The organism is Roseateles sp. (assembly GCF_049240545.1).
Classification (GTDB): Bacteria; Pseudomonadota; Gammaproteobacteria; order Burkholderiales; family Burkholderiaceae_C; genus Paucibacter_A.
This window is the reverse complement of record NZ_JBMLSK010000044.1, coordinates 1-55,103: the sequence shown is the minus strand read 5'-3', so window position 1 is coordinate 55,103 and position 55,103 is coordinate 1. Positions and strand designations below refer to the sequence as shown.

Annotated in this window: 56 protein-coding genes and 1 pseudogene (1 of these 57 running past the window's edge); 20 read left to right on the top strand and 37 right to left on the bottom strand. The window is 63.4% G+C overall.

The features are described 5' to 3' along the window. Both ACOVRJ_RS02700 and ACOVRJ_RS02695 read right to left on the bottom strand, forming a co-directional pair. Window positions 1-382 carry the 5' portion of a GntR family transcriptional regulator gene (locus ACOVRJ_RS02700; protein WP_422042365.1) on the bottom strand. The gene continues 359 nt to the left of window position 1, outside the view, so only the first 382 of its 741 coding nucleotides appear in the window; it begins with the start codon at window positions 380-382; its stop codon lies beyond the left edge, outside the window. Continuing rightward, entirely contained in the window at window positions 379-1,317 is a 939-nt protein-coding gene (locus ACOVRJ_RS02695; RefSeq protein WP_422042364.1) for a BadF/BadG/BcrA/BcrD ATPase family protein, read from the bottom strand. The genes ACOVRJ_RS02700 and ACOVRJ_RS02695 overlap by 4 nt, the downstream gene beginning before the upstream one ends. 229 nt (window positions 1,318-1,546) lie before the next feature. Between ACOVRJ_RS02695 and ACOVRJ_RS02690 the strand changes: the two genes are divergently transcribed. Further along, window positions 1,547-3,064: a tetratricopeptide repeat protein gene (locus tag ACOVRJ_RS02690; RefSeq protein ID WP_422042363.1), complete on the top strand. Its 1,518-nt coding sequence runs from the start codon at window positions 1,547-1,549 to the stop codon at window positions 3,062-3,064. 9 nt (window positions 3,065-3,073) lie between these two features. On the opposite strand, the gene ACOVRJ_RS02685 is transcribed toward ACOVRJ_RS02690, so the two are convergent. From ACOVRJ_RS02685 to trpE, 7 genes are read right to left on the bottom strand one after another with little or no spacing between them, the layout of a single operon-like run. Next, window positions 3,074-3,766, bottom strand: coding sequence for a uracil-DNA glycosylase (locus ACOVRJ_RS02685; RefSeq protein ID WP_422042362.1), 693 nt, complete (start codon window positions 3,764-3,766; stop codon window positions 3,074-3,076). Between the two features lies 1 nt (window position 3,767). Continuing rightward, the gene (trpC, locus tag ACOVRJ_RS02680) at window positions 3,768-4,556 is read right to left on the bottom strand and encodes an indole-3-glycerol phosphate synthase TrpC (RefSeq protein ID WP_422042361.1); all 789 of its coding nucleotides are present in this window, start codon (window positions 4,554-4,556) and stop codon (window positions 3,768-3,770) included. Between the two features lie 27 nt (window positions 4,557-4,583). Then, window positions 4,584-5,114, bottom strand: a complete 531-nt coding sequence (locus ACOVRJ_RS02675; protein ID WP_422042360.1) for a hypothetical protein — start codon at window positions 5,112-5,114, stop codon at window positions 4,584-4,586. Then, window positions 5,111-6,157: an anthranilate phosphoribosyltransferase gene (gene trpD / locus ACOVRJ_RS02670; RefSeq protein WP_422042359.1), complete on the bottom strand. Its 1,047-nt coding sequence runs from the start codon at window positions 6,155-6,157 to the stop codon at window positions 5,111-5,113. Before trpD ends, ACOVRJ_RS02675 begins: the two co-directional genes overlap by 4 nt. A gap of 13 nt (window positions 6,158-6,170) precedes the next feature. After that, the gene (gene ltaE / locus ACOVRJ_RS02665) at window positions 6,171-7,211 is read right to left on the bottom strand and encodes a low-specificity L-threonine aldolase (protein WP_422042358.1); all 1,041 of its coding nucleotides are present in this window, start codon (window positions 7,209-7,211) and stop codon (window positions 6,171-6,173) included. Between the two features lie 6 nt (window positions 7,212-7,217). Further along, window positions 7,218-7,802, bottom strand: a complete 585-nt coding sequence (locus ACOVRJ_RS02660; protein WP_263539039.1) for an anthranilate synthase component II — start codon at window positions 7,800-7,802, stop codon at window positions 7,218-7,220. 2 nt (window positions 7,803-7,804) lie between these two features. Next, window positions 7,805-9,304 carry an anthranilate synthase component I gene (gene trpE / locus ACOVRJ_RS02655; RefSeq protein WP_422042357.1) on the bottom strand — a complete coding sequence of 500 codons (1,500 nt, stop codon included), beginning with the start codon at window positions 9,302-9,304 and terminating at the stop codon, window positions 7,805-7,807. A gap of 430 nt (window positions 9,305-9,734) precedes the next feature. Here trpE and ACOVRJ_RS02650 point away from each other — a divergent pair, with 430 nt between their 5' ends. Beyond that, on the top strand, window positions 9,735-10,370 hold the full coding sequence (locus ACOVRJ_RS02650; RefSeq protein ID WP_422042356.1) for a chalcone isomerase family protein: 636 nt from the start codon (window positions 9,735-9,737) through the stop codon (window positions 10,368-10,370). Here the strand turns inward: ACOVRJ_RS02650 and gph are convergent. From gph to ACOVRJ_RS02635, 3 genes are all read right to left on the bottom strand, one after another. Continuing rightward, the gene (gene gph, locus ACOVRJ_RS02645) at window positions 10,367-11,044 is read right to left on the bottom strand and encodes a phosphoglycolate phosphatase (RefSeq protein WP_422042355.1); all 678 of its coding nucleotides are present in this window, start codon (window positions 11,042-11,044) and stop codon (window positions 10,367-10,369) included. The genes ACOVRJ_RS02650 and gph overlap by 4 nt on opposite strands. A gap of 104 nt (window positions 11,045-11,148) precedes the next feature. Beyond that, window positions 11,149-11,934: a substrate-binding periplasmic protein gene (locus ACOVRJ_RS02640; protein WP_422042354.1), complete on the bottom strand. Its 786-nt coding sequence runs from the start codon at window positions 11,932-11,934 to the stop codon at window positions 11,149-11,151. Window positions 11,935-12,643: 709 nt separating this feature from the next. Next, a complete protein-coding gene (locus ACOVRJ_RS02635; RefSeq protein WP_422042353.1) occupies window positions 12,644-13,579 on the bottom strand; it encodes an RHS repeat-associated core domain-containing protein in 936 nt (311 codons plus the stop codon). Window positions 13,580-13,758: 179 nt separating this feature from the next. On the opposite strand from ACOVRJ_RS02635, the gene ACOVRJ_RS02630 reads away from it, so the two are divergent. The 4 genes from ACOVRJ_RS02630 (at window position 13,759) to ACOVRJ_RS02615 (ending at window position 17,529) form a co-directional block, all read left to right on the top strand. After that, window positions 13,759-14,850 carry a carbohydrate kinase gene (locus tag ACOVRJ_RS02630; protein WP_422042352.1) on the top strand — a complete coding sequence of 364 codons (1,092 nt, stop codon included), beginning with the start codon at window positions 13,759-13,761 and terminating at the stop codon, window positions 14,848-14,850. A gap of 8 nt (window positions 14,851-14,858) precedes the next feature. Further along, window positions 14,859-15,782, top strand: a complete 924-nt coding sequence (locus ACOVRJ_RS02625; RefSeq protein ID WP_422042351.1) for a pseudouridine-5'-phosphate glycosidase — start codon at window positions 14,859-14,861, stop codon at window positions 15,780-15,782. Window positions 15,783-15,925: 143 nt separating this feature from the next. Further along, window positions 15,926-16,981, top strand: a complete 1,056-nt coding sequence (locus tag ACOVRJ_RS02620) for an alkene reductase (protein WP_422042350.1) — start codon at window positions 15,926-15,928, stop codon at window positions 16,979-16,981. 113 nt (window positions 16,982-17,094) lie between these two features. Then, a complete protein-coding gene (locus ACOVRJ_RS02615) occupies window positions 17,095-17,529 on the top strand; it encodes a response regulator (protein ID WP_422042349.1) in 435 nt (144 codons plus the stop codon). Window positions 17,530-17,550: 21 nt separating this feature from the next. Here the strand turns inward: ACOVRJ_RS02615 and ACOVRJ_RS02610 are convergent, their stop codons facing one another. The 3 genes from ACOVRJ_RS02610 to ACOVRJ_RS02600 form a co-directional block, all read right to left on the bottom strand. Beyond that, window positions 17,551-18,045 (bottom strand): low molecular weight protein-tyrosine-phosphatase, encoded by a 495-nt coding sequence (locus ACOVRJ_RS02610; RefSeq protein WP_422042348.1) that lies wholly within the window; start codon window positions 18,043-18,045, stop codon window positions 17,551-17,553. Window positions 18,046-18,051: 6 nt separating this feature from the next. Then, window positions 18,052-18,735, bottom strand: coding sequence for a ribulose-phosphate 3-epimerase (gene rpe, locus ACOVRJ_RS02605; protein ID WP_422042347.1), 684 nt, complete (start codon window positions 18,733-18,735; stop codon window positions 18,052-18,054). Window positions 18,736-18,859: 124 nt separating this feature from the next. Continuing rightward, window positions 18,860-19,519, bottom strand: a complete 660-nt coding sequence (locus ACOVRJ_RS02600) for a TetR/AcrR family transcriptional regulator (RefSeq protein WP_422042346.1) — start codon at window positions 19,517-19,519, stop codon at window positions 18,860-18,862. Window positions 19,520-19,691: 172 nt separating this feature from the next. Between ACOVRJ_RS02600 and ACOVRJ_RS02595 the strand changes: the two genes are divergently transcribed. The 3 genes from ACOVRJ_RS02595 (at window position 19,692) to ACOVRJ_RS02585 (ending at window position 22,130) form a co-directional block, all read left to right on the top strand. Further along, window positions 19,692-20,618: a fasciclin domain-containing protein gene (locus ACOVRJ_RS02595; RefSeq protein WP_422042345.1), complete on the top strand. Its 927-nt coding sequence runs from the start codon at window positions 19,692-19,694 to the stop codon at window positions 20,616-20,618. A gap of 64 nt (window positions 20,619-20,682) precedes the next feature. Then, window positions 20,683-21,606 carry a fasciclin domain-containing protein gene (locus ACOVRJ_RS02590; protein ID WP_422042344.1) on the top strand — a complete coding sequence of 308 codons (924 nt, stop codon included), beginning with the start codon at window positions 20,683-20,685 and terminating at the stop codon, window positions 21,604-21,606. A 71-nt stretch (window positions 21,607-21,677) separates the two neighbouring features. Next, entirely contained in the window at window positions 21,678-22,130 is a 453-nt protein-coding gene (locus tag ACOVRJ_RS02585; RefSeq protein ID WP_422042343.1) for a fasciclin domain-containing protein, read from the top strand. A 72-nt stretch (window positions 22,131-22,202) separates the two neighbouring features. Here the strand turns inward: ACOVRJ_RS02585 and ACOVRJ_RS02580 are convergent, their stop codons facing one another. Further along, window positions 22,203-22,826, bottom strand: a complete 624-nt coding sequence (locus ACOVRJ_RS02580; protein WP_422042342.1) for a DNA-3-methyladenine glycosylase I — start codon at window positions 22,824-22,826, stop codon at window positions 22,203-22,205. A gap of 118 nt (window positions 22,827-22,944) precedes the next feature. Here ACOVRJ_RS02580 and apaG point away from each other — a divergent pair, with 118 nt between their 5' ends. Beyond that, window positions 22,945-23,319 (top strand): Co2+/Mg2+ efflux protein ApaG, encoded by a 375-nt coding sequence (gene apaG / locus ACOVRJ_RS02575; RefSeq protein ID WP_422042341.1) that lies wholly within the window; start codon window positions 22,945-22,947, stop codon window positions 23,317-23,319. Next, window positions 23,319-25,358, top strand: coding sequence for a site-specific recombinase (locus ACOVRJ_RS02570; RefSeq protein ID WP_422042340.1), 2,040 nt, complete (start codon window positions 23,319-23,321; stop codon window positions 25,356-25,358). The genes apaG and ACOVRJ_RS02570 overlap by 1 nt, the downstream gene beginning before the upstream one ends. On the opposite strand, the gene ACOVRJ_RS02565 is transcribed toward ACOVRJ_RS02570, so the two are convergent. Continuing rightward, window positions 25,349-25,480 carry a hypothetical protein gene (locus ACOVRJ_RS02565; RefSeq protein WP_422042339.1) on the bottom strand — a complete coding sequence of 44 codons (132 nt, stop codon included), beginning with the start codon at window positions 25,478-25,480 and terminating at the stop codon, window positions 25,349-25,351. The two genes, ACOVRJ_RS02570 and ACOVRJ_RS02565, sit on opposite strands and share 10 nt — an antisense overlap. Window positions 25,481-25,676: 196 nt before the next feature. On the opposite strand from ACOVRJ_RS02565, the gene ACOVRJ_RS02560 reads away from it, so the two are divergent. Beyond that, window positions 25,677-26,687 (top strand): murein transglycosylase A, encoded by a 1,011-nt coding sequence (locus tag ACOVRJ_RS02560; protein WP_422042338.1) that lies wholly within the window; start codon window positions 25,677-25,679, stop codon window positions 26,685-26,687. 73 nt (window positions 26,688-26,760) lie between these two features. On the opposite strand, the gene ACOVRJ_RS02555 is transcribed toward ACOVRJ_RS02560, so the two are convergent. Then, window positions 26,761-27,045 carry a DUF427 domain-containing protein gene (locus ACOVRJ_RS02555; RefSeq protein WP_422042337.1) on the bottom strand — a complete coding sequence of 95 codons (285 nt, stop codon included), beginning with the start codon at window positions 27,043-27,045 and terminating at the stop codon, window positions 26,761-26,763. On the opposite strand from ACOVRJ_RS02555, the gene ACOVRJ_RS02550 reads away from it, so the two are divergent. From ACOVRJ_RS02550 to ACOVRJ_RS02540, 3 genes are all read left to right on the top strand, one after another. Continuing rightward, window positions 27,044-27,358, top strand: coding sequence for a hypothetical protein (locus ACOVRJ_RS02550; RefSeq protein ID WP_422042336.1), 315 nt, complete (start codon window positions 27,044-27,046; stop codon window positions 27,356-27,358). The genes ACOVRJ_RS02555 and ACOVRJ_RS02550 overlap by 2 nt on opposite strands. A gap of 93 nt (window positions 27,359-27,451) precedes the next feature. Continuing rightward, a complete protein-coding gene (locus tag ACOVRJ_RS02545) occupies window positions 27,452-28,369 on the top strand; it encodes a TIGR02285 family protein (protein WP_422042335.1) in 918 nt (305 codons plus the stop codon). Between the two features lie 98 nt (window positions 28,370-28,467). Further along, complete coding sequence (locus ACOVRJ_RS02540; RefSeq protein WP_422042334.1) at window positions 28,468-29,334, top strand: hypothetical protein; 867 nt, start codon at window positions 28,468-28,470, stop codon at window positions 29,332-29,334. 22 nt (window positions 29,335-29,356) lie between these two features. On the opposite strand, the gene ACOVRJ_RS02535 is transcribed toward ACOVRJ_RS02540, so the two are convergent. From ACOVRJ_RS02535 to ACOVRJ_RS02490, 10 genes are all read right to left on the bottom strand, one after another. Continuing rightward, window positions 29,357-31,027 (bottom strand): NAD(P)/FAD-dependent oxidoreductase, encoded by a 1,671-nt coding sequence (locus tag ACOVRJ_RS02535; RefSeq protein WP_422042333.1) that lies wholly within the window; start codon window positions 31,025-31,027, stop codon window positions 29,357-29,359. A 153-nt stretch (window positions 31,028-31,180) separates the two neighbouring features. Further along, on the bottom strand, window positions 31,181-31,348 hold the full coding sequence (locus ACOVRJ_RS02530; protein ID WP_422042332.1) for a hypothetical protein: 168 nt from the start codon (window positions 31,346-31,348) through the stop codon (window positions 31,181-31,183). 361 nt (window positions 31,349-31,709) lie between these two features. After that, complete coding sequence (locus ACOVRJ_RS02525; protein ID WP_422042331.1) at window positions 31,710-32,081, bottom strand: methylglyoxal synthase; 372 nt, start codon at window positions 32,079-32,081, stop codon at window positions 31,710-31,712. Between the two features lie 36 nt (window positions 32,082-32,117). Then, window positions 32,118-32,879, bottom strand: coding sequence for an ABC transporter ATP-binding protein (locus tag ACOVRJ_RS02520; RefSeq protein WP_422042330.1), 762 nt, complete (start codon window positions 32,877-32,879; stop codon window positions 32,118-32,120). Further along, a complete protein-coding gene (locus tag ACOVRJ_RS02515; RefSeq protein WP_422042329.1) occupies window positions 32,876-33,730 on the bottom strand; it encodes an ABC transporter ATP-binding protein in 855 nt (284 codons plus the stop codon). Before ACOVRJ_RS02515 ends, ACOVRJ_RS02520 begins: the two co-directional genes overlap by 4 nt. Next, entirely contained in the window at window positions 33,730-34,659 is a 930-nt protein-coding gene (nikC, locus tag ACOVRJ_RS02510; protein WP_422042328.1) for a nickel transporter permease, read from the bottom strand. The genes ACOVRJ_RS02515 and nikC overlap by 1 nt, the downstream gene beginning before the upstream one ends. Beyond that, a complete protein-coding gene (locus tag ACOVRJ_RS02505; protein ID WP_422042327.1) occupies window positions 34,656-35,696 on the bottom strand; it encodes an ABC transporter permease in 1,041 nt (346 codons plus the stop codon). Before ACOVRJ_RS02505 ends, nikC begins: the two co-directional genes overlap by 4 nt. After that, on the bottom strand, window positions 35,693-37,303 hold the full coding sequence (locus tag ACOVRJ_RS02500) for an ABC transporter substrate-binding protein (RefSeq protein WP_422042326.1): 1,611 nt from the start codon (window positions 37,301-37,303) through the stop codon (window positions 35,693-35,695). The genes ACOVRJ_RS02505 and ACOVRJ_RS02500 overlap by 4 nt, the downstream gene beginning before the upstream one ends. A gap of 169 nt (window positions 37,304-37,472) precedes the next feature. Next, window positions 37,473-40,511, bottom strand: coding sequence for an EAL domain-containing protein (locus ACOVRJ_RS02495; protein WP_422042325.1), 3,039 nt, complete (start codon window positions 40,509-40,511; stop codon window positions 37,473-37,475). A gap of 108 nt (window positions 40,512-40,619) precedes the next feature. Further along, entirely contained in the window at window positions 40,620-41,636 is a 1,017-nt protein-coding gene (locus ACOVRJ_RS02490) for an NAD(P)/FAD-dependent oxidoreductase (protein ID WP_422042324.1), read from the bottom strand. Window positions 41,637-41,830: 194 nt separating this feature from the next. Here ACOVRJ_RS02490 and ACOVRJ_RS02485 point away from each other — a divergent pair, with 194 nt between their 5' ends. Beyond that, on the top strand, window positions 41,831-42,073 hold the full coding sequence (locus tag ACOVRJ_RS02485; RefSeq protein WP_422042323.1) for a TIGR02450 family Trp-rich protein: 243 nt from the start codon (window positions 41,831-41,833) through the stop codon (window positions 42,071-42,073). Next, entirely contained in the window at window positions 42,070-42,780 is a 711-nt protein-coding gene (locus ACOVRJ_RS02480) for an SDR family NAD(P)-dependent oxidoreductase (RefSeq protein ID WP_422042322.1), read from the top strand. Before ACOVRJ_RS02485 ends, ACOVRJ_RS02480 begins: the two co-directional genes overlap by 4 nt. A 35-nt stretch (window positions 42,781-42,815) precedes the next feature. Here the strand turns inward: ACOVRJ_RS02480 and ACOVRJ_RS02475 are convergent, their stop codons facing one another. From ACOVRJ_RS02475 to ACOVRJ_RS02465, 3 genes are all read right to left on the bottom strand, one after another. Continuing rightward, entirely contained in the window at window positions 42,816-43,415 is a 600-nt protein-coding gene (locus ACOVRJ_RS02475) for an NAD(P)H-dependent oxidoreductase (RefSeq protein ID WP_422042321.1), read from the bottom strand. 153 nt (window positions 43,416-43,568) lie between these two features. Beyond that, complete coding sequence (locus tag ACOVRJ_RS02470) at window positions 43,569-44,825, bottom strand: glycoside hydrolase family 18 protein (RefSeq protein ID WP_422042320.1); 1,257 nt, start codon at window positions 44,823-44,825, stop codon at window positions 43,569-43,571. Between the two features lie 114 nt (window positions 44,826-44,939). Then, the gene (locus ACOVRJ_RS02465; RefSeq protein ID WP_422042319.1) at window positions 44,940-45,689 is read right to left on the bottom strand and encodes a hypothetical protein; all 750 of its coding nucleotides are present in this window, start codon (window positions 45,687-45,689) and stop codon (window positions 44,940-44,942) included. A gap of 343 nt (window positions 45,690-46,032) precedes the next feature. On the opposite strand from ACOVRJ_RS02465, the gene ACOVRJ_RS02460 reads away from it, so the two are divergent. Further along, entirely contained in the window at window positions 46,033-46,188 is a 156-nt protein-coding gene (locus ACOVRJ_RS02460; RefSeq protein ID WP_422042318.1) for a DUF3149 domain-containing protein, read from the top strand. 44 nt (window positions 46,189-46,232) lie between these two features. Here the strand turns inward: ACOVRJ_RS02460 and ACOVRJ_RS02455 are convergent, their stop codons facing one another. Continuing rightward, window positions 46,233-46,430 (bottom strand): BON domain-containing protein, encoded by a 198-nt coding sequence (locus ACOVRJ_RS02455; RefSeq protein ID WP_422042377.1) that lies wholly within the window; start codon window positions 46,428-46,430, stop codon window positions 46,233-46,235. A 295-nt stretch (window positions 46,431-46,725) separates the two neighbouring features. Between ACOVRJ_RS02455 and ACOVRJ_RS02450 the strand changes: the two genes are divergently transcribed. Next, window positions 46,726-48,039 (top strand): alpha/beta fold hydrolase, encoded by a 1,314-nt coding sequence (locus ACOVRJ_RS02450; protein ID WP_422042317.1) that lies wholly within the window; start codon window positions 46,726-46,728, stop codon window positions 48,037-48,039. Window positions 48,040-48,052: 13 nt separating this feature from the next. Here the strand turns inward: ACOVRJ_RS02450 and ACOVRJ_RS02445 are convergent, their stop codons facing one another. From ACOVRJ_RS02445 to ACOVRJ_RS02425, 5 genes and pseudogenes are all read right to left on the bottom strand, one after another. Continuing rightward, entirely contained in the window at window positions 48,053-49,105 is a 1,053-nt protein-coding gene (locus tag ACOVRJ_RS02445; protein WP_422042316.1) for a GNAT family N-acetyltransferase, read from the bottom strand. Window positions 49,106-49,496: 391 nt separating this feature from the next. Next, window positions 49,497-50,066, bottom strand: coding sequence for a DUF1566 domain-containing protein (locus tag ACOVRJ_RS02440; RefSeq protein ID WP_422042315.1), 570 nt, complete (start codon window positions 50,064-50,066; stop codon window positions 49,497-49,499). 30 nt (window positions 50,067-50,096) lie between these two features. Continuing rightward, entirely contained in the window at window positions 50,097-50,666 is a 570-nt protein-coding gene (locus ACOVRJ_RS02435; protein ID WP_422042314.1) for a Na/Pi symporter, read from the bottom strand. A gap of 22 nt (window positions 50,667-50,688) precedes the next feature. Beyond that, window positions 50,689-51,003 (bottom strand): annotated as a pseudogene (locus ACOVRJ_RS02430) (Na/Pi symporter); the annotation flags it as partial. Window positions 51,004-51,040: 37 nt separating this feature from the next. After that, window positions 51,041-51,553, bottom strand: a complete 513-nt coding sequence (locus ACOVRJ_RS02425; RefSeq protein ID WP_422042376.1) for an Lrp/AsnC family transcriptional regulator — start codon at window positions 51,551-51,553, stop codon at window positions 51,041-51,043. Between the two features lie 310 nt (window positions 51,554-51,863). Here ACOVRJ_RS02425 and ACOVRJ_RS02420 point away from each other — a divergent pair. Continuing rightward, the coding region (locus ACOVRJ_RS02420) for an indolepyruvate ferredoxin oxidoreductase family protein (protein WP_422042313.1) at window positions 51,864-55,103 on the top strand (3,240 nt) is incomplete at its 3' end.

Here is a 55,103-nt window from a genome sequence, read left to right as displayed (position 1 = left end):
GGCCCAAACTCAGTTGTTCATCGGGTGCCGCGGGCGTGAAGCCACGCGTCAGCCAGCGCGAGCTGGGCTTGAAGCCGCGCTGATGCAGTTCTTCAGAAAAGCTGGTCAGGCGCGACAGCGGCTGCTCCAGCTTGGGCGCGATGTAGTTGCCCGAACCGCGCTTGCGGATGATCAGACCCTGCTCGACCAGACGGTCGATCGCCTTGCGCGCGGTGACGCGAGACAGCTCCAGTGTTTCAGACAGGACGCGCTCGGACGGCAGCGCTTCGTCGGCGTGATATTCGCCCTGACGAATGGCTTGGGCCAATTTGTGCGCCAGCTGCATATACAGCGGCGAGGCAGCATCAGGATCGGCTTTGAATTGAAAGGCCATGGTGCTCATATTTCCCTACGTTGAAGTGCGATGCGGACGAGGTGCAAAGCACCCTCGGCAGAGTCACCCTGGGGCGACACGCAACGGGCACGAATAGTGCCTGAGAAATCAGCAGCCATTCGTTGGGCGATGCTGCCGCACAGCGCCAATGGCAATTCAGATGTGGGATCCAGCGCCAGCGCCAGGCTTTCCAGCTCGGCCACCGCCTCGGCGACAAAGCCAGCCGCCACCGGGTCGGTGGGTGCCGCATCAAAGACCAAGCGCGCCAAGCTGGCATAACCATGTTGGCCCGCGGAGGCGCACCAAGCGAGGATCTGGGTTCGGTCGCTGCCGGCCACGCCCCAAACGGCACGCGCCAGCGGACTTACTTCGGCGCGGCCGTCCAGCGCTTTTTGCGCATGCCGCATGGCCCGCAGACCCAACCAGGCACCGCTGCCTTCGTCGCCGCAGATCCAACCCCAGCCGCTGGAGTAGGCGCGCGAACCATCGCGCCGCAGGCCTTCGCCCACGGAGCCAGTGCCCGCCGCCACCACCAAACCCGGCTGGCCGCCATGAGCGCCCAGCAAGGTGGTGAAACCGTCGTTATCCAAGACCAGCAAGGCGTAACCGGGCTGCTGCGCCAAAAACGCTTCGACCTGCTCGACCACACCCGCACCCGACAAGCCCAAGCCGATCGCACACACGGCCGGATCCAAGGCGGGCAACCCTGCCTGCGCCGCAGCCGCTTGAGCCGCCTGTTGGATATGGCGCCAGGCTTGCTCCGGGCCTTGACCCAAGGCCGAAGGACCGGCTTCGCCCTGCCCCAGCAAATTCCCGCTCAAATCGGCCAAACGCACCCGCGTGCCCGTGCCGCCGCCATCCACGCCCAAGAGGTATTTCACAGCGCCCTGGGCTTGACCGAGGATGCGGGTAGAGGAGAAGTCGATTTGAGGCCACATATTCATACCAGTCTAATACCAAAGTTAAGGCCAGTCAACGCAACTGGCATTGGTGTTTACCTAGGGTTTTCATTTGTAGAGCAGGCATTTTTTACACGTGGACAGCGACTCAACCTAGGGTCTTACATACCAGTTCAGCACCAAGTTACAGCTATCCTTGCCGCCTGCCGTAAGGCGCTGCGCTCGCCTCGTCGGCGCTTGCAACCACCGTCCCTCTCGAACCCATGACCGCGCCGTGACTGAAGCCATTTTTTCTGCAGCCTCCGTGCCTCCCGACGTGCTGAGGCGACTGTCGGCCGTCGCCAAGCGCCACCCAGAGAGCGCTCTCCTGCGCTTGGCCGCCTTGGAGCGGCAAGCTCGCGCAGCCAACCAACTGGCGGCTGCGGCGGACGCACTTTATGCGCGCTTTTATTTGCTGGAACACCGAGGCCGCGCCCTGGAACTGCAGGCCGCGCTGACGCAAGCCGAAAGAGCGCTGACGCCCGATCAAGCGCCCTTGCAGGTCGCGCGCCTGTGCGAAGCCCTGGGGCGACTCGCCTATCAGCAAGGCGAGTACAACGAAGCGACCTCGCAGTGGCGGCGCGCAGCCCACTTGGCCGAACAGCAGGGCGAAGCCAAACTTGGCGCTGCAGCGCGCATCGGCCTGGGGCAGATTCACTATGCTTTTGGAGACTGGGAGCGCGGCCGAGAGATTCACGGTGAAGCCGCCTCTCTGCTGGGCACCGCCGATGACAGCTACTTGGCGGCCAAACTGGCCCTCAACATCGGCGTGGGCCACTTTGAAACCCATGAGCTGGATGACGCCGAGCGCCACTTCAGCCACGGCCTGGCTGCGGCTCGGCGCGGCCAGCATCGCGAGTACGAGGCCGAGGCCCATTGGCAACTGGCCCGTGCAGCCTTGGCGCGCGGTCGGCTCGACTGGGCCACCACCGACTGCCGCATGGCCCTGAGCATCGCCAGCAAGCTGGGCCACAGCTGGCTGGAGGCGGCCGCCAGCCGCAGCTGGACCGATATCGCACTGGCGCGCGGCGACCAGCTGGGCGCCATCCGCAGCACCGAGCACGCCCTGCTGCTGGCCGAGCGCATCCACTCGCGCCCGCAGCAAAGCCAGGCTCATCTGCAACTGGCCAAACTCAAAGAGGCGCGCGGGCAAAAAGAGGCCGCCCTACGCCACCTCTGGCAACACCAAGCCTTGCAAGCCGAGATCGAGCGACTCAGCGGCGCCGCCCACCTGCCGACCCAGTCAGCCACCCAAAAACGGGCCGATGAGATGCTGCTGGCCCTGTCCAACCAACGCTGGCACCTGCAGGAGCCGAGCGATCTGCTGCGCGCTTTGCAGCATCTCTGCGCCGCCAGCGCCCGCATCCTGCCGCTGTCGCAGCTGCTGTTTTGGTGGGCTGAAGCGCCAAGCGAGGCTGCCGCTGCAGCGACGCTTGCCGACGAAGCCCTCCCTCACCTTGACCCGGTAGCCCTGCAGCCCTATCTGGACTGGCTGGCCGGCCAGGCCTTGCCCCATGCACAGACCAGCCGCTCCACCGCCCATCCGCACGCGCTGCTGATCGACACGCCGGACCACCTGCCGGGCGCCCCCCAACACCCCGCGCGCTTGGAGTTGCCGCTGATGGTTGGCAGCCGGGTCGTGGCCTTGCTCTGGTTGCTGCCGAGCCAAGAAGGGCACGACTGGAGCAGCCGAGAACTGCTGCATGCCAGCCACTTGGCGCGGCTGTTTGAAGCGCTGCTGAGCCGACGCTGAACGCTGGCGCTACAAAGCCCAGCTGATCGCCCGCCCCTGCTGCCCCAACCAGTCCGCCGCCTGCGAGAAATGCCCGCAGCCGATGAAGGGCAGCGGCGGCCGCAGCGCCGACAGCGGCGAGGGATGGTTGGACTGCAAGATCAAGTGCTGCGGACCGGCGGCGGCGATCAAGCCGGCCTTGGCCTGCGCATAGGCGCCCCAGAGCATGAAGACCTTGGGCGCCGCGTCTTGTGCCGCCGCCTGCACCAAGGCATCGGTCAGCGCCTCCCAGCCGCGCTTGGCATGGCTGGCCGGCGCGCCGTCTTCCACCGTCAAACAACTATTGAGCAGCAAAACGCCACGCTCGGCCCAGGCGCTGAGGCTCGGCGACATCGGCGGCTGCTGGCCCAAATCGCGCTGCAACTCCTTGAAGATATTGCGCAAGCTGGGCGGCGGCGCCACGCCCTCCGGCACCGAGAAAGCCAGCCCCTCGGCCTGGCCCGCGCCGTGATAAGGATCTTGCCCCAAGATCACAACCCGGGTCTGGGCCAGCGGCGTGAGGCGCAGGGCGCGAAACGGGTCAGGCGGATAAATGGTGGCGCCGGCTGCAGCGCGCTCGGCCAGAAAGGCCTGCAGCTGCAGACCGGCCGGGCTGGCACGCCAAGCCTCGATGAGCGGCCGCCAGCCGCCATCGACCTGGGCCAAGCTCGCCGCCAGATTCATCTCAAGCGAACAAGGCCGCCAAGGCCACGCCCGGGTCGGGTGCGCGCATAAAGGCCTCGCCCACCAAGAAGGCGTTGACCTGAGCCGCGCGCATGGTCTGCACATCGGCCGCCGCCAAGATGCCCGACTCGGTCACCAGCAAGCGATCCGCCGGCACGTCTTTCAAGAGGCCCAGCGTGGTGTCCAAGGTGACCTCAAAGCTGCGCAGATTGCGGTTGTTGATGCCCACCAGCGGCGTTCTCAGGCGCAAGGCCCGCTGCAACTCGGCGCCATCGTGCACCTCGACCAAGACGTCCATCTTCAGGCTCAGCGCCACGGCCTCCAGATCAGCCATCTGGGCATCGTCCAAGCAAGCGGCGATCAGCAAGATGCAGTCGGCGCCCATGGCCCGCGCCTCATAGACCTGGTACTCATCGACCATGAAGTCCTTGCGCAGCACCGGCAGCTCACAAGCGGCGCGCGCCTGCTGCAGATAAGCCACCTGGCCCTGGAAGAACTGCTCATCGGTCAACACGCTCAAGCAAGCCGCGCCGTGTTTGGCATAGCTCTCGGCAATTGTGGCAGGCTGGAAGTTCTCGCGCAGCACGCCCTTGCTGGGCGAGGCCTTCTTGATCTCGGCAATCACGGCGCTCTGGCCCACGGCGATCTTGGCGCGCAGGGCAGCCTCAAAGCCGCGCAGGTCATGCCGAGCTTCCGCCTCCTCACGCACACTGGCCAGCGAACGATGCTGACGCGCCCGCGCCAGTTCCTCATGTTTGACCGCAACAATGCGGCGCAAGATGTCAGACATGACCCACTTCCTTTTTTCCGAACTTGCTCACAGGCTCAGCCCTGCCCGCTCCACACCCAGACGCCGCGCCAACACGTCGGCGAGTTGACTGGTCAGCTGATGCTCGCGGGGCCTGGCATTGCCACGGGTTTGAAAGACCCGCAGCGGCCGGCCACCGTCCTCGTGTCGGAACTCCAGCGCCAGCGAGCGGCGCTTGGTCCCGGGCACACACAGCAGCATCCAACCCGGCCCCTTCAAAACCGCCGGGCCGCCGGCCTGGCCAACAGGTTCAATTCGCGCATCCTTCAAATCAATGCGCCAAGCCACGCCCGAGCGTTGCAGCACGGCCACCAACAGCATCCCCGCCATGACCAAGGCCAGCGACAACCAGCCCAGCTCAGTCGCGAAAGGCAGCCCTTCCACCTGAACCGAGATCAAGCCCAAGGCGGTGCCAAGCAAGCCCAAGACCAAAGGCAGCGGATGCGGCTCTAGCAGGGGCAGAACCACGCAATCCAATTGCTCAGCCTCTTCATTCAAACGCCGCAGCAAACTCTTCTGTGAGCCAAAACCTAACCTCATACCGGAGCGGTCGCCAGGGTTTGGGTGGTGAACACAAACTGGTCCAGCTTGGCACGCGCCGCACCGCTGGCAATGGCCGCACGCGCCAGCGCAATGCCCTCAGCGATAGATCCGGCGCGATTGGCGGCGTAGAGCGTGGCGCCGGCGTTCAAGATGACGATGTCGCGCGCCGGCCCTTCTTCATTGGCCAGAGCGCCCAGCAGCATGACCCGTGACTCCTCCGGCCCGCTGACCCGCAAGCTGCGGTTCGACACCATGGCCAGACCAAAGTCTTCCGGGTGGATTTCGTACTCGCGCACCTCGCCGTTCTTCAACTCGCCCACCAGGGTGGCGGCGCCGAGCGAGATCTCGTCCATGCCGTCCTTGCCGTAGACCACCAGCGCATGTTCGGCGCCCAGGCGCTGCATCACCCGCACCTGAATGCCGACCAGATCGGGGTGGAACACGCCCATCAAGATATTCGGCGCACCGGCCGGATTGGTCAGCGGGCCCAGGATATTGAAGATGGTGCGCACACCCATCTCGCGGCGCACCGGGGCGATGTTCTTCATCGCCGGATGGTGATTCGGCGCGAACATAAAGCCAATGCCGGTCTGCGCAATCGACTCGGCCACCTGGCCCGGGGTCAGCATGATGTTGGCGCCCAGGGCTTCCAGCACATCGGCGCTGCCGGTCTTGCTGGAGACGCTGCGGTTGCCATGCTTGGCCACTTGCGCGCCGGCCGCGGCCGCCACGAACATCGAGCAGGTCGAGATATTGAAGGTGTGGGCGCCATCGCCGCCGGTGCCCACCACATCGACCAGATTGGGGTTGGCCGGCTGCGGCAGTGGCACCTTGTTGGAAAGCTCGCGCATCACCTGCGCGGCGGCAGTGATCTCACCAATGGTTTCCTTCTTGACGCGCAGGCCCGCCAGCAGAGCGGCCGCCATCACCGGCGACATCTCGCCGGCCATGATGCGGCGCATCAGCGTCAGCATCTCGTCGTGGAAGATCTCGCGGTGTTCGATGACGCGGGTCAGGGCTTCGGTATCGGTAATCGGCACGGTCAATTTCCTCTCAAGCGAAGTATTCGCGCACGGCGGCCACGGCGCGGTCAATGCCGGCCGCATCCACATCCAAATGGGTGACAAAACGCAGCTGATAAATGCCGGTGGCCAAGACGCCACGCGACTTCAGATGCGGCAGCAAGCCGGCGGCGCGCTCGGCCGCCTCGGGCTTGACGGCCACAAACACGATATTGCTCTGCGGCGCTTCCACGGCCAGCGCCTCAATGCCCTGCAGACCGGTGGCCAAGCGTTGGGCCAGGGCATGGTCCTCGGCCAAACGCGCCACTTGATGGTCCAGCGCATAGTGCGCCGCAGCCGCCAGAACGCCGGCCTGACGCATGCCGCCGCCGACCATCTTGCGCCAGCGCCGCGCTTGCTGGATCAGCGCCGCCGAGCCGCACAGGACCGAACCCACCGGCGCGCCCAGGCCCTTGGAGAAGCAGACCGAGACGCTGTCGAAATGCTGAGTGATGGCGCGCGCGGCGGCGTAGGGGTCACCCCCTTCGCCCGCGCCCACCACCGCCGCATTGAACAAACGCGCGCCGTCCAAATGCCGACTCAAGCCATGCTTGAGCGCCAAGGCCGAGGCCTGGGCCAGATAGTCCAAAGGCAAGACCTGACCCCGGATGGTGTTCTCCAGCGTCAGCAAGCGGGTGCGGGCGAAGTGGAAGTCATCGGGTTTGATATTGGCCGCGATATCGGCCAAGCTCAGCGAGCCATCCGGCTGATGGTTCAAGGGCTGGGGCTGGATGGAGCCCAGCACTGCAGCGCCCCCACCTTCCCAGCGGTAGGTGTGGGCGAACTGGCCGACGATGTACTCATCGCCGCGCTGGCAATGGCTCATCAAGGCGCACAGATTGCTCTGCGTGCCGCTGGCGAAAAACAGCGCCGCCTCAAAGCCAAGCCGCTCGGCCAGCGCCTCTTGCAAGGCATTGACGCTGGGGTCGTCGCCAAACACATCGTCGCCGAGCGGCGCGGCCGCCATCGCTTCCCGCATGCCCGCCGTCGGCTGGGTGACGGTGTCGCTGCGTAAATCAATCAAGGCTGCCATGGCGAATTACAAGGCCAGGGTCAGGAAGTTTTTCAGCATGGCGTGACCATGCTCGCTGAGGATGGACTCGGGGTGGAACTGCACCCCTTCCATTGGCGTGGCGCTGCCGGCCAAAGCACGGTGACGCACGCCCATGATCTCGCCGTCATCGCTGCGCGAAGTGATTTCAAACTCGGGCGACAGCGTCGCCTCGTCAATCACCAGCGAGTGATAGCGGATGACGCTGAACTCACGCGGTAGGCCTTTGTAAACGCCTTTTTGGTCGGTGCTGAGCACGCAGGCCTTGCCATGCATCTGATGCTTGGCCCGCACGATCTTGGCGCCGAAGGCGGCGCCCATGCTTTGATGGCCCAGGCAAACGCCGAGGATGGGCAGCTTGCCAGCAAAGTGCTGGATGGCCGGCACGCAAATGCCCGCCTCAGCCGGCGAGCAGGGGCCGGGCGAGAAGACCAGATGGTCGGGCTTGAGCGCGGCGATCTCTTCAATGGAGATCTCATCATTGCGCACGACCTTGACCTCGGCCCCGAGTTCGCCGAAGTACTGCACCAGATTGAAGGTGAAGCTGTCGTAGTTATCAATCATCAACAACATGATCAGAATCCTTCCTCAACCAATTCAGCCGCGCGAATCAACGCACGCGCCTTCGCCTCGGTTTCTTGCCATTCCAGCTCGGGCACCGAGTCGGCCACCACGCCGGCTGCGGCCTGCACATAGAGCGTCTCGTCCATGACGATGCCGGTGCGGATGGCGATGGCCAAGTCCATATCGCCGGCAAAGCTCAGGCAGCCCACCGCGCCGCCATAAATGCCACGCTTGACGGGCTCCAACTCGTCGATGATTTCCATGGCCCGCACCTTGGGCGCGCCGGTCAGCGTGCCGGCCGGGAAGGTGGCTTTGAGCACATCGAGATTGCTGCAGCCGTCCAGGAGCGTGCCCTCGACATTGCTGACGATGTGCATCACATGCGAATAGCGCTCCACCACAAAGGCGTCGGTCACCTTGACCGAGCCGATCTTGGCGATGCGGCCAATGTCATTGCGCGCCAGGTCAATCAGCATCAAGTGCTCGGCCAATTCCTTGGGGTCAGCCTTCAGTTCTTTTTCCAGCGCCAGGTCTTTCTCGACCGTGCCACCGCGAGGCCGGGTGCCGGCCAGCGGGCGGATGGTGACCTTCTCGCCGTCTGCCGTGGTTTCCTGCCGCACCAAAATTTCGGGCGAGGCGCCGACGATCTGGAACTCGCCCATATCGTAGAAATACATGTACGGGCTGGGGTTCAGTGAACGCAGCGCGCGGTACAGGCTCAGTGGCGACTCGGTGTAGCGCTTGCGCAGGCGTTGGCCCACTTGCACCTGCATCATGTCGCCGGCGGCGATGTAGTCCTTGGCTTTTTGCACCGCAGCCAAATAGTCGGCCTTGGCGAATTCGCGCTCCACCGGGTGGGCCAGACCGCGCTTCACCGTGGGCGCCGAGACGCTGTAGTTCAGCTTGTCCCGCAACTCGGTGAGGCGCTTCTTGGCCTTGTGAAAGGCCTCGGGCTGGCCGGGGTCGGCATAGACGATCAAATAGAGCCGACCCGACAGGTTGTCGATCACCGCCAGCTCTTCGCATTGCAAGAGCATCACATCGGGCGTGCCCACGCCGCCGGTTCTTTCGGTGTGCGCCAGCTTGGGCTCGATATAGCGCACCGCGTCATAGCCGAAGTAGCCGGCCAGGCCGCCGCAAAAGCGCGGCATGCCGGGGCGCAGCGCCACCTTGAAGCGTTGCTGGTACTGCTCGATGAAGTCCAGCGGATTGCCCTCATGGGTCTCAACCACCTGACCGTCGGTGATGATCTCGGTGCGTTGCCCACTGCTTTTCAGCACGGTGCGCGCCGGCAGGCCGATGTAGGAGTAGCGCCCAAAGCGCTCGCCGCCCACCACCGATTCCAGCAAAAAGCTATTGCGGCCCGATTTGCCGCCGTAGGCGCCGGCGCCAGCGCACAGCTTCAGATACAGAGAGAGCGGGGTTTCGAGGTCCGCAAAAGCCTCGCTGATCAGCGGGATGCGGTTATAGCCTGAAGCCGCCAGGCTCTTGAATTCAAGTTCGGTCATCATCAGTTCTTTCAAACCCTTGCACCTCGCCCAACACCCATTCAAGGGGCGGCGAGAGTCCGCAAAAACAAAGCATCAAGGCGCTTGGCTGACAAGCCTGATCTCTGGGCGGCCCTGGTCGGGCTCGGCGCAATATTGCGCAAGACACTGCGCCAGGTCAGGCGCAGGGTGAGATCAGTGGGATTTTCGCCGCACACGCAGGGTGCGGCCGGCAAGCAGCAAGCGTCTTCTTCAGACGAAGTCGGGCTGGCGACGCCAGGGCCAGGCTCCCCGGTCGTGAGACCCCTTGATGTGCTTGCGCGTGATGAACATGATGAAATCAGTGTATCAGCGTCGTGTGACATGCAGCGCAGACAGCCGTGCTCGCTTCAAGTGATACTCGGGCTACATCGGCTCCTCTCCAGGGCTGCAACACAACTGAAGGAAACCCAGCATGCGTGGATTGATCGCGGCCTTAGTGATGACGTTCGGCTTGTCGCAAGCGGCGCTGGCCCAATCACAGGCGCCTGTGACTGCGGCTGCGGCCTCCCCAGTTGTCGAGGTGGCGGGCGTCAAGTATGAAACCGGACTCAACCTCGGCGGCCAAACCCTGCAGCTCAACGGTGCCGGTATCCGCTACAAAGCCGTCTTCAAGGTCTACACCGCCGGCCTGTACCTCAGCACCAAGGCCAACAGCACCGAGGCCGCGCTGGCCGCGCCTGGCCCTAAGCGCCTGCACATCGTGATGCTGCGCGAGGTGGACGGCAATGAACTGGGCCGCCTCTTCACCAAGGGCATGGAGCAAAACGCCTCACGCGAGGAGTTTGGCAAAGCCATCAACGGCGTGCTGCGCGTGGCCGAAATTTTTGCCAGCCGCAAGAGCCTGACGACGGGCGAGCACTTCTCCATCGACTACATCCCCGGCACTGGCTCGGTCGTGCTCTTGAACGGCAAGCCCCAGGGCGCGCCGATCAAAGAGCCTGAGTTCTTCTCGGCCCTGCTGCGCATCTGGCTGGGCAAGTCGCCGGCCGATGATCAGCTCAAAGACGCCCTGCTGGGCAATGCCAAAGAACGATCCGGCCGCAGTTAACTGAGCCGCAGTTGATCCAGCCGATCCAGGTACTGCTGCGCCGGCACCGAGCGAATCGGCTCCCCATGGTTGTAGCCATAACTGACCAGCACCACGGGGCAGCCGGCGGCGTGTGCGGCTTGGGCATCGTTGCTGGAGTCACCAATCATCCAGGTCAGCGCCGGGCTTGAACCCAGCGCCTCGCAAGTCTTCAACAAAGGCAGTGGATCGGGTTTCTTGCGCGCAAAGTCATCGCCGCCAAACACGTGGTCGAAGTAAACATCCAGCCCTTTGACGCGCAGCAGATCCCGTGCAAAGGCCGCCGGCTTGTTGGTCAGGCAAGCCATCGGCAAGCCCAAGGCGCGCAAACGCTGCAACCCCTCTCGCACACCCGGGTAGACCTCGGAATACTGGCCATTCAAGGCCCGGTACTTTTCTTGGTAGAGCGACCAGGCGCGCTCATACAAATCCTCCGCCCCCCCCACCGCCGCCAGGCAGCTGCGAATCAAGTGCTCGCTGCCGCGCCCCACCGTCTTCTCGACAAAGGCCCGGTCCACCAGCGGCAAGCCCAGCTCAGCCAGGACCCGCTCCAAAACCGCCACAAAGTCCCCCAAGGTATCCACCAGGGTGCCGTCCAGATCCAGGATAAAGGCTTGCGCGGCGGGTTGGTTTTCAGCGGTTGGGTGGAATGACATAGACAGGCCGAGATTGAAGTCGAACGACCATTTTCTCCGACACTCGAAACAAGATGCCCTCTGGCATGCTTGCCCGCTGATCCCGCGCGGGGTTCATCCCGGCCTTAAGGCTCGCTGCGCGTCAAGTGGTAGCGCTTTTGGAGCTTCGCGTACGCCGGGCTTTGTTTGAAGCGACTCAGGGCCTCGGCGAAACGCTGCGCCAACTCGGTGTGGCCGCGCACGCTTGAGAACGCAATGTAGTTGCGGGTGCTGGCGATGGCGGGCTGCAAAGCCACAAAACTTGCGAACTCGGCCCGGTCCTCATAGGCGGCGCTGAAGTCACTCCAGTTCACCACCGCCACCGCCGCATGCCCGGCCGATAAACGGCGGACCAAATCATCCATGGAACTCGCCTCGATGCGCTTGGCCTTGTCAATCTCGGCTTTGCCGAACTGGAAGCCCCGTATCGCCAGCAAGCTGTTCTTCTCAAGAAAACCGGGCAACTCGCCAGTGAACGCCAGGCGCGCGGCATCCTCTTTGCGGGCGATGAAGCGGATCTCGGCCGTGGACAGCTTGTTGCCTTCGAAAAAGACCGCCCAGGCCTCTCGCTCCGGCGTGCGGGAGATATAAGTGACAGCATCCGCCTGCCCCGCCTCCACCATCATCAAGGCGCGCTTCCAAGGCAGGCTTGTCCACCTCACGCCCATCCCCAGGCTCTTGGCTGCGGCTTCAACCATGTCCACGTGCATGCCGGTCGGCTTGCCTCCAACCATCATTTCGAAGGGCGGATAGTCATCGTCACCGCGCACCACGTCCAGCACCATTGGCGGCTTGGCCTGCACCCCGGTCGCCCAAAGGCTCAGCAGCGCCCACACGAGGCAAGGCAGCAGTACGCGCGGCAAGAAGTTCATGCAGTTCCCACTTGAGCCAGCAGATTCGCCATCAGGCTCATGTTTAGCGTAGCCGTAGCGTATCAGGGTCAGGCCTCGAGAGTAGTGCCACCTGCGAGTCGCTTTCCGCGCCCAGCAGTTTGGCTCTGAAACTCACTGAAAGAGGTGCCCCCTTTACCCGGCCGGCGACTGAAGGCCTGCATCAAAGCGCGCCAAGCCCTGCGCAAGCACAGCAAGCCAGCGAGCGAGCCCTCTATGTCATCAAAAAAAGCTCTCGTCGCGAAGTGGCGAGATGCATTGGCCGGGGGAACTCGACTCGAAAGGAGCGAGACACTGCCGCAAACCAGCGGAAGGGCGGCACAGGGACCATTAGATTTTCGACCTGACCCCGAGTTCTGACCGTACTCACGGCTCGCCAGGCTTCATGGCTCTGCAAGATCGATCGGATGAGTCAACTGCAACCACACAAGGACAAACAGCAGCAGAGCGGAGATGGCTCCTACAAAAAATCTCATGACGAAAGCGAGTGCACTGTCCAAGACAGCCGAGACAGACAGAACGAACGCAATCAGCACCAAGGCCTCTATGACCGTCAGCCGCCGTCTTCTGACCAGTGTTCGCTTGCATTCAGGACAAGGGAAGCCATGACTCCCCACCGACAGGGTCAAGCGTACAAGTACGGAAAGCTTGCCCCCGCACGCAGGGCAGTTGGGAAGGCGATGTTTGGGCGTCATTTGCCCCACCCACAATTGTTGCCCGCGGCGATAGCAATGGCTGCACCGGCACCCACACCCCCTCCAGTCGCCGCGACAAACGGGTTCTTTCCTGCGGCAATTGCGCCCACGGCCGCCCCTTGCGCTGCATGTCGTGCATCTGACCCTAAGAAGGTTGTTATGGCCCCATCGGAAAGTGCACCGAGCGCAGCCAATCCGCGTCCTGCAAACGTACTGTTCTCTGCCAGTCCAGCGACAAGGGCCTGACCTACAGGGCCAACTTTGGTCCCTGCTACCCCCGCAGCAATGCCTGTGCCAAATCCGCGCATGCCTTCCGAAACACACAGCACGACAGCGCCAACGCCACCGGCTAACGCGGCGCCCTTCAGCGCACCATCAATGCCCGACGCAGTAGCTGAACCAATGCCTGAAGCGAGAAGGGATATCTGATCCTTGGACAGGCAGTACAGCCCATAGGGATCGACAAAGCTAACCGGATTCCCACCCACATACGCATAGGTATTGACCCCGCCCGCCAACCCAATCGGGTCAGATTGCAAATACCTTCCCAACTGCGCGTCATAGTAGCGATGCCAGTTGTTCCACAGCCCTGTTTCGTTGTCGAAGTACTGGCCCGGGTAGCCTATGTTCATGCCGCCCATCGAATCGTGCACCACCTGCCGACCAAAGGCGGTGTTCACCGCACGCCACGCGACTTGGGCGGCGGGATTGGTGATCACTTCAGGCCGACCGAGATGGTCGTTATGGCTTGCGTAGAACTGGCCGCCTCTGACCAAACCCATCAGTTCACCGCTCAGCCAGACATAGCTTGTCGTGTTGGGGCCAAGTTCCGCCAAGAGCTCACCACTGGGGCCATAGACATAGCGACTCGTGCCCGAAGCGCTGGACTTGAGTACCCGCTGCTTAAAAAAGTTATTGGGGTTGCCGATCACGGAGTGGTGCACGATTTTGACGCGATTGGAGGCATGGTAGCCCGCGCAGGGTCAGTTTTCCCATGAGCGTTCTCCCTGAGCGAAGAGCCTTCTCGCCACCTGCCAGATGAACGAACAACACGGTCGGCATCAAGCAAACAAGTGTCCCCACATAAAAACAAGTGTTTTAAGATGTCGGCATGGACTCCAAGAAAGATCAGCTCCTCGCCCTGATCGCCCACAACCCCTTCATCAGCCAGCAAGACTTGGCCGAGCGGCTGGGCTTGTCGCGCTCGGCGGTGGCGGGCTATGTGGCGGCGCTCACCAAGGAGCGACGCATCCTCGGGCGGGCCTATGTGCTGCCGGGCGCGCGCAAGCTGGTGTGCATTGGCGGCAGCAATGTGGACCGCAAGCTGCGCGGGCTTGAAGCCTTGCAGATGGGCAACTCCAACCCGGCGCGCTTGAGCGAAAGCCCCGGCGGCGTGGCGCGCAATGTGGCCGAGAACCTGGCCCGGCTGGGCTTGCAGGTGCAGCTCTTGACGGCGCTGGGCGATGACGCGGCTGGGCGCTATTTGCTGGGTCATGCGGCCAGCGTCGGGGTGGACAGCAGCGCCAGCCTGATCGCCGCCGACGCCCCCACCGGCAGCTACACCGCAGTGCTGAGCCCCGAGGGGGAGTTGGTGCTGGGCCTGGCGCAGATGGATTTGTGCGAGCGACTCACACCCGACTATTTGCGCCAATGCGCGGCGCAAAGAGCGCAGGCCGGGCTGACCTTGGTGGACCTGAATCTGCCGGCCGAGAGCCTGGCCTTTTTGCTGGCCGAGGCCGCCGAGGAAAAGGCCGCGCCACTGGTGGCGATAGCGGTGTCGGCGCCCAAGATGGCGCGGCTGCCGAAGTCGCTGGAAGGCTTGAGCCTTTTGATTCTGAACCGCGATGAACTGGCCGCCGCGACCGGGCTGGTGCTCGCCGAAGATGAGCCCGCCACGCTGCAAGAGGCCCATGAAGCCTTGGCTGCGCGCGGCCTGCAACGCTTGATCGTGACCCAGGGCGCGGGGCGTGTGTTCTTTGGTGTGGCCGGCCAGGCGCTGAAGTCCTTGAAGCCGCCGGCCACGCCGGTGGTGGAGGTCAGCGGCGCGGGCGATGCCTTTGCCGCCGGCGTCTGCGCGGCGCTGCTGCAAGAGCCCGAGGATCTGGCCGCCGCCTGCAAGCTGGGCCTGCGCCTGGCCCGACTCACGCTGCGAAGCGAACACAGCGTTTCGCCCGAACTCAGCCCTGAATTGCTATTGCCATGAACACACCCATGACTGACGCCCAAAAGTTTCTCGCCTTTTCACCCGAAGTGGCCGCCGCCCGCGCCGCCGGCCGGCCCATCGTGGCGCTGGAAAGCACCATCATTTCGCACGGCATGCCTTACCCACAGAATGTGCAAACCGCTCGCGAGGTGGAGGCGCTGATCCGCGCCCAGGGTGCCGTGCCAGCCACGATTGCGGTGCTGGGCGGCAAGATCCGAATCGGTTTGTCTGACGAAGAGTTGGAGCTGCTGGGCCAATCGCCCGAGGCGATGAAGGTCAGCCGCCGCGACCTGCCCTATGTGCTGGCCAGCGGCAAGATCGGCGCCACCACGGTGGCGGCCACCATGATCTGCGCGGAGTTGGCCGGCATCGCGGTTTTTGTGACCGGCGGCATCGGCGGGGTGCACCGGGGCGCCGAGACCTCGTTTGACATCTCGGCCGATCTGCAAGAGCTGGCCCAGACCTCGGTGGCGGTGGTCTGCGCAGGCGCCAAGTCCATCCTAGACATTGGCCTGACGCTGGAATACTTGGAGACCTATGGCGTGCCGGTGCTCAGCATCGGCCAAGACAATTTCGCCGCCTTCTACACGCCCGACAGTGGCTTCAAGGCCGACTTCCGCTTGGACACGCCCACCGAGCAGGCCGACTTCTTGCGCTGCAAATGGGCGCTGGGCTTGGCCGGCGGTGTGGTCATCAGCAACCCGGTGCCGACCGATCAAGCCATGCCGCGCGAAGAAATTGATGCCATCACCGCCCAGGCGCTGGGTGAGGCAGAGGCACAAGGCATCCAGGGCAAGGCCGTGACGCCCTTTTTGCTGGCCCGCATCAAGGCCCTGACCGAGGGCCGCAGCCTGGCCACCAATATCGCCTTGGTGAAACACAATGCCTTGGTGGGTGCGCGGCTGGCGGTGGCCCTGCAAGCGGGTTCTTGAGCACATCAGAGGTCGAGGCACAGGAAAGTTCTGCGGCTCTGATGAAACGCAAGGGCTAGCATTTTTCTCCTCAGCTCGCAGCACCCGGGACTTTGTCTGAACTGATACCGTCTCGGCTTATCTAGCCCATCAAGGTCTCACTCATGCTGTTCTCCCCACTCCAAGTCGGCGCCCTCTCCCTTCCCAATCGCGTGCTGCTGGCGCCGCTGACGCGCACCCGCGCCGATGCTGGCCATATGCCCAATGCCTTGATGGCCGAGTACTACGCGCAGCGCGCCAGTGGCGGCCTCTTGATCACCGAGTGCACCATGGTGGCGCCCGGCACTTCAGCCTTCGTGAACGAACCCGGCATTTACTCGGCCGAGCAGGTGCAAGCTTGGAAGCAAGTCACCGAGGCGGTGCATGCCAAGGGCGGCCGCATCTTCATGCAGATCTGGCACTCCGGCCGCGCCGCCCATCCGGCGGCCAATGACGGAGTGGAGAACGTCTCCTCTTGCAATGTCGCCATCGAGGGCGAGGTGCACACGCCGCAAGGCAAGTTGCCAAATGCACAGCCGCGCGAGCTGCGCGCCGATGAGTTGCCCGCCATCGTCGAGGCCTACGCGCAAGCGGCGCGCAACGCGATTGCCGCCGGCTTTGACGGCGTCGAGGTGCACGGCGCCAATGGCTATTTGATCGACCAGTTCCTGCGCGACGGGGTCAACAAGCGCAGCGATGCTTACGGTGGCTCTTTGGAAAACCGTGCGCGCTTCCTGTTTGAGGTGCTCACCGCCGTCACTGCGGCCATCGGCGCGGAGCGCGTGGGCCTGCGCTTGTCGCCACTGAACAGCTACAACAGCATGGTGGACAGCGACCCGATCGGCCTGATCGGCTTCTTGGCCGAGCGCCTGAACGATTTCAAGCTGGCCTATCTGCATGTGATGCGCGCCGACTTCTTCCAGGTTCAAAAGGCCGATGTGATGCCGGTCGCGCGCGCCAAGTACAAGGGCGTGCTGATTGGCAATATGGGCTACAGCGGCGAAGAGGCCGAACAGGCCATTGAGGCTGGCCTGCTCGACGCGGTGGCTTTCGGCACCAGCTTCCTCGCCAACCCGGACCTGCCCGCGCGCCTCAAAGCCGGCGCTGCGCTTAATGCAGTGGACGCCAGCACCTTTTACACGCCGGGGCCCAAGGGATACACCGACTACCCCACGCTCTGAGCTGAGTAAAGATTCACAGATTTGCGGGCAGCCTCAGGGCTGCCCTCTTTGTTTGAGGGCGAGCAGCCGCCGGGCTGGGTAGGATAGTGACACTCGACGGAGGAAGGCTCGGCATGGTCACGACGATCAAACGCGAAGATTTCTGTTTCCTGGTGGTGGACGATTTTTCGACCATGCGCCGCATCATCTCGGGCCTGCTGCGCGAGCTGGGCTTTCGCAAGATCTTGGAGGCCGAGGACGGCCATGTGGCGCTGCGCACCCTGGAGGTGGCGGCTGAGTCTGGCGAGCCAGTGCACTTTGTGCTCAGCGACATCAATATGCCGGTGATGAACGGCTTTCAGCTGTTGGAAGCGCTGCGCCAAAAGCCCGAGGGCAGCGTGCTGCGCCAGGTGCCGGTGCTGCTGGTCACGGCCGAGGGCCGCAAGGAAGACATCGTGCGCGCCGCCCAGCTCGGCGCCAGCGGCTATGTGGTCAAGCCTTTCAACAAGGACACCATTGGCGACAAGATCCACCTGGTGCTGAAAAACCGCCACGTGATGGTGGCCTGAGGCCCGCGACAGTTAGTCGGTTCAGGCCTTGGGCAAGGTGCCCTTGCGCCAGGCCTCGCCCAAACCGGCCACGCCGCGCTCAATCAAGGCCAGCACATGGTCAAAGCCGGCTGCCGGGCCAAAGTAAGGGTCGGGCACGTCTTGCCCTTCCAAGCCAGGCACAAAGTCCAAGAGCAAATGCAGCTTGTGCTGCAACTCCGGCGGGCAGAGCTTCAGCAGCACATCCCGGTTGTCCGACTCCATCGCCAAGATCAAGTCATAACGCTCGAAATCTTCGGGCTGCACCCGCTTCGAGCGCCACTTCTTTTCGACCGAGAGCTGCCCCCGCTGCAGCGCGGCCAGCGCGCGCGCATCGATGGGCTCGCCGCGTGGGCCGGCTCGTGCACCGGCCGACTGCACCAGTTCAAACGCCGCGGCGGCGCCCAGCCCCAGTGATTCGCGGCGCGCTTTCAGCACCGCCTCGGCCATGGGTGAGCGGCAGATATTCGCGGTGCAGACGAAGAGGACTGAAGGCACGGCCGATCAGCGCGCCAGCTCGGCGCGCATCGCGTCGATGACGGCCTTGTAGTCGGGCTTGCCGAAGATGGCCGAGCCGGCCACAAAGGTGTCGGCGCCAGCGTCAGCGATCTGGCGGATGTTGTCCACCTTCACGCCGCCGTCGATCTCAAGGCGAATCTGACGGCCGCTCTTTTCGATGATTTTGCGAGCGGCTTCTAGCTTCTTCAGCGCGCTGGGCAAAAAGCTCTGGCCGCCGAAGCCGGGGTTGACGCTCATGATCAGAATCATGTCGACCTTGTCGATCACCCACTCCAACACATCCAGCGGCTCGGCCGGGTTGAAAACCAAACCGGCTTGCTTGCCCTCGGCCTTGATCAGCTGCAGGGTGCGGTCCACATGCTTGGAGGCATCGGGGTGGAAGGTCACCATGTCGGCGCCGGCCTTGGCAAAGGCGACGGCCAGGGCGTCCACCGGCTCCACCATCAAATGCACATCGATGGGGCAAGGCGTGCCATCCGGCTTGACCGAGTGCTTGCGCAGCGCTTCGCAGACCATGGGCCCGAAAGTCAGATTGGGCACGTAATGGTTGTCCATCACGTCGAAGTGAATCCAGTCGGCACCAGCCGCCAGAACGTTGCGGACCTCCTCGCCCAAGCGGGCAAAGTCGGCCGAGAGGATGCTGGGGGCGATGCAGAAGTTGGAGCTCATGGCTTGATGGCAGGCCTCAAGTGCCCGCCCAGAAATGTGGGGCAGGCCGCGATTTTAAGGACAAGGGGCGCTGGACCGGAAAACCGCTTGGACAGCCGCCGAGGCAGCGCCAGGGTTCGCGCGTTCAGGCGGCCTTCTTGCGCAGCTTGGGTACAGCCGCGACCGCGACTTGGCTGGGCGAGGCCGCAAGGCCGCCAAAGCAACTCAGCAACAACATGTCAATGATCTGCTCATGGCTGTACTGCCCCGCCGCCTTCAGCAGACCCAAGACCGGATCGCAGGCGCGCGCAAACAAGGTGTAGAGCACGACCTCGGGCGCCAGTTCGGCTCTCAGGCTGCCGTCCTTTTGCGCCGCCTCGATCCACTCGCCCAACTCATCCGAGAGGCGCAGCAAGCAGTCCATATAGACCTTGTGCGCGACCAGTGCCGCGCGCAGGCTGGAGTTCTGCGCCGGCAGTGAGGGCATCTCCCCCGCCAACTGCACCTGCATGGTCCAACGGGCCACGCCCTTGAGCTTGTCCAGCGGCGTGCCGCCCTCTTCTTCGCGCAACCTGGCCACCTCGGCCAACGCGCGCTCCAACACCTTCACCATGGCCGCTGCGGCCAAATCCTCTTTGGATGGGAAGTGCTTGTAAAGGCTGGCCTTCGCGATGCCGACATCGGCCACCACCTCATCCACCGTCATCAGGTCGAAGCCCTTCTCTGAAAGCAGGCGGTTGACCGAAGCCACGATGGCGTCTTCACGCAATTGAAGCTGTTGTTCACGAAAAGAAAGTTTGGCCATGCGCCGATTCTACGGTGCCGCAGGCATTTCGCATACTGCACCGTCCATTTGAGACTGATCAAATTATTTTGCGACTCATCTGTTGACTTTGTGAACTGCTTAGTTCACATTTGCACCACTCGATACAAAACAGCACGCCGCCCCATCCGTCGGAGCTTTCGAAATGATGACGATGAACGCCTTATCCACCCCAAGCCTGGCCACGCCCATCGGCTTGCGGCTCCAGAAAGCAAGCCAGGCCGGGCTCTGCCCCTCGACCCTGAGCCCGGCTCAGCCAGTCCAAGAAGACTTCAGCCTGAACCGTTGGCTTGAAGCGATGCGCTTGAGTGGTCTGGCCAGCCTGATGACTCGGTCAAGCTCCGTCCACCTGTTGATTCCCAGCGACGCGGCCTTTGATGCGCTCTTGCTCGACATGAAGCTCGGCTGGGCCGACTTGTGCAGCGATCTGCCGCGGCTGCGCGCGCTGATGTTGGGCCATGTCTTGATGGAGGGTCAGAATCCCGCCTGGGCCAGCCCGGGCAGCTTGATTCGCTGCGCCAACGGGCAAGCACTGAAGCTCGAGGCACGCGGCGTTTTGCGCGATGCGCAGGGCGCCAGCGCTCGCCTGCTGAGGGCGATGCCGACGAACGCGGGCCCCAAGGCCCACCTGATTGACCGAGTGCTGCGCCCGGCCGAGCAGAACCTCTTGGATTTGCTGGCTCAGGCCCCCGAGTTCAGCCTGTTCAACGCGGCACTTCACACCAGCGGGCTTCAGCACTGGCTGGCCGGCAGCGGCCCCTTCACCTTGCTGGCGCCTTGCAACGCCGGCTGGTCCTTGATCGAGCAACAACTGGGGCTGAGCGCCGAGGCGCTGCTGAGCGGCCCTTCAGAACTGCTGCGGCATCTGGTCGGCCGGCACCTCTTCGTGGGCAAGTGGCTGAGTGACGAACTGCCTTGGGGTGGCCGCTTGGTCGCCTGCAACGGCGACTCGGTCAACCTGTCTGCCCTGGGGCTGATTGGCGAGGGCTCTTGGGCTCAGGCCTTGAGCCAGGACTGCAACCAACAGACCCGTGATGGTGTCTTGCATCGCCTCCAGCACCCTTTGCTCAGCTACCACTGAGCGTCCTAACTCGTTTGTTCCGCAGGTTCGCCAGCCGAGCCCCATCAACCCTAGGAGTGTTCCCATGTTCAAGTGGTTCAAATCTCTGTTTCTCATTGGCATTGCCAGCAGCTTGGTCGCTTGCAGCAGCGACGACAGTGACCCCAATATCGTGGAGGTCGCCCAGAACGACGCACGCTTCAGCGTCCTGGTTGAAGCGGTGGTTGCGGCTGACCTGACCACCACCCTGACCGGCACCGGGCCCTTCACCGTCTTCGCCCCCACCAATGACGCCTTCGCCCTGCTGCTGACCGAGCTGGGCATGACCAAGGCCCAGTTGCTGGCCGACAAGGCCTTGTTGAAGGCGGTGCTGACTTACCACGTGCTTCCCGCCCAAGTCATGAAAAAAGACGTCCCGGCTGGCAAAGCCATCGCCACCGTGCAAGGCGGCGTGTTCAAGGTTGACGCGGTCGGCAGCGATCTGGTCATCACCGACGGGCGCAACCGAACGTCAAAAATCATCCTGACCGATATTGCCGCCAGCAACGGCGTCATCCACGCCATCGACAAGGTGATCCTGCCGGCCAACAAGAACATTGTGGAGACTGCAGCGGCCGTGGCCGACTTCAGCATCCTGGTGGAAGCCGTGACCGCCGCCAACCTGGGCGCAACCCTCAGCGGCACCGGCCCCTTCACCGTCTTCGCACCGACAAATGCAGCCTTCGCCAGCTTGCTGGGCGAACTGGGCGTTACCAAAGATCAGTTGTTGGCCAACAAGCCCTTGTTGACGCAGGTGCTGACCTACCACGTGGTCGCTGGCCGCGTCTTGAAGGCCGATGTGCCGGTCGGCACCGCGATCAAAACCGTTCAAGGCGAGACCTTCACGGTGGACAGCGGCCTGAGCATCACCGACCAGAGAGCCCGCAAGGCCAAGATCACCGGCACCGACGTGATGAGCAGCAATGGCGTGATTCACGTGATCGACAAGGTGATCCTGCCCAAGCCCTGAATCACCTTCTTGACCTGAGCCCCCAACTCGACTCTCCCATTCCCCTTTCAACCCACCATCGAAGGACTGTCATGAAAAAGTATTTCGCAATTGCCGCCCTGAGCCTGAGCGCCCTGACTGCGCAGGCCAAAGACATCGTCGACACCGCCGTGGCTGCGGGCAACTTCAAAACCCTGGCCACCGCGCTTCAAGCGGCTGGCCTGATCGACACGCTGAAAGGCAAGGGCCCCTTCACCGTGTTCGCGCCGACCGACGCCGCCTTTGCCAAGATCCCCAAGGCCGACTTGGATGCCTTGCTGAAAGACAAGGCCAAGCTCACGGCCGTGCTGACCTATCACGTGGTGCCCGGCAAGGTGATGGCCAAAGACGTCAAGGCCGGCAAAGTCAAGACCGTGCAAGGCAGCGAGTTGACGATCGCCACCCAGGGCGGCGTGATGGTCGATCAAGCCAAGGTCACCGCCACCGACATCGCGGCTGACAACGGCGTGATTCACGTCATCGACAGCGTCATCATGCCGAAGTAAATCAGCAGGCCCGTAGCCAGCTGCCAGGCCGCCGCGCTCATCCCGAGCCGGCGGCCTGGCCTTTTCTACGCATCAGCTGACCGGCAGTTGGAAGGCTTTGCGCGCCGCACTGACCTTCTCGCGCGTGATGCATTCCAGGGCATGGTCATTGATCAGGCCCATGGACTGAATGAAGGCATACATCGTGGTCGGGCCGACAAACTTCCAGCCTCGTTTTTTCAGATCTTTGGACAAAGCGCGTGAGGCTTCTGACTCGGTGGCCGGCACCGGCTTATCAAGCGCTGCCGGCTCAAAGCGCCAGATGTAGCGAGCCAAAGAGCCCTGCTCGGCGACCAAGTCGACACAGCGCTGGGCGTTATTGATCACCGCCTCAATCTTGCCCCGGTGTCGCACGATGCCCGCATCCTGCAGCAGGCGCTCCACATCGCTGGCGTCAAAGCGCGCCATCTGTTGAAAGTCGAAGCCCGCAAAAGCGGCTCGAAACGCCTCCCGTTTGTTCAAGATGGTGCGCCAGGACAGGCCGGACTGGAATCCCTCCAGGCACAGCTTTTCAAACAGGCGCCGGTCATCGACCACCGGGAAGCCCCATTCGGTGTCGTGGTAATGCAGATAGGTCGCGTCACCCGGCGCCGCAGCGCACCAGCGACAGCGGGCTTGACCATCGGGCGGGAAGTAGAGGGCGGTGTCTGCGTTCATGGTAGGGCGGAACAAGCATTCAAGGCCCGCAGCATAGCGGTGCCGCGCGCAGGAAGGCGGCATGCAGCGGGTGCGAAAGCTTGTGCGCCGCAGCGCGGCTGCCGCCTAGAATCCGCGCATGGCTAATCCGCAACTCAAGTGCAGCGTTCTGGTTCAGGTGCTGCCCGAACACACCGATGTGCAACACGGCGTTTACGCCTACAGCTACCAGATCACGATCGAGAACACCGGGGACATCGGCGCCCAGGTGATCGGTCGCCACTGGCACATCACCGATGCGCGTGGCACCGAGCAAACCGTGGACGGTCTGGCGCTGGTGGGTCATCAACCGCTGTTGGCGCCGGGCGAGAAATTTCAATACCGCTCCTGGGCGCAGATCGCCACGCCGCAGGGCAGCATGCACGGCAGGCTGCTGTGTGTGACGGAGGCGGCCGAGGTGTTTTACACCGAAGTGCCTGAGTTCATGCTCGCCGACAGCGGCGCCCTGCATTGATGGGCTGGTTCCGTTCTGCTCCAGGCTGGGATCTGACCGCGCTGCTGAACGCAGCGGATCCGCGTGCCCGTCTGGCGAATCGGAATCTTTGGCTGGCCCGCCTGCTGGAATGGCTCCGCCACCCGGCGCAGCGCGACGAAGTTGCCGGCGCGACGACGCCCTTGCCGGTCCTGCGCCTCAAGCATCTGCTGAATGTGCTGGAACGCAACCCCGAACATGCGCAGGCCTTTGCCGGGGTGCTGAATTCGATCTGGCGCGATGTCGATGCCATCGGCTTGTTTGCCGACGTGGGCTTCGCGCCGCGCGTGGCACTGTGGGGCGAGTTCCTGCACCGTCTGCGCCAGCGCCTGCTGCCGCGCACCGCCGACACCACAGACCTGGCCGAGCTTTTCGATCTGCTATTTCCCGACGAGTCGGACGAGCATTGGCTGCGCGCGCTGGACGACGAGCTGCTGCAAAGACTGAGCCGCCTGCTTCAGTCCAGTTCACCGAATTCCAGCCCCGGACCCGGCAAGGATTGGCAAGCGCCGATGCTGAGCGGCTTGACCACCTTGATCAGCTCGGTGCGCGCCGATGGCTTGGCCGGCGCCTTGCGTCGCCGCATGAGCCCCGAGTTGCTGATCAGCCAACCGTTCGAGCAACTGGCCAGCGCCTGCGATGACTTGGTCGACGCCATCCAAGACGGCGATCCCGCGACGGTGAGCCAGGCCCTGCAGTTCTTGCGCGCCTTGCTGGATGCCTGTCAGCGCGCGGCGGCCAGCATCCCCGAGCATCTGGAAACCCATGGGGTCTCGGTCGAGATCGTATTCGCGCTGGAGCAGATGCAAGCTCGCATCTTGCGTATCGAAGCCTTGCTGGACTGCCTGGTGGCCGAGCAGCCCCAGCGCGAGTTGGTTCGCCTGTTGGCCAGCTTGGTCCGGGTGGTCCACGAACGCCGCAGCGTTCGGCAACTGTTCTCCCACCACTATTCGCTGCTGGCGCGCAAGGTGGCCGAGCGCAGCGCCGAGACCGGCGAACACTACATCACCCGCGACCGCGCCGACTACCGCGCCATGCTCAAGCATGCGGCCGGTGGCGGCGCCATCATTGCCGGCACGACTTTTGCCAAGTTCACCGTGGTGGCGATTGGGATGAGCGCCTTTTGGACCGGCTTTTGGGCCGGGGCCAATTACGCGATGAGCTTCTTGATCATTCACCTGCTGCATTGGACGGTGGCCACCAAGCAGCCGGCCATGACCGCGCCTGCGATGGCGCAAAAGCTCGAACACATTGACGACGAGGCCGGTTTGAACAGCTTTGTCGATGAAGTGGCCAATCTGCTGCGCTCTCAGTTTGCGGGCATCTTCGGCAATCTGGCGGTGGTCGCGCCGATCGTGCTGGGCGTTCAGCTGTGCAGCTGGTTGATCTTTGGTGCGCCGGTGGTCGGCGAAAAGTCGGCCCACTATGTGCTGCACTCACTGACCCTGCTGGGCCCTTCGGTCTTGTTCGCTGCCTTTACCGGCGTCTTGCTTTTCGCCAGCAGCATGGTGGCCGGTTGGGTCGAGAACTGGTTTGTGTTGCACCGACTGGAAAGCGCGATCGCCTGGAACCCCAAGATCATCGCCCGCCTGGGTCAAGCGCGGGCGCAGCGTTGGGCGCATTGGTGGCGGGACAATGTTTCGGGTGTCGCCGCCAATGTCTCGCTGGGCATGATGCTCGGCCTGGTGCCGGTGCTGCTCAACTTCATCGGCTTGCCGCTGGATGTGCGCCATGTGACCTTGTCGACCGGACAACTCTTCGCCGCGATTGGCGCGCTCGGCGTCGACATCTTCCGCATGGCCGATTTCTGGTGGTGCGTGGCCGGCATTGCGATGACCGGGGTGCTGAATCTGAGTGTTAGCTTTTATCTGGCCTTGAAGGTGGCGCTGCGTTCCCGCGGCATCCGGCTGTCAGACCGCGCACGTTTGAGCTCCGCCATCTGGCGACGGCTTCGCCAGCAGCCGCGCAGCTTCTTTTTACCCCCGAAGCGCCAAGCCGCGGAGTCCCCCACTCAGCCTTGACGATCGTCTTTCTCGGAGTCCAGGCGGCGCTCCCCGCCCTTGCGCCCCGAGAACATGGTCCACCAGATGATGAACACAAACAGCGCCAAAGCGGCCAGCGCCTCCAGCAGTAACAAACCCATTGCAGCCTCAATTCTCGCCAACAGCCTGTGGCGGCAACTTGCCGCAACGGCGGCGATTCTAGGGGGCTTGGCGGGATGCAGCACGCCTGCACCTTCGCCACCGGCCGGCAGTGGGGTCAAAAGTGCGGAAGCACCCGCCGCGCCAGCGAGTTCAGCAAGCCCATCTGTCGCAACAGAAACGCCGCGGCCCAGGGCGGTGCTGCTGCGCGAACGCTCGCGCTGGGTCGAGGCGGACTGGAGCGAGTTGCCCGGCTGGGGTGCCGACCGGGCCGCCGAGTTGTGGCCTGCACTGTCTCGAGGTTGCGTGCGCCCCGCCTCAGGCTGGGCCGAGCTGTGCGCTCGCATCAACCGGGCACCGGCACCCGAGGATGACGCCCAGGCGGCCTTGTGGCTGATGCAGCATCTCAAGCCCTACCGGGTAGAAAGCCATCAAGGCGAGGCGCAGGGGCTGGTCACCGGCTATTTCGAGCCGATGCTGGACGCCACGCGTCGGCCCCTGGCGGGTTTCCAGGTGCCGGTGCTGGCGGCACCACCCGACCTGAACCAGCGCCGTCCCTATTTCACCCGCCAGCAGATCGAGTCCGACCCGCAGTTGCGCCAACGGCTGCGCCCGCTTGAGTTGGCCTTTTTGGAAGATCCCCTGGACCTGCTGGTGCTGCAGATTCAAGGCTCCGGACGACTGCGCATCAACGACAGCGCGGGGCGCCCCCAATGGATACGGATGGCGTTTGCGGGGCATAACGACCACCCTTATCAGTCCATTGGCAAGGCCTTGATCGAACGCGGCGAGTTGCGCCCGGGCGAGGCCTCTTGGCCCGGCATCCGCGACTGGCTGAGGCGCAATCCGCAGCAAGCCCGAGACTTGCTCTGGAGCAATCCGCGTTATGTATTTTTCAAAGAGGAGCCGCTGCCGGACCCGAACCTTGGGCCGCGCGGGGCGCAAGGCGTGCCCTTGACACCCGGGCGCTCGATTGCGGTGGACAGGAGCAGCATCCCCTATGGCACGCCCGTTTGGCTGGATGCCAGCGAGCCCTTGAGCAACACCCCATTGCGCCGCCTGATGATGGCGCAAGACACCGGCAGCGCCATCGTCGGCGCGGTTCGCGCCGACTACTTCTGGGGTTGGGGCAGCGAAGCCGAACAACAAGCCGGCCGGATGAAGCAGCCGCTGCGGCTGTGGGCCTTGTGGCCGGTGACAGGTTCCTGAGTTGAAGCGGCAGGGCCTACAGCTTGGCTTGGAAAAAAACTTGTGGCGCTGAACGCGAGAAACTCAGAAGCACTCACTCCTCGATCTGCACGCCCTTCCAAAAGGCATAGTGGCCCTTGATCTCAGCGGCGGCCTCGGTCGGCTCGGGGTAGAACCAGACGGCGTCGGGGTTCATTTCGCCATTGACGAACAGGCTCAGGTAATGGGCTTGGCCCTTCCAAGCACAGCCGCTGCGGTGGTTGCTGAAGCTGGTGTACTCGCGCTTCAAGGATTCAGGCGGGAAGTAGTGATTGCCTTCCACCATCACCGTGTTGGGGCTCTCGGCCACCACGACGCCATTCCAGACTGCTTTTGTCATGCCTGCACTCCTGATTTCGATTCAAACGAGCAGCAGTATCGGACAGGACGCGAAGCAGAGCACTGACAATGCGGCGGTGAAGCGCTATTACTCCCATCTCGACAAAGACATTTTCATCACCGCCGGTTCGGCCAAGGATTTGGCCCCGGGCTGCTTTGGCATCTGCGCCATCGACGGTGGCGCGCAAGGCTGGTCCATCGTGCATATCGGGCCAGATGGCGATGCCGCCGACCTGGGCGGTGAAAGCTACTTTGCCAGCCCCGAGGAGGCACTGGAATTCGTCAAGGAATTGATCGAGCTGATGGGCGCATAGCGCACGCTCATTGATGCTTTGCGGGCTGAGCCTGAGTATCACGGCCTGATCTTGCCTCTATGCTGGCGCACCTTGGCTGTTCGACTGTTTGTGGTGCCCCCCGTCTCTTCCTTCTTGCTCTCTTGTCTGAGTTTTTTGATCGCCCTGTCGATCGCCCTGCCAAGCCAAGCCCATACCGCGACGCCCTCCTCTCAGACGGCCGCCGTGAAGCGCATCGTCTGGTTGACGCCGGACAGCACACAGGTAGGCCAAAGCCGCGTTGGCTTTGGTGTGGCGGACCGGCTGGTGAAGTATGTCTCCGCACAACTGCCTGACATCGAACACAGCGTGGTGCGCGCCAATGCCAAACGAAGCATGAAGATGCTTCAGCAAGGCGAGACAGCCTGTCACGCGTCCTTGATTCGCTCGGCCGAGCGAGAACAAATCGCCTACTTCAGCAACACCTTGCTGTTGGCGCCAATGCAATTGATCGTTCGCGCAGACAAGCTCGAAGCGCTGCCGCGTGATGCCCAAGGGGAAGTGGATCTAAGAAAGCTGCTGGCCGACGAGACCCTGCGCGGCGTCTTGACCGACAAGCGCAGCTACGGCGAGTACATCGACAGCGTTCTCGCCACCCGCCCCGAGAATCGGGCCGTATTCAGCCACTCGCATGGCGACTTTGGCGGCAAGCTGCTGCAGATGCTGCTGGCCGATCGTGCGGACTATCTGATCGACTATCCGACCGCCATGGATCTGCTGCTCAACCACAGCCCAGGATCGGACCCGCAGGCCTTGCGCAGCCTACCGATTCAAGGCGCCAGTGAACTGGTGGTGGGGGGCGTGGCCTGTCCGCGCACGCCCTGGGGTTTGGCCGCGATCACCCAGATCGATCGCGCCTTGAGCACGCCGGCTGGCGTGGCGCTGTTGCGCGAGTCGTCCGACCGATTGCTGCGCCCCGAAGCCCGGCGCGTTTGCGCGAGCCGGCAAGACGCGTTCTACAAGGACCGCGCCCGCCCCAGCAAAGTGTTCTGAGCATCCGCCGGCGCGAGGGCGGCGCAAATGCAGTGCCCAAAGCCGAAGCTGCGTTCTAAACTGCGCAGGTCTTTCGGGCGCCCAGGGAACCCTCGCCGATGAGCAAGCTCCTGTTGATGTCGATGATTGGCCTGCTGCTGATGACAAGCACGGCGGGGGCCACCCCCACTGCTACATCGAACACGCCGGTGCGGCTTGAACGCATCATCTGGCTCAAGGCGGATGCCAGCCGCATCAATCCGACGCTCAGCTTCATCACCCAGAAGCTGCCGCACATCCGCCACGAATACCTGTCGACCAACGCCATTCGCAGTTGGCAAATGATCCAACGGGGTGATCCGGCATGCCGCCCGCTGACCGTGCGCACGGCCGCCCGCGAAGAAGAAGCCTACTTCACCGACACCATGTTGGCGCCCCCCGCCGAACTGATGGTCCGGCGCGACAAGCTGACGCAGGTGCCACGCAACAGCGCCGATGAGGTCGACCTGGCGCAGCTCATTCAGCAAGCTCAGTTGCGCGGGGCGCTCGCCCGCGGCCGCAGCTATGGTGAGTTCATCGATGGTGTGCTGGCTCAGCAACCTCGGGGCACGCATTTGGCCGACTATGCAACGCAGGGCTATGGCGAGCGACTGCAGGACATGCTGGCGAAAGGCCGCGCCGACTATTGGATCGACAACAGCGGTGCCCTGGCAAAAATGCAGGCGCGCGAACTCCCTGCAGAGGCCTTTGTCGCCTTGCCGATTCAGGGCGCGACTCAAGCCCTGCGCATCGGCATCGCCTGCCCGCGCACACCTTGGGGATTGGCCGCTATCCGAGCGATCGATCAAGCTCTGGGCACAGCAGCAGGCTCTGCCCTGCTGCGTGCCAGCATTGAAGAAGCCTTCGGGCCGGAAGCATTGAAACGCTACGGGGCGCAAGTCGAACAGTTTTACCTGCGCCGCAGCAAACCGCAACTCTCAGACTAGGCCGGCGACCCGGCAGCGTCGGTCAAGCCGATGCCAACAGTTTGGCGCCCAAGGCCTCCGCCACTTCAATGCCGTCCACGCCGGCGGACATGATGCCGCCGGCATAACCCGCACCTTCACCGGCGGGGTAGAGGCCCTGCACATTGAGGCTTTGGTAGTCGCGTCCACGCGTGATGCGCAGCGGCGAGGAGGTGCGCGTCTCGACGCCCGTCAAGACCGCATCGGCGCGAGAGAAGCCCTTGATCTGGCGCTCGAAGGCCGGCAAGGCCTCGCGGATCGCGTCCAAGCAATACTCGGGCAGGCTGCCGCGGCCTTTCTGCTGCAAATCGGTCAGGGTCACGCCGGGCTTGTAAGAGGGCTCCACATTGCCCAGCACCTTGGAGCGCTGGCGTTTGATGAAGTCGCCCACCAAGGCGCCCGGCGCCTTGTAGCCGCCCTCGCCCAGTTCATAGGCGCGGCTCTCCCAAATGCGCTGGAAAGCCATGCCGTCGAGCGGGCTCACCGGGCCTTCATGCTTGCCGTCTTGCCGATAGTCTTGCGGGTTGATACCCACCACAATGCCGGCGTTGGCATTGCGCTCATTGCGCGAATACTGGCTCATGCCATTGGTGACGACGCGCAGCGGCTCGCTGGTGGCGGCCACCACCGTGCCGCCGGGGCACATGCAAAAGCTGTAGACCGAACGGCCATTCTTGGCGTGGTGCACCAGCTTGTAATCGGCCGCGCCCAAAATCGGGTGACCGGCGCTGGCGCCAAAACGCGCCGCGTCAATCACGCTTTGCGGATGCTCGATGCGATAGCCGATGGAGAAAGGCTTGGCCTCCATATAGACGCCGCGCTCATGCAGCATCGTGAAGGTATCGCGCGCACTGTGGCCCAGGGCCAGCACCACATGGTCAGAGGCAATCTGCTCGCCCGAAGCCAGGGTGACGCCGCGAATGTGCTTGCCCTTGGGGCCGTCTTCGATCAAGACGTCGGTGACCTTTTGCTCGAAGCGAATCTCGCCGCCCAAGGCCTCGATATCGGCGCGCATCTTGATGACCATGGACACCAAGCGGAAGGTGCCGATGTGCGGCTTGCTGACGAAGAGGATTTCTTCGGGTGCCCCAGCCTTGACGAACTCGGTCAAGACCTTGCGGGTCAGATGGCGCGGGTCGGAGATCTGGCTCCAGAGCTTGCCGTCCGAGAAGGTGCCGGCACCGCCCTCGCCGAATTGCACATTCGACTCCGGGTTCAGCTCGCTTTCGCGCCACAGGCCCCAGGTGTCCTTGGTGCGCTGGCGCACGTCTTTACCGCGCTCCAGCACGATGGGCCGCAAACCCATCTGGGCCAAGATCAAGGCCGCAAAAATGCCGCAGGGGCCGAAGCCAATCACCAGCGGACGGCGCTGCGCCTCGGGCGTGAAAAAGTCCGCCGGCGCATGGCCAACAAACTTGTACTGGGTGTCCGGGCTGGGCTTGATGTGCGGATCGCCCTCGAAGCGCTGCAGCACCGCGGCCTCGTCGCTCAGCTCGCAATCCACCGTGTAAATCAGCTGGATGGCCGACTTCTTGCGCGCGTCGTAGCTGCGTTTGAAAACATGAAACGCCAGCAGCTCCTCATCACTCGCCAAGCCCAGCCGTTGCACGACGGCGGGCCGGAGTTCATCCTCGGCATGAGTCAGCGGCAGACGGAGTTCGGTGATGCGAATCATGGCTGTCGTTCGGCAGTTGAGCTGAAATGAGAGGGAGGCGGCTGCAAAAGCGTAGCGCAGAAAAGAGATGAGGCCCCGGTCAGGGCCTCATCTCTTTTCCCTGCCCGACGTCGCCCCCATCTGGGTTGCGACGTCAGAAGCAGCCTGCCGGCATCAGCCGCCGCTGCTGCAACGCTTGCCGGGGTTCTTCTTGCTGCGGGTGTGCGAGCCACGCTCGAGGCTGCACTTCTGGCCACGCGGAGCGGTGAAGGTCACGCCCTTGGGGGCGACAGGGCGGGGGGTAGCGCGACGAGCGGCTTCGGTGATGATTTTGTTGCCCATGAATGGCTCCGGTACAAAGGATTGGTTGCAAAAAGCACAGGTTCACCAACCCCCTTACAAGTAGAACAAGTAAAGACGCGGCACTGATCGAGCAGGAAAATCGCCCAAACTCGACGCGGCTGAGTTGGAAAGAATCGAGCATTTTACTTTGGAATGCCCATTTGCCCAAGCTGGCCTGCATTTTTTTGCCGCAGATTCGCCCATGCGCTTTGCAAGAAAGCGGCAGGCGGGCTCATGCGGTGGCCCGCCTCAGGCCTGGCCAGCAATCGCCGAACCGGCGTCCCAAACTGAGCCGGAACACGACGCCCGCCGGATCTACGGCAGCATGCGGCCGGCCTGCCCCCCGAGGTATGGGCTTAAGTCAACCCGCTTTTGCCCAGCACTGCAACATCAGCTGGGCACCAGCGATATTGGTCGCGCAAGGCACGTTGTGCACGTCACAGGCGCGCACCAAGGCATTGATGTCGGGCTCATGCGGTTGCGGCGTCATCGGGTCGCGCAAAAAGATCACCGCATCGACCAGCCCCACGGCCAGGCGCGCACCGATCTGCAAGTCGCCACCCAGCGGCCCACTGAGCATTCGCTCAGGCTCCAGCCCCAACTCTTCGTGCAAGCGACGACCGGTGGTGCCGGTGGCCAAGAGCGTGCAAGTCTTCAAAAAAGGCAAGAACTGGGCCGCCAAGGCCACCATATCGTTCTTCTTGCCATCATGGGCGATCAGCGCAATCTTCATGCCGCCATCTTAAAGACTGGCAGTTACAGCCTGGCGTCAAGCCGCAGACATGGGGCGCACAAACCCCGCCGAGGCGCGCATCAGTTGCCGCGTGTAATCGGCCTTGACCCGCTTCGCGGCCAGATCACTGGCGGACAGGGTTTCCACTTCACGCCCCGCTTGCATCACCATCAGCCGTTCGCACATATGGGTGACCACCGCCAGATCATGGCTCACCATCAAAAAGCTCAGGCCGCGTTCACGCCGCAAGCTTTCCAGCAGATTCAGCACCTCCGCCTGCACCGAGGCGTCGAGCGCCGAGGTCGGCTCATCCAGCAAGAGGATGCGCGGCTCCAGAATCAAGGCGCGCGCAATCGCCACACGTTGCCGCTGCCCCCCGGAAAGCTGATGTGGGTAGCGGAAGCGAAAGCCCTGCCCCAGGCCCACCGCATCCAGCGCCGCTTCGATGCGGGTCTCGGCATCACCGAGCCCGTGAATGGCCAGGGGTTCGGCCAGCATTCGATCGACGGTTTGGCGTGGATGCAAAGAACCATAGGGGTCTTGAAACACCATCTGCACACAGCGTCGGAAGTCGCGGCTGCCCGCGGCGGGCAAGGCCCCCTCGCCCAGCAGATCGACGCGGCCCGAGGCGCGCTTCACCAAGCCACACACGGCGCGCAAGATGGTTGACTTGCCCGACCCGGACTCCCCCACCAGCCCCAGGCTCTCGCCGGGCGCCAGGCGCAGGCTCAAGTCGTGAATGGCGGTGAAGTCGCCAAAGCGCACCTGCAAGCCGCTGATGTTCAAGCCCAAGCTCATGCGGCGCCCCTCCAAGCCTCTTGCCGCTGCAGCGTGGGCAGCGGATGACGCGCCTCATCCAAGCGCGGCAGGCAATTGAGCAGGCCTTGGGTGTAAGGGTGCTGCGCTTCATGCAGACGGCTGGCGGCAATTTCTTCCACCACCCGGCCGGCGTACATCACCAGGATGCGGTCGCAAAAGGTCGAGACCAAGCGCAGATCATGCGAGATGAAGATCAGGCCCATGCCACGCTGTCGGACCAGCTGATCCAGAATACCCAGCACCTGCAATTGCACCGTCACGTCCAGGGCCGAGGTCGGTTCATCGGCGATCAAGAGCTGAGGCTCGGCGATCAACATCATCGCCATCATCACCCGCTGGCCCATGCCTCCGGAGACTTCATGAGGGTACAGGCGACTGACGCGCGCCGGGTCGTCAATGGCCACATCGCTCAGGGCCTTCATGACCCGAACCTGCACCTCGGCGCGGCTGAGTCTTTGATGCGCCAACAGGGTCTCAGCGATTTGCTCGCCGATCCGCATGACCGGATTGAGCGAGTACTTCGGGTCCTGCAACACCATGGCCATGCGCCGACCCCGCAGTGCGCGCCGCTCGGCCGGGCTGCAACGGAGCAGATTGATGCCTTCAAAGCTCAAGCGATCGGCGCTGATGCTGGCCTGCGCCGCCGACAGCCCCATGATGGCCCGGCCGGTCTGCGACTTGCCCGAGCCAGACTCGCCGACAAGCCCCAAACGCTCACGGCCCAGCGTGAAGGACACCCCGCGCACGACCTCCTGCATGCCCCCATCCCGCAGCGGGAAGGCCACGCGCAAGTTCTCCACCGTCAACATGGTTTCAGACTCCCGATCCATCATTCAACCGCCTTCGGATCCAGCGCATCGCGCAGACCATCGCCCAGCAGGTTGAAGGCCAGACTGACGATGAAAATGGCAAGACCTGGCCCCGCGGCCACCCACCATTGGTCGAGCACGTATTGCCGGCCGGCGGCAATCATGGCGCCCCACTCGGGCATCGGCGGCTGCGCCCCCAAGCCCAGAAAGCCCAGGCCGGCGGCGGTCAAGATGATGCCCGCCATGTCCAGCGTGACCCGCACAATCACCGAGGGCAGGCACAGCGGCATGATGTGGCGCCCGATGATGCGGGCCTTGGAAGCGCCCATCAACTGCACCGCGGCAATGAAGTCGGCATTGCGCAGACTCAAAGTCTCGGCCCGGGCGATGCGTGCATACGGCGGCCAGGAGGTCAGCGCAATGGCCAACACCGCGTTCTCAATGCCTGGCCCCAAGGCCGCCACAAAGGCCAAGGCCAAGATCAGGCGAGGAAAGGCCAGAAAGATATCGGTCACCCGCATCAAGACGGCGTCCACCCAGCCGCCCATAAAGCCCGCCACCGTCCCCACCAACAAGCCAATCGGCGCCGCCAGCAAGGCCACCAAGGTGACCACCAACAAGGTGATGCGCGAACCATGCAAGAGCCGCGAAAAAATGTCGCGCCCCTGATCATCGGTGCCCATCCAGTGCTCGGCCGACGGCGGCAGCAGGCGACTGGTCATCAAGTCGCCGACTTCGGGTCGGTAAGGCGCGAGCCAGGGTGCCAGCGCGGCCACCAGGGCCAGGCCCAAGATGATGAACAAGCCCAGCAGCGCCAGCCGGTTGCGTGCAAAGGTACACCAGGCTACATAGGCCCGACCCAAGGCCGCTTGCCGGCGCGAAGCGGGTCGCTCGCTCATCAGCCAGGCCCGCAAGCCCAAGGCTGGCTTGCTTGTCTCCATCGTCGTCATGATCGGGTCCGTGGGTCCAACAAGCGATAAAGCAGGTCAGACAACAAGTTCAGTGCGATAAAGATCGAGCCCACCACCAGGGTGCCGCCCAACACCGCATTCATATCCGCGTTCTGCAAAGAGTGGGTGATGTAGAGGCCCAGGCCGGGCCAGGCGAACACGGTTTCGGTCAAGACCGAGCCTTCCAACAATCCGGCGTAACTGAGCGCCACCACGGTCACCAAGGGTACGGCCGCATTGCGCAAGGCATGAGCCCAGATGATGCGAGCCTCGCTGATGCCCTTGGCGCGCGCGGCGACGATGTACTCCTGGCTCAACTCCTTCAGCATGAAGCTGCGCGTCATGCGGCTGATGTAGGCCATGGAGAAGTAGCCCAGCAAAGATGCAGGCAGGGCCAAATGAGCCAAGGCGCTGCGCATGGCCTGCCATTCACCGGCCAGGGCCGCGTCCAGCAGCAGCAAGCCGCTGCGGGGCGGCACGCTGTAGGTAAAGCCAATCCCGATGCGACCCGGGCCACCGACCCAGTCCAGCTTGGCGTAGAAAATCACCAAGCCCATCAAGCCGAGCCAGAAGATCGGCACCGAGTAACCGACCAAGCCCATCACTCGAACCAATTGATCGGCCAAACGCCCACGTCGAACGGCAGCCCAAACCCCGAGAGGGATCCCCAGCGATGCCCCGATGATGATGCCCACCGTGGCCAGTTCCAGCGTGGCGGGGAAGACTCGGGCAATGTCATCGACGACCGGCCGACCGGTCAGCACCGAGGTGCCCAAGTCCCCGCGCAAGACCTTGGCCACGTAGTCGAAAAACTGCTGCCACAAGGGCAGGTTCAGCCCCATGGCTTCGCGCATCTGCGCCATCTGCTCTTCGGTGGCACGATCGCCCAAGACCGCCAGCACCGGGTCCACCGGCACCACCCGGCCGATGAAAAAAGTCACCGCCAGCAAACCCAGATAGGTCAGCAGCACCACCGGCACAAAGCGCAAAAACGCCAGCGCGGCAGTCCGCCAGGGAGAAACCAAGGGCCGACTCATGCCTTGCTCACCGGCGCCATCAAGGTGGTCTCCGAAGTCGGTCCGATGCGAAAGCCCTGCACCTGCCGGCGCACGCCGGCCACCTGAATTTGTTGATAAATCATCACAAAGGGGCTGCTGCGGCGGAACTCGGCTTGCAGCGATTCATACATCTGGATGCGACGCTGCGGGTCTTGCTCCAAGACCGCGGCATCGCTCTGGCGGGTCAACTCGGGGATCTCCCAGCTGTTGCGCCAACTCAGCGGCCGACTCTTGGCGTCATCGCGGTTGTCGGGGTTGCGGGTGAAGGTGTCGGCATTGGTGTGCGGGTCCCAGTAATCGCAACCCCAGTCCCCGATGAACAGCTCATGGCGACGGTTGCGGTACTTGGTCAAGACCTGTTTGCCATCGCCGGGGATGATCTCAATCTGGATGCCGGCGCGCGCCGCAGTCTGTTGAATCGCCTCGGCAATGCCCTGCACCGGCTGCACGCTGCGCACATCCATGCTGACGGTGAAGCCTTTTTCCAGGCCCGCTTTGGCCAACAGCGCCCGAGCGCGATCCACATCCAGGCGGAACGGCCGCTCACTGCTGGCCCCAAGCAAGCCCATGGGCAAAAAGTTCTGATGCGGCAGACCAATGCCCTTGATCAAGGTGGCACCGATGGCCTCGTAATCGACCAGCCACTTGAAGGCTTCGCGCACCTCGGGCTTGGCCAGCAAGGGATGCCGCTGATTCAAGCCCAGGTAGTAAAGCGAGCCCTTGGGGGTCTGCGTTAGCTGAATCTGCTGACTCTTGGACAGCGCGAGCAGATCCTGCGGCGCCAGATTGCGGGCGATGTCGACATCGCCCTTCTCCAGCAGCAGGCGCTGGGTGGATGCCTCCTTCACATGACGATAGATCACCCGCGCCAAGCTGGGTTTGTCGCCATGGAACTGCTCGTTGCGCTCGATCACCAAGATTTCATTGGCACGCCAATCACGCAGCTTCCAAGGGCCGGAACCGGCGTGATTGAGCTTGAGCCAGGCCGCGCCCAAGTCCTCTCCCTGCGCCTTGGACAAGAGCAACTGCTTGTCCACCACCGAAGCGACCGTGGCCGTCAGGCAATTCAGCACAAAGCTGGGCGCAAAAGGCTTGGAGATCTCCAACTGCAAGGTCAGCGGCCCGGTCTGACGCACCCGTTCTTCCACATTGGTTTTAGTCAATCCCAGCTGAGTCAGGATGAAGGCCGGGGTCTTGTTCATGCGGACGGCGCGCTGCCAGGAGAACACCACATCCTCGGCCGTCAAGGCATTGCCGGAGGCGAAGCGTCGCTCCGGCTTGAGCTGAAAACTGAACACCAGGCCATCAGCTGAAACCTGCCAGCTCTGCGCCAAGACCCCAAAAACCTGGCCCGGCGCCTCCAGATCCAAGCCCACCAGGCGCTCATAGGTGTTGCCCAGCAGCTCGCCGCCCGACACCTCGAAGGAGACGGCCGGATCCATGGTGATGATGTCATCGAAAGCGAAGGCCTGAACCAGCGTGTCTCTGGGCGTGCCGACATGGCTGCAACCGGCGGCCCATGAGCCCAAGCCCAGCAAGGCAGTGCTGGCGAGCAAGGTGCGGCGGTCGAGGTTCGGTACGGACATGGACTAGACGTCAGAGATAGTTCGGCGGGAAAGGTGCGCATTGTGCGGCAAGCCGCACCGGCCTTTACCAGCTCTTGCGAAGTTGATTCAAGGCGGCACCCGCTTGGGCCACGCCCCGGAACACCCTCGCGCAAAACAGGGCAACAGGCTGGATGCGGCGCCAGCGGACTCAGGCATCGGCAAGCAGATTGGAGGCCAGCTCGGCCCCGATCAAGGCGGACAAGGGCGCTGGTCGGTGCAGCAAGAAACCTTGGGAAAAATCAACGCCAATCTCGCGCAGGCGCTGCAACACGGCGGGGTTGTCCACATACTCGGCCACGGTTTGCATGCCCACCACCTGGGCCACATCGACAAAGCAGCGGACCGCGGCCTCATCCAAGGGGTCGCTGACCAGGTCGCGGACGAACTGCCCGTCGATCTTCAGATAGTCCACCTGCAGGCTCTTCAAATAGCCGAATGAAGACGCGCCGGCGCCAAAGTCATCGAGGGCGCCGCGCACCCCCAACTCGCGAACCTGCTCGATGAAGAGCGCCGCATCGCTCAAACTGGTGATCGCCGCGGTCTCGGTGATTTCCAGGCACAGGCGTTGGCACAAATCGGGGCCGGCCTCGCGCAAGGCGTCAAGCGCCCAACGATGAAAAGCGCGGTCACCGATGGATTGGCCCGAGAGATTGACGCTGAGCATCTCCACCTCGGCCAAGCGGGGTTCCGCGCTCATCCAGGCGAGCACACGGCTGAGCACCCAGCGATCGATTCGGGTGGCCAAGTTGAAGCGCTCGGCGGCGGGCAAAAATGCCCCCGGCAAGATCAGATGCCCCTCGGCATCGACCATGCGAAGCAGGACTTCGGCATGCAGACCCAGCGGCGCGCCGCCAGAAGGCTCTTGCAAGTCCATGGTCTCGATGCGCTGGGCAAAGAGCACGAACAAGTCTTCATCCAGCGCATGCTCGATACGGGTGGTCCATTGCATCTCACCATGACGGGCATGCATGGCCTGATCGGTATCGAACCAGGTGTGCACCCGGTTGCGCCCCGAATCCTTGGCCGCATAACAGGCCGTGTCAGCGGCTTGCAATATCGCCGCTGTGTTCGACCAACGCTTGTTGATCGGCACCAAGCCGATGCTGGCGCCGATGCGGAAGCGCCGCTGGTCATGCACGAAGCGGAAGTCCTCCATGCGGTCACAGACCTGCTGGGCGACCCGTTGCGCCTGCGTCGGCGAGCAATGTTCCAGCAGCACCGCGAACTCATCCCCGCCCAATCGGGCCAAGGTATCCCGGTTGCGCACCGCTTCGCCCAGAATTTTTGAGACCTGCTGCAAGAGCTGATCACCAACCGCATGCCCGCAGGCATCGTTGACCAGTTTGAATTGATCCAGATCGATGTAGAGCAGCGCATGCTGGCTGCGGTCGCCCTGCGCCTGCTCCAGCACCCGGCGCAGACGCAACTCGAACTCGCCGCGGTTGATCAGCCCGGTGAGCGGATCATGGGTGGCGCGGTAATGCATCTCGCCGCTCAGGCGCCGCTGCTCGGTCACATCATGAAAAACCAGCACCACCCCGAAGACCTCGCCCCGATCATTGCGGATCGGCGCCACCGAGTCTTGCACCCCGTACTCCTCGCCTTGTCGTGAAACCAACAGGCTGTGCCGCGCCTGCGCCAAGGTCTTGCCCTCTTGCAAACACAGCTGCACCGGGTTCGGCGTCACCGCACGGGTGTGCTCGTCGATGATATGAAACACCTGCTCCAGCGCTCGGCCCTTGGCCTCATCGGCACTCCAGCCCGTCAGGCGTTCGGCGGTCGGATTCATCCAAACCACCTGCCCATGGGCATCGGTGGTGATGACCGCATCACCAATGGAGCGCAAGGTCACCAGCAACAATTCATGCTGATCGGCCAATACCGCGCCCATGCGCGCCGCCATCTCCTCCGCCAGACGACGGATCTGGGTCAGATCCCAATTGGTGCCGACCATGCGCAAGACCCGACCCTGCTCGTCATGCACCAACCGAGCCGAGCCGCGCAGGTGATGAACGCTGCCATCGGGCCAGATGACGCGGAACTCGGTATCAAAAGGCTTCAAACCCTTGACGGCCTCTTGCACGTCGCGCTCGGCCCGCACTCGGTCTTCCGGATGCAATCGTTCCGCCCAGGTGCTGTAGTGGATCGGCTCGGCACTGGGCAGCATGCCGTAGAGACGGTGCATCCAGTCATCCCAGACCAAGGCCCCGCTCTGCAGATCCAATTCCCAGATGCCGATGCGCCCGCTGTCCAAGGCCATGCTCAAGCGCGCCTCGCTATTGCGCAGCTGCTCTTGCGCGAGCAGGCGCTCGCTGATGTCTTCCACCGCCCCCACATGGCCGATCAGCTCGCCCGACTTGCCCAGCACGGGACGGCTGCGAACATGGACATGACGCAAGCCACCGCCCGGAGGCAGGACCCGATACTCCATCTCAAACTCGCGTTGCGAGCGCGCACAAGCCAGCCAGTGCTGCAAGACCTGCGCTCGGTCGAGCGGATGCACCGCCGCTATCCACCCTTGCTGAAGGCTTTCGGCCAGGCTCAGGCGAAAGATCTCCTGCCAGCGAGGGTTGGTGTAGGTGCAGGCGCCGCTGGAGTTGGTGTGAAAAATACCCACCGGCGCCGCCTCGTTGAGGGTGCGAAACCATGCATCTCGCTCGGCCAAGTCGGCCGCCAATCCCAATTCAATCTGCATGCGCTGCTGCAATTCCAGCGCATGAACGACCGCGTCCGCCAAATGAGTCAAAACGGCTGACTGCTCGGCGCTCAAGCGCCTCGGGCGTCGGTCCATCACGCACAGCGTGCCGATCGCCTCGCCGCTGCGCAGGCGCAGGACAACGCCGGCATAAGAACGCAGGCCCACGGCCCCTTGAACGGCGGGAAGATCACGAAAGCGCGAGTCAAGACTGGCGTCCTCGACCTCGAAAAGCCCGTCCGCCATCAGCGCGTAGGAGCAAAAGGCTTCGTCCCGGGGCAGTTCATCCAGGCCCTCGAGCCCGACCCCGGCCTTGAACCAGACGCGCTTTTCGTCCACCAGGCTGATCCGCGCAATCGGACTGTCACAAGCCAATGCCGCGGCCTGCACCAAAGCGTCAAACTCCGGATCGGGCTGGCTGTCTAGCACCGCCAGACGGCGCAAGGCACTCAGTCGTTCAGACTCCCGGTCGGGCACTGGCACAGCCGGCATCATCAACTCCCCAAGGCGACATAGCACTAGTTTCCTACGGCAAATTGTGCCGCACGCTCGCGTTCTGGCTACCCGTATTCGCCCCAGGGGAATGCCTGTGCGCCAGGCTCAAGTTGCCATGATCTGCGCCGCAAGCGCGCGCCCACTCAACCATGCCCCTTCAACCTTGCCGCCGTTCAACCAGTCGCCACAAAGACCTAACGCAAGTTCTGGCCGCCAAAGGCAAGCGCTGCCCCGGTCGGCCCGAGCAGCATCGTCGGCCAGCGCTTCAGGCCCCGTATCGGCATACAGCCAGCGGTGAACCACCCAAGCGGCTGGCGCCGGCCCACCCAAAGCGGCAAATGCGGCCAGCATCTGTTGCGCCACCAGCTCACTCGACAGATCCAGACGCTGATCGCTCCAATCGGCGTGGGCGTGCAAAAGCCATGTCTCGGCGCCGACTCGACCCGGTTTGCTGCTGTTGCGCGCCACCCAGCGCAGCGGTCCGGTGTTGACAAAGGCGGCGTCAAACCCCAGGTCCAAGGGCTGGGCATAGTGGAGCATCAAGGCCCAGCAGCCGCGCATGCGCACGGCGTCGGCGTGCGCGGCCAGGTCCTGCGCCTGCGAACAGCTGGTCAGCAAATGCGCCGCCTGGGGGGCGGGCAAGGCCAGAACCACGCGGTCGAAGGCGCCGTCCAGCACCCTTGCTGCATCACCCAGCAAACGCCAGCCCTGGGCTTCACGCCGCAAGCCCTGCACATGCGTTTCGAGATGCAGGGTCAAACCCTGAGCCAGCCATTGCGCCGGGGCCGTCATCTGCGGTGCCCCCACCCAGCGTTGCAAGTTGGCGTCCGGGCGATGCGCGGCGACATCGCCGAAGACCTGCAAGCGCGGCGTCCACAAAGCGGCCACACCCCCCTGCACCCAGCGCGCCAGCTCGGCGCGAAATGCTTCGCTTCGGGCGGTGAAGTACTGCGCGCCGTGATCGCATTGCCATGCTTCGGTCCGCCGGGTGCTCATGCGCCCCCCGACGCCACGACTCTTGTCGAAGACCGTGACTTGGTGACCCGCCGCCTGCAGGTGGACGGCACAAGACAGGCCCGCCATTCCAGACCCGATCACGGCAATACGCAAACTTGAAGTCATTCCTTGTCCAATCCACACACCATTCATCCCAACCACCCACGGCGAAAGTCGGCCAATGGCGCGACTCGCGGATCACGCAGCATCCTGCACCAGCCGCTCAGCGCCTGCAGGCCGGCCGCGAATCTCCTGACGGCTGACTGCGCCATCCACGCAATCTCTTAGGCAGTCGCCCGTTCTGAGCTAGTCTCGCCCCCATGAACCGCATTCACCCCAAGAAGTTGCTGCTCAGCAAATGGACGGCCCGCCAGCCCGAGTGCAAGGAAAAGCACTTTTTGGTGACACGCCTGATCGAGGCGGAACCGGTGGACGCCGCCAATCCACCGCGGACGGCCGAACTGGCTTGGGTCGAGATTGAGGCGATTCACTCCGGCCGGAGCCGCCGCATCGCCTGGCGCGACCTGAAGGACGACGCGCAGTGGCGCCAGGGCTGGCAATGAGTGAATCGCCACTGATGCAGCTGCCGGAGGGCTTTCGTGCCCTGATCGTGGGTGCCAGTGGCGCCATCGGCGAGGCTTTTCAGCAAGCCTTGCAGCAAGACCCGCGCTGCGCCGAGGTGCTGGGCCTGCATCGCCAATCGTCCATTCCGATCGACTTTGCCCAAGAAGCTTCGATTGCCGCGGCTGCCGATGCGCTCAAGAGCGCCGGGCCTTTTCACCTGATCATCAACGCCGCCGGGCTGCTGCATCAAGCCCAGCAAATGCCGGAGAAGCAGCTTTCGCAGCTCAGCTACGCGCAGATGCTGAACAACTTCAGCGTCAACACCCTGGGGCCGGCCCTGCTGATGCGGCACTTCACGCCCTTGCTGGACAAGCAGCAAGCGCTGATGGCCTTGCTCTCGGCCAAGGTGGGCAGCATTGAAGACAACCGTCTCGGCGGCTGGTACAGCTACCGCGCCTCCAAGGCTGCGCTCAATATGTTGGTGAAGACCGCAGCGATTGAGTTGCGCCGGACTCAGCCGCATACCGTGCTGGTGGCCCTGCACCCCGGCACGGTCAGTTCGGCGCTGTCGGCCCCGTTCCGGGGCGCGGAGATTGGGCGCCCCGCCAGCCAAGCGGCAGCGGAAATGCTGACCGTGCTGGGCCGCTTGACACCGGCCGACTCCGGGCATTTTCTGAGCTACACCGGCGAGGTCTTGCCTTGGTGAGCGGGTCTCAGGGCGTCTGAAGCGTCGAGTTCCGCTCAGTCACCTTTGCGACCGAGTTCGGCCAGCTTTTCCAGGTGCTTGAGGCGATCGGCTGCGCTGATGGAACCCATGCCGCCGATCAAGGTCTCGTGAATCGGACCAAAACCGACGAATCCCAGCACATTGCGCTCCAGCGATTTGACACTGTGGGCGCGGAAGATGTAGCGGTACACCAAGGCCGGCATGCCCATCGTCACCAGCACGCGGGCCGAACGCCCACGCAGTTTTTTCTGACCGAAAGGATTGGGGCCGCCGTCTTTTTGGAAGGCGAAATCAGGTCGCGCCACCTGCTCCAGAAATCCCTTCAGCAAGGCCGGCATATCGCCCAGCCACAGCGGAAACAAGAGCATCAGGTGCTGACACCAGGCGATGTCTTGCTGGGCCTGCTGCAAAGCCTGCGGCGTTTCGCCGTGCTCCCATTCGGTTTGGCTGCGCAAGAGCGGAAAGTCCAGTTGCGCGATTTCGACTCGGCGCACCTGATGACCGGCCGCAAGGGCGGCATCGGCATAGCTTTGCGCCAAGGCATGGCAAAAATGACCACCCGCTGGATCGGGGTGGCCTTGAATCAGCAGCAATCGCTTGGGTGCATAGGTCATAGCAAGACTCCGGGTTGAAGGCCTTGCCAAGCCCTCACACCCAGCCGGCGTGAAGGGCCTGGTCAGCCTTGTCAACACCATCTTGCCGCGCCCGCAGCCCCCGTTCATGAGCTAGCGCAAACCCAGCCTCAATGCCGGGCTGGGTGGGATTAATTACGGCGCCTTGACGGGCAAGTGCCCCACGCCCAGGTTCATGGCATTCAGCAGGTCGCCGTTGTCCTGGCTGAGTTCCCAGGCGAACAGGCCCGCCAGGCCCTGCTTGCGCACGTACTCGCCCTTGAGCAGCACCGCGCGCGGATCGTCATAGCCCATCCACAGCTTGTGCTGCGGGTGAAACAGGTTCCACGCCTGGGTCTGGGCATCGAACACGGCTTTGTAGCCATTCAAGCCCTGCCCCTTCGCGCCCAGGTAGCGGCTGGCGATTTGGCGATAGGTGGCCGAGCCATCCGCGCCGGGGTAGCTGCCGGTCTTGGCCGCCCCCGTCTTCGGCTTGTCCACGCCGGTAAAGCCCCGCCCATACATCGCCACGCCGGCCACCATCTTGGCGCGCGGCACACCGGCTTCCTCGAGGTTTTTGACCGAGCGTTCGATGCTGTCGTCAGCCTCCGGCGCCGAGCTTCGCAAGGTGCTGTGGTTGCCAGCCACCTTGGACCAACTGCCGTAGAAGTCGTAAGTCATCATGAACACCAGATCCAAGGCCTCGGCGGCGCGCTTGAAGTTGATGCGTTTGACCACCGGCTGGGTCGTGTTGATGGCCGTGGTCACCGCATAGGGGCGACCGGTTTCTGCCGTGAGTTGGTCGAGCGCGCGGCGCAAGTCATGCATCAGGTCGGCATAACCCTGTCCGTCGGCGGGGCTGCCCAGCTGTACCCCGTTGGAAGCGCCGTTATCACCGGGATGCTCCCAGTCGATGTCGATGCCGTCGAAGCCGGGGTGCTCGCGCAGGAATTGAACAGCCGAAGCGGTGAACACCGCGCGGCGGGCCGGATCATTGGCCAGATGGAAGAAGCCGTCCGAGCCGCCCCAGCCGCCCACCGAGGCCAGCACCTGCACCTGCGGCTCGCGGGCCTTCAGGCGGGTGAAGGCCGCATCAAAGCGCTTTTCCACGCCGGCGCTGGTGAGTTCAAAGTCTTTCTTGCCTTCGCATTTGGGCGCGTCCTTGGGCAGTTGCCCAGGTCCGCACAGGCGCAAAAAAGCGTAGAGCAGATGGGTCACGCTACCGGGCTTGATGCGGTCGACCACCGCGGTGCTTTCCCACATCGGCACGTAAACGCCAACCACCTTGGCGCTGGTGCGCTCGAAGGCCATGGGCTTGGCGCTGAAGAGCGCGGATGGCGATTCACCGGCCTGTGTGCTGGTATGCGCGGAAAAGCCCAGGCTGAGGGCAAGAACAAGGGCTGAGGTCTTCAATCGGCAACTCCGGAGTCAAGGCTTGAGCCTATCACCGGAAAGAATGCCAATCTGATACCAATTATTAAGATTCGCTGAAGGGCGGTGCGCTGCTCGCCCCTGCTCTGCAGCGGATCAGGGCGCCATATCAACCCGAATCTGCAGGTCCCGGCTGCGCTGGGTTTCCGCATCGCGGGTGCTGAGCACGCCGCGCTCACGGCTTTGGACGCTGGCGCCGCTGCGGGCCACGGTCACCCATGCGCCCAAGGGCGCCGCTACCGTGCTGAGCACCGTGGTCTGCGCCATCGCGTGCCCACCCTGGGCCGCCGGGGCCTGAGAGGTCGGAGACTGCACACTCACTTCCAGCCGCACCGGCGCCTGACCACCCGGCCATTGCGGGGTGACCTTGAAGCCTTGGGTGTGTTCGGTGAAGCCGCTGCGCGGTACGGCCACAACCTTGCCCGAGGCCGACCCCGGCGCTTGCAGACTCGCCTGCACATCGACCTGAATGCCAAAGTCCAACCACTGCATGGGCACGGTTTCGGTGAACTGCACCGAAGCCGGATGGCCGTTCAAGACCAGCAGCCGCTGCACCTGCCCACCATGGTCTTCACGCCGCTGGGTACTGAGGCTGGCGCCACCGCGTGGCGACACCGAACCGGCCGTCCCCACCACCACCGCGCCTTCGCGAACTGCGGTCACGGCGGCGGCACTGACGCTGCTGTCCACCCAACGCAGTTCGATCCAAAAATTGGTGGCTGGCAGGCCCGCCGTCTTGCTGCCACCGCTTTGCGCCGAGGCACCATGCCAGGCGGCCAAGCTCAGGCCAAGGCTGATCAAGAGCGCCCGGCGAGGGCCGGATGGGGTGAGTTTGGCGTGCCACATGGCGCTCAGCATACGCGCAGGAGCCCTCCGCTGTCAGACGAAATCGAGCTCAAGCCCCAGCGAGGCCGCAGCAGCCCCAAGAGAGGGAGCGCCAGAGTTCTGATGCGCGGATTCTGAAGCACGGATTCGGAAGACTGAGCCCTGGCCTGCCCGAACGCTTGCCCCGCCGAACGCAGGGCAAACCCCAAACTCCATTGATCCAGCGCAAACGCGAGCACCAAGCACCGGCTCACAGCTGCAGCAAGGGCGAAAAGCTTGAGCCAAGTCAGAAGCGCCCGGCGCCGCAAGGCCTTTAATCAATACCACCAAGAGGGCCCCGCCTTCAGCACCCCAAGGAGCACAAATGAAACTCTTCATGGATCTTTTCAGCAGCGACGTCGGCCTCTTCAGCGCAGCCACCATCGGCATCGTGCTTGCGATGGGCGCCTTTTATGTGCGCTACTTCATCGGCCACATGCACGCCGATGAAGCCCGCGCTGCGGCGGCTCAAAAGTCCTGATTCAGGGCGGGCGCAAGAGCGCCTCTCCCAGCCCGCCTTAGCTCTTATCTCTTCAGCATCAGCTCGTCATGGATGCTGTGCGACCCTTCGGCGGCACGCGCGATACGCAGGGTCTCATCAATCTGGGCCTGGCTGTCTAACACGCCAATCAGGCGGACATCGCCCTTGAGCGTGATCACCTGAATGTCAAAACCCTTCAGCGCTGGATCGCTTTGCAGCGCGGTTTTCACATGCTCGGTCACATCGAGGTCTGACACATTGCCCGGGCCGGCCGCGGTGGGCGGTAGTAATGGCGCTGCGGCACTGCCGGGCTCCGCTGTCTTGCTGCAAGCGCCCAGTGCCAGCGTGGCAGCCTGCCATGCACGCGTCTGTGCGCTGGCGAACAGGTCGGCCCTCTTTTTCCAAGCCCGGCCACTCCCGCTTTTTGACCGTCTGTCCCTGTGCTGCGCCGCTTCGGCGCATACAGCGAGCCAGCGAACGAATGCCCCCATAGAGTCGGGCCTTCATCTCCAACACGCTCCGCTCGACTCTCCCACCATGAACACCCTCTCGATCTGGCCGCAAGGCGCTTTGAAGAACGCGCTCAGCCGCGGTGCCGCGGCTCTGTTGCTCAGCGGTCTGAGCCTTGCCGCGATGGCCCAAGCGCCCTCGGCCCCGAAGGAGCAGCTGGTCGATATTGGCGGCCGCAAACTGCATGCCGTCCAAATGGGCCAGGGTGAAGCGACCGTGGTTTTTGAGTCGGGTTTCAGCATGGACCTGAGCGCCTGGCGCCGGGTGGCACCGCAACTGACGTCGCGCGCCAAGGTCTTGGTTTACTCGCGCGCCGGCTATGGCCAAAGCGAGCCCAGCCCGGCTCCGGTCAGCCTGCAGCAAAGCGGCCGCGACCTATCGGCGCTTTTGCAGGCCGCCCAGTTGCCGCCGCCCTATGTGCTGGTCGGCCATTCTTACGGCGCGTTTTTGATCCGTGACTTTGCCAGCCGCCACCCGGAGCAGATCGCCGGACTGGTCTTCGTAGACCCCGCGCATGAGCGCTACGACCAAGTGCTCAAACCGCTCGATGCGCAGCGTTTGGCCGCTGAGCAGGCGCAGCTAGAAAAAGGCGCGCCGGAAAAGTTCCGCGCCGACCTGCGCTACATCCAAAGCATCATGGACGCGGGCAAGCTGCCGGCCATCGACAACAAGGGCACGGCCCGCCTGCCCGACGTGCCCGCCGTGGTTTTGACGTCCACCAAGCGCTATACCAAGCCCGAAGTGCTTTTGCACACGCCCGCCGGCATGGCCGCCTGGCGCCAGTTGCACACCGAGTTCTTCAGCCAATTCAGCAATGGCGCGCATGTGCTGACGCCAGTCAGCGGCCACCATATCCAGTTTGATGAGCCGCAGTTGGTGGTGGCAGCCGTCGACCAAGTGATTCGACTGGCGCAAGAGCAAGCCCAGCGCCGCGCCATCGAAGCCGCCCGCGCCAAGCTCCATCAAGACTTGCAAGCCGCTGCCAGCGCGGCCGATCCGCAAGCGCCCGTGGACCTCGCCATCCGGGCGCCAAATCTCAATGAAGCTGACGTCAACAATGCCGGTTATGCCATCCTCGGCAATGGCCAAGTGGCGCCGCGCGTGCAAATGGCCGCTTGGGTCTTGCGCGCGAATGCCCGGCTTTACGACAAGTCAGACAACGCCGCTGACAGCCATGGCGAAGTGCTCATGAAGCTCGGCCGCCATGCCGAGGCACAGGCCGAGTTCCGCCGCGCGCTGAGCTTGGGCGAAGCCGCCGGCCGCAGCCCCAGGGTGCTGGACAGCTACCGCAAGCACATGGCCGAGGCACAGGAAGCGCAGGCCGCGCAAGCAAAACCTTGATGCGAAGGCGCGCTCACGCGCGGCCTATGCGGCGCGCCCCCAAAGGCTGGACGAAGCGCAACAGATAGCCATCGGGGTCTTGCACCAGAAACTCCTGCTGTCCCTCCTCGATCGACGCTGACACCCGGTACCAACTCTCTTCCGGCGCTTGAAAAGGCTGCACCCCTAGGTTCTGAAGCGCTGTCAACAACGGCTGGATGGCGGCCACTTCGATCTGGAAATTGACACCCCGGCCCAGAGGGCGCTCCAACTCCGCCACGCACCAACCTTCGGCGTGTTCTTGCTCCAGCATCAACTGCGCCTGACCAAGCTCCAAGTAGGCAAAGGGCGGTGATTCCCGCTGAAAGCGCACGCGAAAGCCCACGGCCGTGTAGAAGCTCAGGGACGCCTCCAAACAACGCACGGTCAACTCAGGCACCAAGGGATTCCAGTACTGCGCGTCTGTTGACGCGGCGATTTGCGGCACTTCGCTCCGAGTGATTGGCAGGACCATCTGCGTCGCAGCGGAAAAACCAAGAAACCACTGCAGATACTCGAAGCGCTCGGTTCTCCACGCCACGAAGCCCATGCGCTCATACAAACGGCGCGCGCCAGGATTGGTATCAATGACATCAAGGCGAATGCTTTGATAACCATGCTCGGCCGCATGCTTGGCCAGTGCACTCAACAAGCCGCGACCCAAACCACCGCCCCGGGCCGAGGGCGCAACCGCAATACCATCCATCAAGAGCTGATTCGGCGCCGCCTCGCGTTCAAACAAACTGAGGACCAGCATGGCGCGCACTGCCCCCCAAAGCCCCAGCTTGGCACGCAAAAACCGCCAACAAAGCGCCCCAGTGAACGCACCTCGGTCGGTTTTGAATCCGGCCACCCCCAGCACGACATCGCCTCGCCAGGCAAGCAAGGCGAACTGCGGGTCAAAACCTGCAGCCAGAACTGCCAGGCGTTTTTTCTCCTCAGGGATGGCGAGAGCAAGTTTGGACCCGAAGGCCGCGTCATACAACTGGGCCACTGTGTGGCGATGGGCATCGGCAAAGCCACGTTGAATCCGGGTTTCTTCAATCACGGTGCTTGCTTGCTCGAAAAAGTGATCAAAAACATACAAGGCCTGGTTTCCTACCTGCCACTCAAACGCTGCACCGACAGATGCCGCAAGCTCCCAAGATTAGTCGGCACCGCACATTCTGGACGTTCGTCATGGTCCTCATGGTCTGCTGCAATCCAGTTGCTGTTTGGGCCTTGGCAAGGCAAGTCCTCGCGTCAGGGAGGACTTGCCGTACTCCTGCACCGCCAGCAATAGACGGCGACGGGCCGGATCGATGCTGGGCCTGAGGCTGGGCGCGCGTTCGAGCTACATCAACCCGGGAGCAATAGATTCAGCCGTTAGCGTGGACACCGAAGCGAGTCATTGCTGCGTGGTCAGCGTCCCACAATCACGTCTTGCCGGTCTGGGCCGGTCAGGCCGGGGATCGCACCAGTCGAACGGCCAGTTTGCTGAGTTTGTCGACGTCGGCACGGGCCTCGCCCGTTGTCATCTGCACGGCCCAGCCATATCGAACAGACAAGCGATTGGCGTTTTCGTTGGTTCGACCGCGGGCGATATTGGCGTAGTCATACTGGTTGACATGCGCGGTATCAATGCTGGCGGTGACCGACCAGTACCAGCCCGCCGGTGCGGCCGGAAAAAGCACGGCTCCCGGCCCGGCGCGCCCACCGGTTTGGCTGACCAAGCGTTTCAACTCCGCCACGCGAGGCAAGCGCCAAGCTTGCCCGTCCGCCTTGGCGATGCTACTGGCCCAGGCCACAGCCTCGGCGCGCGTCATCAAAATGGGCTCACCCACACAGGTCTTGCCATTCCAAGACATGCCGGCAACACAGCGTTGCCAGATCTGCTGAGTGCCGCTGTCGACCACCTTGAGGCCGTCGTCCGACGCATGCCATGCCGGCTGATCTACGGGCTCGGCTGCGCGAGCGCCATGGCCTGCAAAGAGCAGGCCGCAAGCGGTGAGAAGGACGATGCCTCGCATCAATGCATTAGCGCATAGAAACATCAGCTCTCAAACACTCAACAAGCGACGCCGCAACCATGGCTCAAACCAAGGCATGGCGACAAGAAACGCCAAGCTGATGCTGAGGTTGAACACCAGGTGAGCGCTGGCGACAGCCAGACCCGGATCGGAGGCGATCGACACCATGGCGTGCGAGAAGGCCGCCAGGAACGGAAAGTACAGCACGGCGCCGATGCCGTTGAACAAGGCATTGGCGAAGGCCGTGGCCCTCGCCACCGCCCCCATGCCCAGGCTGGCCAACAGAGCCGTCGAGGTGGAGCCCACATTGGCGCCCACCACGATAGGAATGGCCGCCTCCACCGGCAAAGCGCCTTGTTGCGCCAGCAAAATGGCCACGCCGCTGGTGACGCTACTGGATTGAACCAAGGCGGTGAACACCAGGCCGGTCACCAGGCCTAGCCAAGGCGCTTGCGCCAGCGCCAACCACTCGATGAACAGCGGCTCTTGCTGCAGAGGCTTGAGTTGCGCGGAGATCAAATCCAAAGCAAAAAAGATCAGACCGAAATAAAACACCGACTTGCCCAGCAGCCGAATGCGCGGCGGCAGGGCCGAGCACAAAGCCCCCAAAGCCGATGAACAAGGGGCCGATCGAGGTGAGCTTGAAAGACACCAGCCAGGCGGTGGCCGTGGTGCCCACATTGGCGCCCAGCAAAACGCCCAGGCTCGCGCGAAAGGAGATGGCCGAGGCATCCACCAAGGCCGCCGTCAAAGAGCTGATGGCACTGCTGGACTGCACCAAGGCGGTGGCCAAGGCGCCAACGGCAAAGCCCTTCCAACGGTTTTCAGTGATGCGCGCCAGCCAGCGCTGCATGGCTTCGCCCCCAACGGCCTGCAGCTCGCGGCTGAAACCCTGCAGGCCATAGATGAACAAGACGATGGCGGCAACCACCGCCATCAATGAATGAAACTGGCTCATGCGCTGACAGACTCCCTCACTTGCCGGTCAGATGCGCCAATGGTGTCAATGCCCCGGCCTTCACCTCGCCCAGCGAAAAACTGGTGTGTACATCTTTGACGTTAGGCAGGTTGAGCAACACATCGATGGTGAAGCGGCTGAAGGCGTCCAGATCGGTGGCCAGGACTTGCAGCTCAAAAGTGCCCGCACCCGAAATGTAGTGGCAGCTGATGACCTCGGGCAGCGCACGGATCGCATCCTCCAGCGGTTTGGTGGAGGCGCCGTTGTTGCGGTCCGCATCCACCCGCACAAAGGCCAAGACGCCGAGGCCCACCTTGCGCCGATCGATCTCCGCGCGGTAGCCGGTGATGAAGCCCTGCTCTTCCAGCCAACGCACCCGGCGCCAAGTGGGCGCGGTGGACAGGCCGATGCGGGCCGACAACTCGGCATTGGACAGGCGCGCATCGCGCTGCAGCTCGCCGAGGATGGCGATGTGATAGCGGTCCAGGCCGCCCCCGGCGCCGGTGTCCAATTCGGCTTCTTCGGACACCGAGGCACCCGCGCCACGGCCGAGACCGTCAAGGATTGCTTTTTTGGTGGAAATGCTGGTTTTAACCACAAAACCCCTCCGGCTTTCTGCCAACCAATGAATTCAGATGTAAATCTGACCAAAACAGATCAACGCACGAAACATTGTTGCGCCACCCACGTAAAAACAACAGCAAAGAGAAAGCACCTGCGGGCGCGCTTTGCCTACACTCCCATGCCCGGTAATACTGCCGATATTGACGGGGGCGGCGCCGCCACAAGCAGCGCACAGCCCACCCGGAACCCCCAAGAGACAAAAGAGCGACACCACCATGAATGCACCTTTGCCCGACCACATCCTGCGCGCGCTAGAAAAAGTGACGCTGGACGATAAATACGCGCTGGACAGCGGTCGCGCGTTCATGAGCGGGGTGCAGGCCCTCGTGCGACTGCCGATGTTGCAGCGCACCCGCGACGCCATCGCCGGCCTCAACACCGCCGGCTTTGTGTCGGGCTACCGGGGTTCGCCGCTGGGTGGATATGACCAGGCGCTGCAAGCCGCTAAGAAGCATCTGGCCAAGCAAAACATCGTTTTCCAGCCGGGCGTCAATGAAGAACTGGGCGCCACCGCCGTCTGGGGCACGCAGCAGTTGGCCCTGTTCCCGGAGAAGGCCAAGTACGACGGCGTGTTCGGCATCTGGTACGGCAAAGGCCCGGGCGTGGACCGCAGCATTGACGTGTTCAAACACGCCAATATGGCCGGCACCTCCAAGCATGGCGGCGTGATCGCCGTGGCCGGCGACGACCATATCGCCAAGAGCTCGACCGCCGCGCACCAGAGCGACCACGTTTTCAAGGCCGCCGGCTTCCCGGTGTTCTTCCCCAGCAGCGTGCAAGACATTCTGGACATGGGCTTGCACGCCTTTGCCATGAGCCGCTTCTCGGGCCTGTGGTCGGGCATGAAGACGATTCAGGAGATTGTGGAATCGTCGGCCTCGGTCAGCGTGGACCCGGACCGCGTCAAGATCATCCTGCCGGAAGACTTCCCCATGCCGGCCGGTGGCCTGCACATTCGCTGGCCCGATCCACCGCTGGATCAAGAAGCCCGCATGATGGACCACAAGTGGTATGCCGCCCTGGCCTATGTGCGCGCCAACAAGCTGAACTACAACATCATTGAGACCAAGCAGGATCGCTTCGGTCTGATCGCCTCCGGCAAGGCCTACAACGACACCCGTCAAGCCCTGCACGACCTGGGCCTGGACGACGACACCTGCCGCCGCCTGGGCATCCGCCTGCACAAGGTCAATGTGGTGTGGCCGCTGGAAGCGACCATCACCCGCGACTTTGCCGACGGTCTGCAAGAGATCTTGGTCGTTGAAGAAAAGCGCCAGGTCATCGAATACCAAATCAAGGAACAGCTCTACAACTGGCGCCCCGATGTGCGCCCGCATGTGCTGGGCAAGTTTGACGACGATGCCGACTCCGGCGCACTCGGCGGCGAATGGGGCATGGCCAACCCGAGCAAGAACTGGCTGCTGCGCCCGCAAGCTGACCTGACCCCGGCCATCATTGCCCGCGCCATCGCCAAGCGCCTGAAGAAGCTGGGCGTGGACGCCGATGTGGCCGCCCGCCTGGACGCCCGCGTGGCCATCATCGACGCCAAAGAAGCCTCGCTCAAGAACGAAGAGAAAACCGCCGGCGGCGCCGACCGCACGCCCTGGTTCTGCAGCGGCTGCCCGCACAACACCAGCACCCGCGTGCCCGAAGGCTCGCGCGCCGTGGGCGGCATCGGCTGCCACTACATGGTCACCTGGATGCCCGGCCGCAACACCGCCACCTTCACGCAAATGGGTGGCGAAGGTGTGCCATGGGTGGGCCAAGCCGCCTTCACCGACGAGAAGCACATCTTCTCGAATCTGGGCGACGGCACTTACTTCCACAGCGGCATCTTGGCGATTCGCCAGAGCATTGCCGCCGGCGTGAACATCACCTACAAGATTCTCTACAACGACGCGGTCGCCATGACCGGCGGCCAGCAAGTGGGCGAGCGCGCCGAGGGCCACACGGTCTTGCAGATCATGCAAAGCGTGTCGTCCGAGGGCGTGGCCAAGCTGGTCATCGTGACCGACGAGCCGGCCAAGTACGAAGGTGTGAACCTGCTGCCCGGCGTGACCGTGCATCACCGCGATGAGCTCGACGCGATCCAGCGCGAGTTCCGCGAAATCCCCGGCACCACCGCCATCATTTACGACCAGACCTGTGCCACCGAAAAGCGCCGCCGTCGCAAGCGCGGCAAGATGGTGGACCCGGCCAAGCGCGTGGTCATCAACGAGTTGGTGTGCGAGGGCTGCGGCGACTGCTCGATCCAGTCGAACTGCTTGTCGATTGAGCCGCTGGACACCCCGTTTGGCCGCAAGCGTCAAATCAACCAGAACACTTGCAACAAGGACTATTCCTGCGTCAAGGGTTTCTGCCCCAGCTTCGTCACGGTCGAAGGCGGCGAACTGAAGAAGCCCAAGAAGGACAAGCGCCTCAGCCCCTTTGATGCCACGCTGGGCACCCTGCCCCAGCCGCTGATTCCTAACCCCGAGAAGGCCTGGGGCATTGTGGTCGGCGGCGTCGGCGGCACCGGCGTCATCACCATCGGCCAGCTGCTGGGCATGGCCGCCCACCTGGAAGGCAAGGGCGTGATCACCCAAGACGCGGCCGGTTTGGCGCAAAAGGGCGGCAGCACCTGGAGCCATATCCAGATCGCCAACACCGAGGATGCCATCCACTGCACCAAGGTGGGCACCGCCGAAGCGGACCTGGTGATCGCCTGTGACTCCATCGTGGCTGCCAACAAGACCACGCTGGCGGTGATGCGCGAAGGCCGCACCTTTGTGGCGCTGAACACCCACGGCTCACCGACCGCTTCGCTGGTGAATGATGCCAACTGGAGCTTCCCTGGCGCCGCTTGCGAAAGCGCCGTGGCCGCCGCTGTGGGCAAGGACGGCGTGGGCATGTTTGACGCCGAAGAAGTGGCCGTCAAGCTGGTCGGCGACTCGCTCTACACGAATCCGCTGATGCTGGGCTACGCCTGGCAGCAAGGGCGCGTGCCGCTCAGCTATGCCGCGCTGATGCGAGCTATCGAGCTGAACAATGTGCAGATCGAGAACAACAAGATCGCCTTCGAGTGGGGTCGTCGCTGCGCGCATAACTTGGCGGCTGTGCAGGCTTTGTTTGCTGCGACGCAAGTGATCCAGATCGTCAAGCGCGAAAGCCTGGACGAGATCATGTCCAAGCGCGTTGACTTCCTGGTGGACTACCAAGACAGCGCCTACGCCGAGACCTACAAGGCCTTCGTCGAGAAGGTGCGCGCCGCTGAAAGCCCCTTGGGCAGTAGCAAGCTGAGCGAGGCCGTGGCCCGCTATCTGTTCAAGCTGATGGCCTACAAGGACGAGTACGAAGTTGCCCGTCTGCACACCGACCAGAAGTTCCTCGACAAGGTGGCCGCGCAGTTCGACGGCGACTACAAGCTGGTGCACCACCTGGCCCCGCCGCTGCTGGCCAAGAAGAACGTCAAGGGC

Coding starts and splice junctions, on each gene's coding strand:
- trpE (WP_422042357.1), bottom strand. CDS start 9,304: ATGATGACCGAACTTGAATTCAAGAGCCTGGCGGCTTCAGGCTATAAC.
- ACOVRJ_RS02685 (WP_422042362.1), bottom strand. CDS start 3,766: ATGAATCTGGCGGCGAGCTTGGCCCAGGTCGATGGCGGCTGGCGGCCG.
- ACOVRJ_RS02625 (WP_422042351.1), top strand. CDS start 14,859: ATGACTGACGCCCAAAAGTTTCTCGCCTTTTCACCCGAAGTGGCCGCC.
- ACOVRJ_RS02675 (WP_422042360.1), bottom strand. CDS start 5,114: ATGAGGTTAGGTTTTGGCTCACAGAAGAGTTTGCTGCGGCGTTTGAAT.
- ACOVRJ_RS02520 (WP_422042330.1), bottom strand. CDS start 32,879: ATGAGCTTGGGCTTGAACATCAGCGGCTTGCAGGTGCGCTTTGGCGAC.
- ACOVRJ_RS02440 (WP_422042315.1), bottom strand. CDS start 50,066: ATGCGAGGCATCGTCCTTCTCACCGCTTGCGGCCTGCTCTTTGCAGGC.
- ACOVRJ_RS02660 (WP_263539039.1), bottom strand. CDS start 7,802: ATGTTGTTGATGATTGATAACTACGACAGCTTCACCTTCAATCTGGTG.
- ACOVRJ_RS02535 (WP_422042333.1), bottom strand. CDS start 31,027: ATGATTCGCATCACCGAACTCCGTCTGCCGCTGACTCATGCCGAGGAT.
- ACOVRJ_RS02495 (WP_422042325.1), bottom strand. CDS start 40,511: ATGCCGGCTGTGCCAGTGCCCGACCGGGAGTCTGAACGACTGAGTGCC.
- ACOVRJ_RS02530 (WP_422042332.1), bottom strand. CDS start 31,348: ATGGGCAACAAAATCATCACCGAAGCCGCTCGTCGCGCTACCCCCCGC.
- trpC (WP_422042361.1), bottom strand. CDS start 4,556: ATGTCTGACATCTTGCGCCGCATTGTTGCGGTCAAACATGAGGAACTG.
- ACOVRJ_RS02475 (WP_422042321.1), bottom strand. CDS start 43,415: ATGACCTATGCACCCAAGCGATTGCTGCTGATTCAAGGCCACCCCGAT.
- gph (WP_422042355.1), bottom strand. CDS start 11,044: ATGTCATTCCACCCAACCGCTGAAAACCAACCCGCCGCGCAAGCCTTT.
- ACOVRJ_RS02595 (WP_422042345.1), top strand. CDS start 19,692: ATGAACGCCTTATCCACCCCAAGCCTGGCCACGCCCATCGGCTTGCGG.
- ACOVRJ_RS02565 (WP_422042339.1), bottom strand. CDS start 25,480: ATGGGTTTGTTACTGCTGGAGGCGCTGGCCGCTTTGGCGCTGTTTGTG.
- ACOVRJ_RS02600 (WP_422042346.1), bottom strand. CDS start 19,519: ATGGCCAAACTTTCTTTTCGTGAACAACAGCTTCAATTGCGTGAAGAC.
- ACOVRJ_RS02540 (WP_422042334.1), top strand. CDS start 28,468: ATGAGCAAGCTCCTGTTGATGTCGATGATTGGCCTGCTGCTGATGACA.
- ACOVRJ_RS02695 (WP_422042364.1), bottom strand. CDS start 1,317: ATGAATATGTGGCCTCAAATCGACTTCTCCTCTACCCGCATCCTCGGT.
- ltaE (WP_422042358.1), bottom strand. CDS start 7,211: ATGGCAGCCTTGATTGATTTACGCAGCGACACCGTCACCCAGCCGACG.
- ACOVRJ_RS02450 (WP_422042317.1), top strand. CDS start 46,726: ATGAACACCCTCTCGATCTGGCCGCAAGGCGCTTTGAAGAACGCGCTC.
- ACOVRJ_RS02590 (WP_422042344.1), top strand. CDS start 20,683: ATGTTCAAGTGGTTCAAATCTCTGTTTCTCATTGGCATTGCCAGCAGC.
- ACOVRJ_RS02490 (WP_422042324.1), bottom strand. CDS start 41,636: ATGACTTCAAGTTTGCGTATTGCCGTGATCGGGTCTGGAATGGCGGGC.
- apaG (WP_422042341.1), top strand. CDS start 22,945: ATGGCTAATCCGCAACTCAAGTGCAGCGTTCTGGTTCAGGTGCTGCCC.
- ACOVRJ_RS02630 (WP_422042352.1), top strand. CDS start 13,759: ATGGACTCCAAGAAAGATCAGCTCCTCGCCCTGATCGCCCACAACCCC.
- ACOVRJ_RS02570 (WP_422042340.1), top strand. CDS start 23,319: ATGGGCTGGTTCCGTTCTGCTCCAGGCTGGGATCTGACCGCGCTGCTG.
- ACOVRJ_RS02615 (WP_422042349.1), top strand. CDS start 17,095: ATGGTCACGACGATCAAACGCGAAGATTTCTGTTTCCTGGTGGTGGAC.
- rpe (WP_422042347.1), bottom strand. CDS start 18,735: ATGAGCTCCAACTTCTGCATCGCCCCCAGCATCCTCTCGGCCGACTTT.
- nikC (WP_422042328.1), bottom strand. CDS start 34,659: ATGACGACGATGGAGACAAGCAAGCCAGCCTTGGGCTTGCGGGCCTGG.
- ACOVRJ_RS02525 (WP_422042331.1), bottom strand. CDS start 32,081: ATGAAGATTGCGCTGATCGCCCATGATGGCAAGAAGAACGATATGGTG.
- ACOVRJ_RS02650 (WP_422042356.1), top strand. CDS start 9,735: ATGCGTGGATTGATCGCGGCCTTAGTGATGACGTTCGGCTTGTCGCAA.
- ACOVRJ_RS02580 (WP_422042342.1), bottom strand. CDS start 22,826: ATGAACGCAGACACCGCCCTCTACTTCCCGCCCGATGGTCAAGCCCGC.
- ACOVRJ_RS02485 (WP_422042323.1), top strand. CDS start 41,831: ATGAACCGCATTCACCCCAAGAAGTTGCTGCTCAGCAAATGGACGGCC.
- ACOVRJ_RS02460 (WP_422042318.1), top strand. CDS start 46,033: ATGAAACTCTTCATGGATCTTTTCAGCAGCGACGTCGGCCTCTTCAGC.
- ACOVRJ_RS02515 (WP_422042329.1), bottom strand. CDS start 33,730: ATGGATCGGGAGTCTGAAACCATGTTGACGGTGGAGAACTTGCGCGTG.
- ACOVRJ_RS02620 (WP_422042350.1), top strand. CDS start 15,926: ATGCTGTTCTCCCCACTCCAAGTCGGCGCCCTCTCCCTTCCCAATCGC.
- ACOVRJ_RS02555 (WP_422042337.1), bottom strand. CDS start 27,045: ATGACAAAAGCAGTCTGGAATGGCGTCGTGGTGGCCGAGAGCCCCAAC.
- ACOVRJ_RS02640 (WP_422042354.1), bottom strand. CDS start 11,934: ATGAACTTCTTGCCGCGCGTACTGCTGCCTTGCCTCGTGTGGGCGCTG.
- ACOVRJ_RS02550 (WP_422042336.1), top strand. CDS start 27,044: ATGCCTGCACTCCTGATTTCGATTCAAACGAGCAGCAGTATCGGACAG.
- ACOVRJ_RS02505 (WP_422042327.1), bottom strand. CDS start 35,696: ATGAGTCGGCCCTTGGTTTCTCCCTGGCGGACTGCCGCGCTGGCGTTT.
- ACOVRJ_RS02465 (WP_422042319.1), bottom strand. CDS start 45,689: ATGTGGCACGCCAAACTCACCCCATCCGGCCCTCGCCGGGCGCTCTTG.
- ACOVRJ_RS02585 (WP_422042343.1), top strand. CDS start 21,678: ATGAAAAAGTATTTCGCAATTGCCGCCCTGAGCCTGAGCGCCCTGACT.
- ACOVRJ_RS02480 (WP_422042322.1), top strand. CDS start 42,070: ATGAGTGAATCGCCACTGATGCAGCTGCCGGAGGGCTTTCGTGCCCTG.
- ACOVRJ_RS02500 (WP_422042326.1), bottom strand. CDS start 37,303: ATGTCCGTACCGAACCTCGACCGCCGCACCTTGCTCGCCAGCACTGCC.